The sequence below is a fragment of the Rahnella sp. AA genome, assembly GCF_002834385.1.
In the GTDB taxonomy this organism is placed as follows: domain Bacteria; phylum Pseudomonadota; class Gammaproteobacteria; order Enterobacterales; family Enterobacteriaceae; genus Rahnella.
The window spans coordinates 1-57,671 of record NZ_PITQ01000012.1 but is presented as its reverse complement, the minus strand read 5'-3'; the positions used below and the strand labels follow the sequence as shown (position 1 = coordinate 57,671).

Below are 57,671 nucleotides of genomic sequence, written 5' to 3'. Positions count from 1 at the left end.
GAAAATACGGGTTTGCAGCCAGCCGCCAATGGTGTCCTTTTCTTTGCCCTGCGTGGCTTTGAGCAGCATCACCTGCAAGCCGTGCATAAAGAACATGAACACAATCGCCACGTCTAAAAAGTATTTGATCGGTTTCGGGAAAGGGTGAATCAGGTTAAACGCCAGAAACGCCCAAATACACAACATCAACAACCGACCAATATTGATCAACATCTTACTGCTCCTGTTCTGGTGAGCCGGTTTCAGGCGTCACATCGCGATGATAAAGGCGATAAGCAACTTGTCCGGCGACTTTCTCACGATGTAAACGCCAGCTGGCAGGCACATCCAGAGTGTCGTGTTCGGCTTCTGTTTCGACATAAATCCAGGCTTCGTCTGCCAGCCAGTTATTTTGCTCCAGCAGATTCAGCGTGTCTTGCAGAATACCTTTACGGAAAGGCGGATCGAGGAAAACCACATCAAAGGCATTTCCGGCTTTTGCCAGCCAATTCAATGTATTGACGTTAAAGACTTGTGCATCTTTGGCGTTTAGCAGCGCCAGGTTTTTCTCTAACTGTTGCGCAACCGGGCGCTCAAACTCCAGCAGGGTGGCGCTGGCGGCGTAGCGCGATAACGCTTCCAGACCGAGTGCGCCGCTGCCTGCAAAACAGTCCAGACAATGTGCGCCCTGCAAAACCGGCGCGAGCCAGTTAAACAGCGTTTCGCGCACGCGATCGGTGGTCGGGCGCAGTCCCGGACTGTGGGGAACCGGAAGTTTGCGTCCGCGCCAGAGACCGCCAATAATTCGGATCTGGCCTGCGGCTGGAGTGTTGGGTTTCTTTGCCATAGTTCGCTTGTGTAATCCAAAGCCGTCGGGCTTCGTTGCATATCGTTTGGAGGGCTATTCTACCGGTGTGCGGGCAATGGGCAAATGTTTAACATGGGCGATTGAAAAACCACCGGAATTCAATACGCGGGCGTGTTGCCGGAAGGGGAAAGTGATAGACTGCCCGACCATAACCCTATTAATAATCCGTTCGCCAATCATTAGCGGCGAGGAGTGAAGTTGTAAAATGGCAAAAGATAAAAAACGCGGTTTCTTCTCCTGGTTTGGCCGTGGCCGTCAGGAAGAAGAGCAGCAGAAAGAAGAAACACGCGTAGAGCCGCCGGTTGCCGAAGCGCCACTGAGCGATACGCCTGCACAGGAAGCGCCTCCGGCCGCTGAAGAACCTCGCGAACAGGCAGCGGCGGAACTGGCCGAAGAAATTGTTCACATCACCGAACAGGTCGCGGCGCAGCCCGTTGCTGAAACGCCTGTGGTTGCAGAAGTCGTCACCGAAGAACCGGTCATTGAAGAAACCGTCGCCGAAGAACCGGTGCTGGTTGAAGAGCAGGTTGTTGAAGACGAATTCGTTGAGTCAGCCGCTGAGATTGCAGAAGACGCCCGCGAAGATTCTCTCGACGCTATCGACGACAGCCTGGTGGTGGAAGATCACGTTGCTGAAGAAGAGATTGTCGAAGAAGAACCTGTTGAAGACTCGCCGCTGCCCGTTGCGCTCGATCCTATCGTTGTGCTGCCTGCCGGTGAAACTGAGCAGGAACGTCCGACGAAAGAAGGTTTCTTTGCCCGACTGAAACGCAGTCTGGTTAAAACTAAGCAGAATCTCGGCTCCGGTTTTGTCGGGTTGTTCCGCGGTAAAAAAATTGATGACGATCTGTTTGAAGAGCTGGAAGAACAGCTGCTGATCGCCGACGTGGGTGTTGAAACCACGCGTAAAATTATCACTTCGCTGACTGAACACGCTTCCCGTAAGCAGCTGAAAGACGCCGATGCGCTCTACGGCAAGCTGAAGGAAGAAATGTCCGAAATTCTGTCGAAAGTGGACGAGCCGCTGGATGTCAGCGGAAAAACCCCGTATGTCATTCTGATGGTTGGCGTGAACGGCGTCGGTAAAACGACCACCATCGGTAAGATGGCGCGTCAGTTTGAAGCGCAGGGCAAATCAGTGATGCTGGCGGCGGGTGATACCTTCCGTGCGGCGGCCGTTGAACAGTTGCAGGTCTGGGGCCAGCGCAACAAGATCCCGGTCATCGCTCAGCATACCGGTGCCGATTCCGCTTCCGTAATTTTCGATGCCATTCAGGCGGCGAAGGCCCGTAATATCGATGTGCTGATCGCCGACACCGCCGGGCGTTTGCAGAACAAAGCGCACCTGATGGAAGAGCTGAAGAAAATCGTCCGCGTGATGAAGAAACTCGACGAAGACGCACCGCATGAGGTTATGCTAACGCTCGATGCCAGTACCGGCCAGAATGCCGTCAGCCAGGCGAAATTGTTTAACGAAGCGGTCGGGCTAACCGGCATTACGTTGACTAAACTGGACGGCACCGCCAAAGGCGGCGTGATATTTGCCATCGCCGATCAGTTCAGTATCCCGATCCGTTATATCGGCGTCGGCGAAGGTATCGAAGATTTGAGGCCGTTTAAGGCAGACGATTTTATTGAGGCACTTTTTGCCCGAGAGGATTAATACGGATGATTCGCTTTGAACAGGTCAGTAAAGCTTATCTGGGCGGACGACAGGCGCTTCAGGGCGTCAATTTTCACATCCAGCAAGCGGAAATGGCATTTCTGACCGGACACTCTGGCGCGGGTAAAAGTACCCTGCTGAAGTTGATTTGCGGCATTGAGCGCCCGAGCGCCGGGCATATTTTGTTTGGCGGCCACGACATCAGCCGCCTGAAATCCAGCGAAGTGCCGTTTTTGCGCCGTCAGATTGGCATGATTTTTCAGGATCACCATCTGCTGATGGATCGCACGGTGTATGACAATGTGGCAATGCCGCTGATTATCTCCGGCGCCAGCAGTGAAGATATCCGCCGTCGCGTTTCGGCGGCGCTGGATAAAGTCGGGTTGCTGGATAAAGCCAAAAACCTGCCGATCCAGTTATCCGGTGGTGAACAACAGCGCGTGGGCATTGCCCGCGCCGTCGTGAACAAGCCTGCGGTGCTGCTGGCGGATGAACCGACCGGTAACCTCGACGGCGAATTGTCGGAAGGCATTTTGCGTTTATTCGAAGAATTTAACCGGGTTGGCGTCACCGTTCTGATGGCAACGCATGATGTGGGCCTGATTGCCCGCCGTAATTACCGCACGCTGACGCTGAGTCAGGGGCGTATGTCGGGAGGGGTTTACTGATGGCAAACAGCCCAAACCCGGCGAAAACCGCAAAAAGCGCCCGCGCTGCCAAAAGCAAAGCGTTGCAGGGTGGCTGGCGTGAACAGTGGCGTTACGCGTGGATGAACGCGCTGGCGGATATGCTTCGCCAGCCTCTGGCAACCTTGCTGACGGTCATGGTGATCGCCATTTCCCTGACGCTGCCAAGCGTGTGTTATCTGGTGTGGAAGAACGTCAGTACGGCGGCAGAGCAGTGGTATCCGACGCCGCAGCTGACGGTATATCTCGACAAAGCGCTGGATGACGACGCGGCTGAAAATGTGGTGAAAACCCTCAAAACTGAAGCGGGCGTGGATAAAGTCAATTATCTCTCCCGTCAGGAAGCGATGGGCGAATTCCGCAACTGGTCAGGCTTTGGCGGCGCAATGGATATGCTCGAACAGAATCCGCTGCCTGCCGTAGCTATCATCACGCCAAAAATGAATTTCCAGGATTCCGCCACGCTGAACACCCTGCGCGATCGCGTGGCGGCAGTTCACGGTGTGGATGAAGTGCGTATGGATGACAGCTGGTTCGCCCGTCTTGCGGCGCTGACCGGTCTGGTGGGGCAAATTGCCGCGATGATTGGCGTGCTGATGGTGATCGCTGTCTTCCTGGTAATTGGTAACAGTGTGCGACTGAGTATCTTCAGCCGTCGCGATACCATCAACGTTATGAAGCTGATTGGTGCGACCGATGGCTTCATTTTGCGGCCATTCCTAAACGGTGGCGCGATGCTCGGTTTTACCGGCGCACTGATGTCGCTGATCCTGTCTGAAGTACTGGTACTGCGCCTTGAGAGCGTGGTGACGCAAGTCGCTCAAGTGTTCGGCACGACCTTTGATCTGCATGGTTTGGGCTGGGACGAAAGTCTGTTGCTGCTGATCGTCTCCGCAATGATTGGCTGGATTGCGGCGTGGCTGGCGACTGTTCAACATTTACGGCGATTTACACCACAGTAGCGAGAGTTTGCTATAATGTCCCCCTGCTGCTCAGTCATTGTGTCTCAGGGGGAAGCTGTTTTCGGCCTTTCCGCAACATCATTTCCCTGCTTTCTCCGCAATGGCACAAATTCACTATCCAATAGTCAGTCTGTCACATACAGTCGTCAGACTCTTGAATCCGGCCGCGAACTTTTTGTAAAATTCGGGGTCGAAGAGCAGCGGATATTAAGGGCTCGGCGTTGCTTCTGTGGTCGCCAGATGGCACACAGCGTAGCGGTATCATCCCGCAGCAACGTGGTATAAAACCTGCACAACGTCATACATGAGAGGCTTTTGAATGACTAACGAAATGCGCACTTTAGCATTAGTACCCCAAGGTAGCCTGGAAGCCTATGTTCGGGCAGCCAATACTTATCCTATGCTTACCGCAGAGGAAGAACGGGCACTGGCTGAGCGGCTGCATTACGACGGTGACCTGGACGCAGCGAAAGAGCTGATCCTGTCTCACCTGCGCTTTGTTGCTCATATTGCCCGCAACTATTCAGGCTACGGTTTGCCACAGGCAGACCTTATTCAGGAAGGTAACATCGGCCTGATGAAAGCGGTTCGCCGTTTTAATCCGGAAGTCGGTGTACGTCTGGTGTCCTTTGCGGTGCATTGGATTAAAGCAGAAATTCACGAATACGTGCTGCGTAACTGGCGCATCGTGAAAGTCGCGACGACGAAAGCACAGCGTAAGCTGTTCTTTAACCTGCGTAAAAACAAACAGCGTCTGGGCTGGTTCAGCCACGACGAAGTGGAGCACGTTGCCCGCGAACTGGGTGTGACCAGCAAAGATGTGCTGGAAATGGAATCACGCATGGCCGCACAGGACATGACGTTTGACCCGACACCGGACGACGAGCCACGCGATGGCGCGGCGATGGCACCGATGCTGTATCTGCAAGATAAAAGCTCTGACTTTGCAGAAACCATCGAAGAAGATAACTGGGATCAGGATGCAACCGACAAACTTTCCTATGCAATGGAAGGTCTGGACGAACGCAGCCAGGATATCATCCGTGCCCGCTGGTTAGATGACGATAACAAATCGACTCTGCAGGAACTGGCCGATAAATACGGTGTTTCAGCAGAACGTGTTCGTCAGCTTGAAAAGAACGCGATGAAGAAACTGCGTCTGGCGATCGAAGCCTGATACGACAGCTTTCTGAGACAAAAAAGCGACCTTCGGGTCGCTTTTTTTATGCCTGAAATTCAGCGCGGATTAGGGCTTCTTCCAGATATTCCCTGTCAGGGAAAAACCGCAGGCCTGCATAAAGGCGTCGGTCACGGCTTCGCCATCGGACGGCATTTCCCAGCTTCTGACCTGCGGCAGTTGCGCCTGCAAATCTTCCATCAGATACAGCCCGACGCCGCGGCGCCGCGTCACTTCCCGGACCCGCAGATCCCTGAACTCGCCGTGGTCGCCGTTCAGCCGGACTTTCACCGCGCCAAGAATGCGCTCGTTAAACACGGCGGCGAACAGCGCGTGGTGTTCACTCAGGCTGCCTTGCCAGTCACTTTCCGTTTGCTCAGGCCAGACTTTTGCCAGATCGATAAGATCCTGCGTGCTGAGCGAAGTGAGTTTTTGGATGGTTAATTTCATGATGTGGACGGTCAGAAAAAAGAGGCGTTTAGTGTAGCGGATCCGTCTGAAAATCGGGCGTAACTTTTTTTGTACAGTAACAGGTTGAAAACTTTTTCAGCGATCCCTGTATAAGCGATAAATGTTGGCTTTAATCAATAATGCCAGCGTTAACGGCTGATTGTTTAAAAGAGAACCGATTTTCCATCCAAATAAAATTCTGTTTACACCTCATATTTCTGACTGTGCCATTTGATTTGCAGAAGAAAATTCCTGTTTAATGATATGAATTATAAAGTCTTATTTGAAAATAAGGCGAAATAAGCCGGTAACTCATTATTACTTATACTAAATTTCTTAAGTGATGATGTTTTGAACAGGCGGGCAAAGAGCAAACCACAACACACATCAAACGGGGTAATCGGATGAAAGTAACTAAGGGTAAGATCTGGCTGGCAGGGTGTATTGCATTAGCAATGAGTCAGGCGGCATTCGCAAAAGATATCAAAGTCGCCATTGTTGGTGCTATGTCAGGTCCGGTCGCCCAGTATGGTGATATGGAGTTTACGGGTGCAAAACAAGCGATCGCAGACATCAACGCCAAAGGCGGCGTGAAGGGCGACAAACTGGTTGGCGTCGAATATGACGACGCGTGTGATCCGAAACAAGCAGTTGCTGTTGCCAACAAAGTGATCAACGACGGTATCCGTTACGTGATTGGTCACCTGTGTTCATCCTCAACACAGCCGGCTTCAGACATCTACGAAGACGAAGGCGTTCTGATGATTACGCCAGCCGCAACCAACGCAGACCTGACCACACGCGGTTACAAAATGGTGATGCGTACCACCGGTCTGGATTCCGATCAGGGCCCGACCGCCGCAAATTACATCCTCAACACCATCAAACCAAAACGTATTGCGGTTGTGCATGACAAACAACAATACGGCGAAGGCCTGGCCCGTTCCGTACAGGACGCGCTGAAAAAAGGCGGCGGCAACGTCGTACTGTTTGAAGGTATCACCGCAGGCGACAAAGATTTCTCAACGCTGGTTGCACGTCTGAAGAAAGACAACGTGGACTTCGTCTATTTCGGCGGTTACTACCCGGAAATGGGCCAGATCCTGCGTCAGTCCAAACAGGCTGGTCTGAATGCGAAATTCATGGGTCCGGAAGGCGTGGGCAACTCCTCACTGTCTAACATTGCAGGTGATGCGTCCGAAGGTATGTTCGTGACCCTGCCAAAACGTTATGACCAGGTTCCGGCTAACCAGCCAATCGTTGATTCCCTGAAAGCGAAGAAACTGGATCCAACCGGTCCGTTCGTCTGGACCACCTACGCCGCATTGCAGGCGCTGACCACCGGTATGGAACGTAGCGGCAGCATGGAACCGGCAGACATTGCTAAAAACCTGAAATCAGCTTCCGTGGATACCGTAATGGGCCCGCTGAGCTGGGATGAGAAGGGCGACCTGAAAGGATTCGAATTCGGTATTTTCGAGTGGCATAAGGACGGCACGTCTACCCCTATCAAATAAATGCCCTTCATCCTTCAGGTTGCAGGGGTGTTGGCTGCACTCGCTCACCCGAATCACTGACTTATGTCAGCTCATCGGGATTCGTTCGATTGCCGCCTGCCTGCAACCAGAATGATTTTGGGCATTGTTATGCATTGCGTAGCAGGACAAGAACAGCGCATTACTCTGCCCGGCGTCTACTGTTATAGAAGGCGCCGGGTTGTAGTCTCAGCACAAGTCATCAAACCCTTGATTAATAAGGATAGGGTATGTCAGAGCAGTTCCTCTATTTCATTCAGCAGATGTTCAACGGTGTGACGTTGGGCAGCACTTATGCGCTGATCGCCATTGGTTACACCATGGTTTACGGCATTATCGGCATGATCAACTTCGCCCACGGCGAGGTGTATATGATCGGCAGTTATGTCTCCTTTATCGTGATTGCCGCCCTGATGATGATGGGTATCGATGCCAGCTGGCTGCTGATCGGTGCCGGATTTATCGCGGCGATTGTGATTTCCAGTGCGTACGGCTGGAGTATTGAACGCGTGGCATATAAGCCGGTGCGTAACTCCAAACGTCTTATTGCACTGATTTCTGCCATCGGGATGTCAATTTTTCTTCAAAACTACGTCAGCCTCACGCAAGGCTCACGCGATCTGGCGTTACCAAGCCTGGTCACCGGCCAGTGGAAACTCGGCGAAGCGAACGGCTTTGCGGCGACCATCAGCACCATGCAACTGATCATCTGGATCGTAACCTTCATCGCGATGCTGGCGCTCACGCTGTTCATCCGTTATTCCCGTATGGGGCGCGCGTGCCGTGCCTGCGCCGAAGATCTCAAAATGGCCAGCCTGCTGGGGATCAGCACTGACCGCGTGATCTCCCTGACTTTCGTGATCGGCGCATTAATGGCGGCGGTGGCGGGCGTTCTGCTGGGGCAATTCTATGGCGTGATTAACCCGTACATCGGCTTTATGGCCGGGATGAAAGCCTTTACCGCCGCGGTTCTGGGCGGCATCGGCAGCATTCCGGGCGCGATGATCGGCGGCCTGATCCTGGGCGTGGCCGAAGCGCTGACGTCGGCGTACCTGAGCACGGAATACAAAGATGTGGTGTCCTTCGCACTGCTGATTGTGGTCTTGCTGGTTCTGCCAACCGGTATTCTGGGCCGTCCGGAGGTGGAAAAAGTATGAAGCGCCTGAATCTGTTAAATGCGCTGGTTTCCGCTTTCGTTCTGCTGGTTCTGGCTGCGTTCATTATGGGGCTGCAACTGAGCCTGGATGGCACCAAACTGGTGGTGAACGGCGCGGGTGAAGTTCGCTGGATGTGGATTGCGATTGGCTGTGCGATTGTTTTCGTGTTTCAGCTGTTCCGCCCGCTGGTGAGCAGCGGCCTGAAAAAAGTCTCCGGGCCGGGCTGGGTCTTGCCAAGTTTTGACGGCTCAACGCCGAAACAAAAACTGCTGGCGCTGGTGCTGATTATTGCCGCCATCGCGTGGCCGTTTATCGTCTCGCGCGGCACGGTGGATATCGCCACGCTGACACTTATCTACATCATGCTGGGTCTTGGCCTGAACGTGGTGGTCGGATTGTCGGGTTTGTTAGTGCTGGGTTACGGCGGTTTTTACGCCATCGGCGCTTACACCTATGCGCTGCTCAACCACTATTACGGTATCGGTTTTTGGGAAGCGTTACCGCTGGCGGGGCTGGTTTCTGCGGCGTTTGGTTTCCTGCTCGGGTTCCCGGTTCTGCGGTTACGGGGCGACTATCTGGCGATTGTGACCCTCGGATTTGGCGAAATCGTCCGTATTCTGTTGCTCAACAATACCGAACTGACCGGCGGACCAAACGGCATCAGCCAGATCCCCAAACCGACGCTGTTCGGGCTGGAATTCAGCCGGACACCGCGCGATGGCGGCTGGGATACCTTCAGCAACTTCTTCCATGTGACCTACGATCCGAGCGACAGGATTATTTTCCTGTACATGGTGGCGCTGTTGCTGGTGCTGGTGACGCTCTTCATCATCAACCGCCTGCTGCGTATGCCGCTGGGCCGCGCGTGGGAAGCGCTGCGTGAAGACGAAATTGCCTGTCGTTCGCTGGGGCTGAACCCGACCCGCATCAAACTGACCGCGTTCACCATCAGCGCCGCGTTTGCCGGTTTTGCCGGTACGCTGTTCGCCGCGCGTCAGGGCTTTGTCAGCCCGGAATCCTTCACCTTTGCGGAATCCGCTTTCGTGCTGGCCATCGTGGTGCTCGGGGGAATGGGCTCGCAGTTTGCGGTTATTCTGGCGGCCATTTTACTGGTGGTTTCCCGCGAGCTGATGCGTGACCTCAACGAATACAGCATGTTGCTGCTCGGTGCCTTGATGGTGCTGATGATGATCTGGCGTCCGCAGGGCTTGCTGCCGATGAAACGTCCGCAGCTGAAACTCAAATTGTCTAAAAAACAAATCGCCGATCAGGGGGAACAGGCATGAGCACGCAACCTCTGTTAGCCGTTGAAGGTTTGATGATGCGTTTTGGCGGCCTGCTGGCGGTCAACAACGTGGCGCTGAACCTCAATCAGGGCGAAATTGTTTCCCTTATCGGCCCGAACGGGGCCGGTAAAACTACGGTATTCAACTGCCTGACCGGTTTCTACAAGCCGAGCGGCGGCACCATCAAGCTGCGCGATCAGCATCTTGAAGGCCTGCCGGGGCAGAAAATTGCCCGCATGGGCGTGGTGCGTACCTTCCAGCACGTCCGCCTGTTCCGCGAAATGACGGTGATTGAAAACCTGCTGGTCGCGCAACATCAGCATCTGAAAAGTGGCGTTCTGGCCGGTCTGCTTAAAACGCCGGGATTCCGTCGTGCAGAAGCTGAAGCGCTGGATCGCGCCGCCGACTGGCTCGAACGCGTGGGCTTACTCGAACTGGCGAACCGTCAGGCCGGCAATCTGGCGTACGGCCAGCAGCGCCGTCTGGAAATCGTCCGCTGCATGGTGACGCGGCCGGAAATCCTGATGCTCGACGAACCCGCGGCAGGTCTGAATCCGCGTGAAACCGAAGAGCTGAACCAGCTGATTGCCGAACTGCGTAGCCAGCACAACGTCTCGGTCCTGCTGATTGAGCACGACATGAAACTGGTGATGGGTATCTCCGACCGTATCTACGTGGTGAATCAGGGCACGCCGCTGGCGCAGGGCACACCGGCTGAAATTCGTAATAATCCTGACGTGATCCGTGCGTATCTGGGTGAAGGCTAAGAGGCAGAACAAGATGTTGTCATTTAATCAGGTATCCGCCCATTACGGCAAAATCCAGGCGCTGCATGAAGTCAGCCTGAGCATTAATAAAGGGGAAATCGTTACGCTGATCGGCGCGAACGGCGCGGGGAAAACCACGCTGCTCGGCAGTTTGTGTGGCGAACCGCGGGCGTCGCACGGCTCGATTATTTTCGAAGGTCAGGACATCACCCAGTGGCAGACAGCCAAAATCATGCGTGGCGATATCGCGATTGTGCCGGAAGGGCGTCGCGTATTTTCGCGGATGACGGTGGAAGAGAATCTGGCGATGGGCGGCTTCTTTGCGACGCGCGATCAGTTTCAGGAACGTCTGGAGCGTGTGTATACGCTGTTCCCGCGCCTGAAAGAACGCCGTCTGCAACGCTCCGGTACCATGTCCGGCGGCGAGCAACAGATGCTGGCGATTGGCCGTGCGCTGATGAGCCAGCCGCGATTGCTGCTGCTTGACGAGCCGTCTCTCGGTCTGGCGCCGATCATCATCCAGCAGATTTTTGACACCATCCAGCAACTGCGCGAAGAAGGGATGACCATCTTCCTGGTCGAGCAAAACGCCAATCAGGCGCTGAAACTCGCCGATCGCGGCTATGTGCTGGAGAACGGTCATGTGGTGCTGGAAGACACTGGCGCAGCATTACTGGCGAACGAAGCGGTGCGTGCGGCCTATCTCGGCGCATAAATCCGCTTTGGATTTCGAAAATCTGTGATAAATCTAGTAAACCGCACGGCAAGCGCTTTGCGGTTTTTATTTTGCCTATAAATTAACATCTCTCACATTCTAATAACTTTGCACATCTTCAGGAAGATTTCATGAACACAGAAGGTTTACTCGCCGCCCGTATGGTCAGGCTTAAAAGTTCAGCCATCCGGGAGCTGCTGAAACACAGCAAAATGGAAGGCGTTATTTCACTGGCGGGTGGTATTCCTTCTTCGGCGCTGTTTGATTTTGACGGTCTGCGTCAGGCGACGCAGCTGGCGATCACGGAACAGCCGGAGCACGCATTCCAGTATGGCCTGACCGAAGGCAGTTATACGCTGCGTGAGCGTATTGCTGAGCTTTGTCAGAAGCGCGGCGTGGTGGCAAAACCCGATGATATCGTGGTGACCGCCGGTTCCCAGCAGGCGCTGGATCTGGTGATGCGCGCGGTAGTGAATCCGGACGATATTTTTGTGGTAGAGCGCCCGACCTATCTGGCCGCACTGCAAACGCTGGAACTGGCCGAGGCGAATATCCTTTCCGTCGGCACCGACGGCGACGGCATGATTGTCGATGAGCTGGCCGAACTGCTGAAAACCCGCAAAATTAAAGGCGTGTATCTGGTGCCGACGTTCGGCAACCCGAGCGGCGTGACCCTGAGCCGCGCGCGTCGTGAACAGCTGGTTCAGCTGGCGGCGAAACATGAATTCCTGATTGTGGAAGATGATCCGTACGGCGAACTGCGTTTCACCGACGAACGCCAGCCAACGCTGTTTGAGCTGTCGAAAGCGTTGTTTGGCCATGCCGACAACATCATCTATACCTCAACGTTCTCCAAGATTCTGGCACCGGGTCTGCGTCTGGGCTGGGTTATCATGCCTGACTGGCTGCTGCACAAAGTCGCCATCATCAAGCAGGCGGCAGATTTGCACGCCAGCGCACTGTCACAGTCGATTGCCGAATGCTATCTGGGTCTGGGGCGTCTGCCTGCGCAAATCGAAACGATCCGTGCCGCGTACAAAAAGAAATGCCAGGTTATGGCCGAATTGCTGGAGCGCGAGCTGGGTGACGTGCTGACATTTGAATATCCAAAAGGCGGCATGTTCCTGTGGGCGCGTTTCCGCGAGCCGCGTAACTGCGCTGACTGGATGAAAAAGACGCTGGAGCAGGGCGTGGTGTTTGTGCCGGGCGAGTTCTTCTATGCTGATAATCCGGATCATTCAACCTTCCGCCTGTCGTTCGCCACGGCGACCGAAGAGCAAATGCACGAGGCTGTTGCCCGCCTGAAACGCGCGCTGTAAAACCCCGACTTTTCCTTCTTTATAAGGCGTATCGCTCACCCGATGCGCCTTTTTTTTGCCATCAGTTCGTCACTTGCACTTAACGCTGTTGTAACTTCATTGTCATTTAAAGGTTATTTTTCTGTCATTTATCCGTGTCATGTTACCTCCGCATAAAAACTTTTCTTAACTTCCATCATTTTTCTGCACTTGCATCACACCAGCAGAATTCAGGAGACAGGCATGTTCATCAACCTTAAAAAAACGGTTATCGGCACCGCATTGACGCTGGCTTTCAGCGCCAACGCATTCGCTGTGACAGAAATTCCCTTCTGGCATTCCATGGACGGCGAATTAGGCAAAGAAGTTAACTCTCTGGCCGACCGTTTTAATCAGACGCACCCTGATGTCAAAATCGTGCCTGTCTACAAAGGCAAATACGACGAAAGCCTGGCTGCCGGTATTGCGGCATACCGCACCGGTAATGCGCCTGCTATTTTGCAGGTTTACGAAGTGGGCACCGCGACCATGATGGCGAGCAAAGCTATCAAACCGGTCTATGAAGTGTTCAGCGATGCCGGCATTAAAGAAGACGTTTCCCAGTTCGTGCCGACTGTCTCCGGCTACTACTCAGATTCCAAAGGCCGCCTGTTATCGCAGCCTTTCAACAGCTCCACGCCGGTGCTGTATTACAACAAAGATGCCTTTAAGAAAGCCGGCCTGAACCCGGATCAGCCGCCAAAAACCTGGCAGGACATGGCGGTTTATACCCAGAAACTGCGCGAAGCGGGCATGAAATGTGGCTACGCCAGCGGCTGGCAGGGTTGGATCCAGATTGAAAACTTCAGCGCCTGGCACAGCCTGCCGATCGCGACCAAAAATAACGGTTTCGATGGCACTGATGCGGTTCTGGAATTCAACAAACCAGAGCAAATTAAACACATCCAGATGCTTGAAGACATGAACAAAAAAGGTGATTTCACCTATTTTGGCCGCAAAGACGAATCCACCGCCAAGTTCTATAACGGCGATTGCGCGATGACCACCGCCTCTTCCGGCTCGCTGGCCGATATCCGCCAGTATTCTAAATTCAACTACGGCGTAGGCATGATGCCTTACGACGCAGACATCAAAGGCGCGCCACAAAATGCCATCATCGGCGGTGCAAGCCTGTGGGTGATGAACGGTAAAGACAAAGACACCTACAAAGGCGTTGCCGAATTCCTGCAATTCCTGACTACGCCGGAAATCGCTGCTGAATGGCACCAGAAAACCGGTTATCTGCCGGTGACAACTGCCGCGTATGAGCTGACCAAAAAAGAAGGCTACTACGATAAGAACCCGGGTTCTGACGTCGCCACCCGTCAGATGCTGAACAAACCGCCATTACCGTTCACCAAAGGTCTGCGTCTGGGCAACATGCCACAGATTCGTACCATCGTAGACGAAGAACTGGAAAGCGTCTGGAGCGGCAAGAAAACAGCTAAAGAAGCGTTAGATACAGCGGTACAACGCGGGAATCTATTGCTGCGTCGCTTCGAAGCCTCTACCAAGTAAGTCGGCTACTGCGCTTTGCCTGACCGTGATTGGGCAGTGCTCGCTCTCCTCATGGACTTTATGTCCACTCCGGGAGCTGTGCGCTGTCCGCACCCGGTCAGGCTTCGCTCGCTACGCCTGTGCCGGAGTAGCCTGCCTTTTGTCACCGTATCAACGAGTAAACCATTATGAGTTCACACCGTCCCGGTTTTGGTTGCAGCTGGCTGCCTTACGCACTGGTATTGCCGCAGCTGTTGATCACCGCGATATTCTTCCTGTGGCCTGCGGGGCAGGCGCTGTGGTATTCGGTGCAGACACTGGATCCGTTCGGGCTTTCCAGCACCTTTGCTGGCCTGACGAACTTCACGCAGCTGTTTCAGGATCCGTACTATCTTGACTCTTTCTACACCACGTTGAAATTCAGCTTCATGGTGGCATTTATCGGGCTGGCCGTTTCGCTGTTTTTCGCCGCGCTGGTCGATCACGTTGTGCGTGGCAGCCGGATTTATCAGACGCTGATGATCCTGCCGTACGCTGTTGCGCCCGCCGTGGCCGCCGTATTGTGGATGTTTTTGTTCAGCCCCGGTCTGGGTCTGATTACCCATTTCTTAGGTTCGATAGGCTATAACTGGAACCACGCACAAAACAGCGGCCAGGCGATGTTCCTGGTGGTGCTGGCGTCGGTCTGGAAGCAAATCAGTTACAACTTCCTGTTTTTCCTTGCCGCGCTACAGTCGATCCCGAAATCGCTGGTGGAAGCGGCGGCTATCGACGGCGCAGGCCCGGTACGCCGCTTTTTCAATCTGGTATTACCGCTGATTTCGCCGGTCAGCTTCTTCCTGCTGGTCGTCAATCTGGTGTACGCCTTCTTTGATACGTTCCCGGTGATTGACGCCGCGACGGCGGGTGGCCCGGTGCAGGCGACGACGACCCTGATTTACAAAGTCTACCGCGAAGGCTTCTCCGGTCTGGACTTATCCAGCTCCGCCGCACAGTCCGTCATTCTGATGATGCTCGTGGTCGGCCTGACGTTCATTCAGTTCCGCTTTGTCGAGCGTAAGGTGCGTTACCAATGATTGAAAACCGCAGAGGGCTGGATATTTTCAGCCATCTCATGTTGCTGCTCGGCGTGCTGGTGATTTTGTTCCCGCTGTACGTCGCGTTTGTGGCGGCATCGCTCGATAACAAACAGATTTTCGACGTGCCGATGACGCTGATCCCCGGGAGTCATTTATGGGAAAACATCAGCACTATCTGGACACAAGGTGCAGGCAACGACAGCCCGGCGTTCGGTCGCCTGCTGATCAACAGCTTTATTATGGCGATGGTGATTACCGTCGGGAAAATATCCGTCTCGATGCTCTCGGCTTACGCGATTGTCTATTTTCGTTTCCCGCTGCGTAACCTGTTCTTCTGGCTGATTTTCATGACGCTGATGTTGCCGGTGGAAGTGCGTATTTTCCCGACCGTTCAGGTGATCGCCAATCTGCATATGCTCGACAGCTACACCGGCCTGACGTTGCCACTGATGGCGTCGGCAACGGCGACGTTTCTGTTCCGTCAGTTTTTCATGACCCTGCCGGATGAGCTGCTCGAAGCGGCGCGTATCGACGGCGCGGGCGCGATGCGCTTCTTTTGGGACATCGTGTTGCCGCTGTCCAAAACTAACCTGGCCGCGCTGTTCGTCATCACCTTTATCTATGGCTGGAACCAATATCTGTGGCCGATCCTGATCACCAGCGATGCCTCGATGGGCACGGCGGTGGCGGGGATTAAAAGCATGATCTCCTCAGGCGACGGTTCGACCCAATGGAATCAGGTGATGGCAGCCATGATCCTGACCTTATTGCCACCGCTGGCGGTGGTGCTCCTGATGCAGCGCTGGTTTGTGCGCGGTCTGGTAGACAGTGAGAAGTAAACCGAAATGGCAAATTTGAAATTACAGGCAGTGACCAAGTCTTACGACGGCAAAAACCAGATTATCCAGAGCATTGATCTGGACGTCGCCGACGGCGAATTCATCGTGATGGTCGGGCCTTCCGGCTGCGGGAAATCCACGCTGCTGCGCATGGTGGCGGGGCTTGAGCGCACGACGTCCGGCGATATCTACATTAACGACCAGCGCGTGACTGAGCTTGAGCCAAAAGATCGCGGTATCGCGATGGTATTCCAGAACTACGCACTGTATCCGCATATGACTGTGTTCGAAAACATGGCGTATGGCCTGAAAATCCGCGGCTTCGGCAAAGCGCAGATTAGCGACCGTGTCGAAGAAGCAGCACGCATTCTCGAACTCGGCCCGCTGCTCAAGCGTAAGCCGCGTGAGCTTTCCGGCGGCCAGCGTCAGCGCGTCGCGATGGGGCGCGCCATTGTGCGCGAACCGGCAGTTTTCCTGTTCGACGAGCCGCTCTCTAATCTCGATGCCAAACTACGCGTGCAAATGCGCCTCGAATTACAGGAGTTACACCGTCGCCTGCGCACCACCAGTTTGTACGTCACGCACGATCAGGTTGAGGCGATGACGCTGGCAGAACGCGTCATCGTGATGAACAAAGGTATCGCCGAGCAGATTGGCACGCCGTCGGAAGTTTACCGCCGTCCGGCCAGCCTGTTTGTCGCCAGCTTTATCGGCTCTCCGGCCATGAATTTACTGCCCGGCCAGCTGACCACCGACGGCACTTCGCTGGTGATGGAAGGCGGTTTTGAGCTTCCGCTGCCGGTCCCGCGCCCGGAATGGGGTGGCCGCGAACTGACCGTCGGCATTCGTCCTGAACATATCCATCTGACGGACGACACGCAAAACGGCATTCCGATGGTGCTCAATACGCTGGAATTGCTGGGCGCAGATAATCTGGCGCACGGCAAACTGGCGGGCAGCGGCGTTGTGGTACGTTTATCGCATGAAGTATTTCCTACCGCCGGTTCGCTGTTACGCTTGGTTTTCCCGGCGAAAGCGTTACACTTTTTCGATACCAACAGCGGATTACGGATGGAATGAACATGAAAGCCTGGCCTTATCCTCGTATTGTAGCGCACCGCGGCGGTGGTGCTCTGGCACCGGAAAATACGCTGGCGGCTATCGACGTGGGCGCGAAATACGGTCACACGATGATCGAATTTGACGCCAAACTGGCGCAGGGTGGGGAAATTTTCTTACTGCACGACGACACGCTGAACCGCACCAGTAATGGCTGGGGCGTGGCGGGTGAATTGCCATGGGAAAAACTCGAACGTCTCGATGCCGGTGACTGGTATGGCGCAGAGTTCAAAGGAGAAAAACTCCCGTTGCTGTCGCAGGTCGCCGAGCGTTGTGCGCGGCACAACATGATGGCGAATATCGAAATCAAACCGACGACCGGGCTGGATGAAAAAACCGGAACCGACGTCGCGCTGGCTGCCCGTGAATTGTGGAGAAACCAGGCCGTTCCGCCGCTGCTTTCCTCTTTCGAATTTGCTGCGCTGGTGGCTGCCAAAAAAGCGGCACCCGAGCTTCCGCGTGGTTTGTTAATCGATGAATGGCATGAAGACTGGGAAGCGCTGACCGGCGAGCTGGAATGTGCGTCACTGCATCTCAATCATAAACTGCTCAATGAAGAACGCGTGAAAGCGATTAAAGCCGCCGGGCTGCATATTCTGGTGTATACCGTGAATAACCCGGACCGTGCCCGCGAGTTACTGGGCTGGGGCGTGGATTGCATCTGCACGGATAAGATTGATGTGATCGGGCCGGATTTCATCTGAAACGTGGTGATAAAATACGACATCAGGCGTGGAAGATGCCACGCCCGATGAAATCACTAAGGTGTCTGATTTAACTTCTGATTCAGTGTCTGATTGTTCTGCTGGATCTGCAACCGCTGCTGGTTGCTCTGAATCTGGGATTTCAGTTTGAGTTGCTGTTGCTGCTGGCTGCTGCGCAAATCCTGCTCCTGCTGACGCTTTTGCATCTGCTGGTTAATCTGCTGCTGTTGCTGCATCCGTTGTTGTGACGGATTGGTCAGCAGCGGATCGTTAGGATTAGGCACCTTCTCGGCTGCGCTGGCGGCCTGTACGGCGAACAACAGCGGCAGGGCGGCGATGACTCCATGCATGAATTTCATTTAGTTATTCTCCATTTCCGGTCATCCTCTAAGTGTATGCCATCACACCAACGGGTGTGAGATTTCAGGGCACGAATCCCTCAAAGCGTGGGGATGCTCTCGTTTGCTCTATAATTGACCATATGTAAACCACCTTCACGCGCCGCGGTTATCCACATTCCGCTACAATCGTGCATCTCTTACATTTTAGGGCTCAACTGCCGTGCCTTTACTTATTATCACCACTATTTTGTGGGCCTTTTCGTTCAGCCTGATCGGAGTTTATCTGGCCGGACAGGTCGACAGCGTCTTCGCCGTGCTGGTCCGTTTGGGGCTGGCGGCGCTGGTATTCCTGCCGTTCCTGCGCTGGAAAGGCCATCAGCTCACCACCATTTTGCTGTATATGGCGGTCGGCGCGATGCAGCTTGGCATCATGTATCTCATCAGCTTTGAAGCGTATCTGTACCTGTCGGTGCCGGAATTCCTGCTGTTTACGGTGATGACGCCGCTGTACGTGACGCTGATTTATGACCTGATCAGCGGGCGCAAAATCCGCATTGGCTACGCGCTGAGCGCACTGCTGGCGGTGGCCGGTGCGGCGATTATCCGTTACGACCACATCAGCGAACATTTCATCATCGGCCTGCTGCTGGTGCAGGCGGCGAACATCTGTTTTGCCATCGGTCAGGTGGGATATAAACGCCTGATGGAAACCCGTCCGATGCCGCAACATACGGCGTTCTCGTGGTTCTATATCGGTGCGCTGATGTGTGCCGTCGTGGCCTGGTTCCTCTGGGGGAACCCGCAAAAACTGCCGACCACGGATCTGCAATGGGGCATTCTGGTGTGGCTGGGGATTGGCGCGTCTGGGATCGGGTATTTCATGTGGAACTACGGGGCCACGCAGGTGGACGCCGGAACGCTGGGGATTATGAACAACTTTCACGTCCCGGCCGGGCTGCTGGTCAATCTGGCGATCTGGCAACAGCAGCCTCACTGGCCGAGTTTTATTATCGGCGCTGCGGTGATTATGTCCTCACTGTGGGTACACCGGCGTTGGGTCGTGCCGCGTCGCGAACAAACGGCAGATGATCGCACGCGTGCTGCCGCGCCGAACGAATAAACGCTTCGGTGACGGGCTGACGCTGCTCGCCGTCGCGCACGGCGGCGAACAGACGGCTCCATAAACCTTCGCCCAGGGTCTTAGTGACGACGAGGCCCTGGCGCTCAAAACTCTCCACGACCCAGTGCGGTAACGCCGCAATCCCCATTCTCGCAGACACCATCTGAATCAATAACAACGTGTTATCGACGCTTTTCAGCGACGGGCTGACGCCTGCCGGTTGCAGGAAATGCCGCCAGATATCCAGACGCTGACGCTGAACCGGATAAATCATCAGGGTTTCCGTACTCAGATCTTCCGGCGTAATCACGGTTTTAGCCGCCAGCGGATGATCCGGTGCCAGCACCAGACGGACTTCGTAATCGAACATCGGGGAATAGTGCAAACCGCTGCGCGGCAGAATATCGGAGGTCAGCACAATATCCAGCTCGCCCTGTTGCAGCGCTGGTTGCGGGTCAAACGTCACACCGGATTTGAAATCCATCACCACATGCGGCCAGTTCTGGTGGAAGTTATCCAGCGCGGGCGTCAGCCACTGAATACAGCTGTGGCATTCAATCGCGATACGCAGTGAAGTCTGGTGCGGCTCATTGCACGCCTGCAATGCCTGCTGGATTTGAGGCAGCACCTGTTCTGCCAGATTCAGCATGATTTCGCCCTGTGGCGTAAACCGCAGCGGCTGGCTTTTCCGCACGAACAACCTGAAACCCAGCCGTTGCTCAAGGTCGCTGAACTGGTGCGACAGGGCCGATTGTGTCTGATGAAGCTGCGAGGCGGCGGCGGCCAGTGACCCGGTGTTGCGCAGTGCTTGCAACGTTCGCAGGTGTTTCAGTTCGATCATGAGAGTCCTTCACTGTGACATGAATAATTTGCGCTTGTGGAATATACAGTACCTGCGGATTATGGATGTGTAAACATCTGGACGGCTAAACAGGAATTAAAAAGATGACGATACTGAATCACACTCTGGGTTTTCCACGCGTTGGTCTGCGTCGTGAACTTAAAAAAGCACAAGAAAGCTACTGGGCAGGTCACTCCACTCAGGAAGAACTGCTGGCAACCGGACGTGAACTGCGCGCCCGTCACTGGAAACAACAAACTGAAGCAGGCGTGGATCAGGTGCCGGTGGGCGATTTCGCCTGGTACGATCACGTACTGACCACCAGCCTACTGCTGGGCAACGTGCCTGCACGTCACCAGAATGCTGACGGTTCTGTCGATCTCGATACCTTATTCCGTCTTGGCCGTGGCCGCGCACCGACCGGTAAGCCGGCTGCCGCTGCGGAAATGACCAAATGGTTTAACACCAACTATCACTACATGGTGCCGGAGTTTGTGAAGGGCCAGAAATTCAAGCTGACCTGGACACAGCTGCTGGAAGAAGTGGATGAAGCACTGGCGCTCGGCCACAAAGTGAAACCGGTCCTGCTCGGGCCGCTGACTTACCTGTGGCTCGGCAAAGTGAAAGGCGAGCAATTTGACCGTCTTTCACTGCTCAACGATATTCTGCCTGTTTACCAGCAGGTGCTGGCTGAACTGGCCAAACGGGATATCGAATGGGTGCAGATTGATGAACCTGCGCTGGTTCTGGAATTGCCGCAGGAATGGCTGGATGCGTACAAACCGGCTTACACCGCGCTGCAACAAAGCAAAATCAAACTGCTGCTGACGACTTATTTCGACAGCGTCGGTCACAACCTCGACACTATCCGCCAGCTGCCGGTTCAGGGACTGCACATTGATGCTGTTGCAGGTCGCGACGACCTGCAAACCGTCATTAACGCGCTGCCAAAAGACTGGCTGATTTCTCTGGGCGTGATTAATGGCCGTAACGTCTGGCGTGCGGATCTGAGCACCTGGTTTGACCGTCTGAAGCCGCTGGTTGAAGGCCGCAATATCTGGATCGGCAGCTCATGTTCGCTTCTGCACAGCCCGATCGACTTAAGCGTTGAAAGCCGGCTGGATGAAGAAGTGAAAAGCTGGTTCGCCTTTGCCCTGCAAAAATGTGCCGAGCTGTCACTGCTGACTTCTGCACTGAACAACCCGACCGCAGAAGCACAGCAAAAACTGGCGGAATATAGCGCGCCAATCCGCGCCCGCCGCGAATCTGCACGTGTTCATAACCCGGCCGTCGGCAAACGTGTTGCTGCGATTACGGCGGCGGACATTGAACGTCCAAACGTTTATACGAAGCGTGCCGTTGCGCAGCGTGCCCGCTTTAATCTGCCTGCATGGCCGACGACCACAATCGGTTCATTCCCGCAAACCACCGAAATTCGTGGCCTGCGTCTGGACTTTAAACAGGGCCGTCTGGACAACAACAAATATCGTACCGGCATCAGCGAGCACATCCGCCAGGCCATTAAAGAACAGGAGCGTCTGGATATCGACGTACTGGTTCACGGCGAAGCAGAACGTAACGACATGGTGGAATATTTCGGCGAGCATCTGGACGGTTTTGTGTTCACGCAAAACGGCTGGGTACAGAGCTACGGTTCCCGCTGCGTCAAACCGCCGGTTATCATCGGCGACGTCAGCCGTCCGGAAGCCATCACCGTTGAGTGGGCGAAATACGCACAGTCGCTGACCGAAAAACCGGTGAAAGGCATGCTGACCGGCCCGCTGACCATTCTCTGCTGGTCATTCCCGCGTGAAGATGTCAGCCGTGAGACCATCGCTAAGCAAATCGGTCTGGCGCTGCGCGACGAAGTGGAAGACCTGGAAAAAGCCGGTATTGGCATCATCCAGATTGACGAGCCGGCACTGCGCGAAGGCCTGCCGCTGCGCCGCTCAGAATGGAAGGCGTACCTGCGCTGGGCAGTCGATGCCTTCAAACTGAACGCCGCGATTGCCAGCGATGACACGCAGATCCACACCCACATGTGTTACTGCGAATTCAACGACATCATGGATTCCATTGCCGCGCTGGATGCCGACGTGATCACCATCGAAACCTCACGTTCTGATATGGATCTGCTGGAGTCATTCAAAGACTTCGAGTATCCGAACGAAATCGGGCCGGGTGTTTACGACATTCACTCACCGAACGTGCCAAGCGTGGAATGGATTGAAGACCTGCTGCGCAAAGCGGCGGATCGTATCCCGGCAGAACGCCTGTGGGTAAACCCGGACTGTGGCCTGAAAACCCGTGGCTGGCCGGAAACCCGCGAATCGCTGGAAAACATGGTGAAAGCCGCCAAGCGTCTGCGCGCAGAGAATCTCTGATTACGTTGTGTTGTTGCTGAAACGTTTGGGGCACTCCGGTGCCCCTTTTTTATTTCAATTTTGTATTCCAATTTTTATTACCCGTTAAATCTCCCAGAAATACCGGACTCATTCGCACTTTGTTACGTCTCTTTCAGCCCCCGTCATACGGCGGCTGTAGCGCTATCCGGGTGAAGTAATGCAGCTGATTTCCACGAAGGGCGCGGTTCTCCGCTAGGCTTAAAGCCTGTTTCACGGATTTATTCCTTCATCTGAACAGGGAGAGAACATGAACCGATTTACAGATAAAGTGGTTGTCGTTACTGGCGCAGGTTCTGGCATGGGCGCGGCATCGGCGCGACGTTTTTCTTCGGAAGGCGCGATTGTCGTGCTGGTGGGGAGAACAAAAGAGAAACTGGAGAAAGTCGCCAAAACGCTGAGCAGCACGCAGTATTACATTCATCTGGCGGACGTTTCTTCCGCGCAGGATGTCGAGCGGATGGCGGCGGTGATCGAAGACAAATTCGGGCGTGTTGATGTGCTGGTTAACGGCGCGGGCGTTGTTGTACAAGGTAAAGCGACCGAAGCCAGCCTGGATGACTGGCAGAAAATTATCGCCATTGATCTGAGCGGCGTCTTTTACTGCACGCGATTCTTCATGCCTGCATTGATCAAAAGTAAGGGAAATATCGTCAACATTTCTTCGGTTTCTGGTACCGGTGGCGACTGGGGAATGAGTTTCTATAATGCGGCAAAAGGCGGCGTGACGAACTTTACCCGCTCGATTGCGATGGACCACGGTAAAGACGGCGTGCGTGTTAACGCGGTGTGTCCGTCACTGACCTTTACGGAGATGGCGGCTGGAATTAAAGACAACAAGCCGTTGCTGGCTAAATTTGCCGAACGAATTCCGCTGGGACGGGGTGCGGAACCGGAAGAAATCGCGGATGTGATTGCCTTTCTTGCCAGCCACGACGCCCGTTTTGTGACCGGCGTAAACCTGCCGGTTGATGGCGGTTTGTCGGCGTCCAACGGCCAGCCTCCGCAGGCATAAGCTGATATTTCCGGCCCGCATTTTCACCCGCAGGCCGGATTTCCCGGTACTCCTCCCAAATTTGTGACTTCCTTTTCTGTCTGCACCGCAGGTTAGTTATGATGAAGCGATTCTGCTGACAGGTAACCTGAACATGACGCACCCTCTTTTTCCCGTTTTATCTCCGGTACTTGAGCAACCCGAAGGCGTCCGGCAGGTGTTTTTTGCCGGAACACAGCACCCTGTACCCGAACTTGCATATCAGGTTGATTTCCCGCGTCTGGAATTCATCCTTGAAGGGGAGCAGATGATGGAATGGGAAAATGAGCAGGGCGTGAGTCAGGTTGTCCGGATGCAGGCGGGAGATGCGTTATTCGTGCCTGCAAGAGGCTGGAACAGCCCGCAGTGGCAAACGCCGGTTCGCACGCTGAGCCTGTTATTTGGCAAACAACAGCTGGGTTTCAGCTTGCTCGGCTGGGACGGCAAGCAGTTTGATTCGCGTGAAAAAGGCAATACCGGCAGGCGCGGGCCGCGCGTGGGCGCTTTTATGTTGCAGGCGCTTAATGAACTGGCGTGGCACCGGGCGGATCAACTGACGGCGAGGTTCCTGGTGAAAGGTTTACTGAGCCACGCACTGGATTTATTCAGTTCCTCGGCACATACCGCCTCACGCAGTCAGGCGCTTTTCGGCGCGATACGCCAGCATATCGAAGAGCATTACCGCGAGCCGCTTACGCGGGATTCGGTCGCCAAAGCGTTTTATATTTCACCGAATTATCTGTCGCATCTGTTTCAGAAAAGCGGCGGGATTGGGCTTAACGAATACCTGAACTACGTGCGGCTGGAGCAGGCGAAAAGTCTGCTGAAGGGTTACGACATGAAAGTGAAAGAAGTCGCCCATGCCTGCGGGTACATCGACAGCAACTATTTTTGCCGCCAGTTTAAGAAAAGCACCGAACGTTCCCCTTCCGAATACCGCCGCCAGTATCGCAGCCAGTTTGAGAGTCTGGAGCCGTAAACGCGCTGAAAGCCGCTATCATGCAAGAACGATGTGCGTGCCTTGCGGAGATGCGGCGATCTTTTTTACGGCGGCCATGACTTTTTCCGGCGTACGCAAAAATGTGTGAATGCCGGTCTGTACGCAGCGGCTGTGGGTAAAACGGTCACTGTTTTCTAACTGGATCTCCGTGATGAGCAAAACGATATCCGCCTGAGCAATATCGGCTTCCGAGAGTGCGTTTTCGACGCCCAGCGCGCCCTGCGTCTCCACTTTCACCTGCCATTTTTCCTGCAAACACAGTTTTTCCAGGCGTTCAGCCGCCATATACGTGTGTGCGACACCGCTGATGCAGGCGGTGACTCCGACCAGTTTTAATGACATTTACCGCTCCCTTTAGCTGGAATTTTACCCGCCCATCGTCACGGTATACCCATCGCTTTCAGCCATTGCGCGCAATGGTGCAAGAGTGACGGCATCCGGCACAGGTGTTTTATGCATCGAATAGGACTTTCCTAATAACGGATATTTTGCTTCTCCGTATTTGTGGAAGGGTAACAGATGGATTTCATTTAAGTTGAAGGGTTTAAGGAAATCCAGGATCTGGCGCAGGTTTTCCTGTGTCAGCGTGTAGCCGGGGATAAGGGGGACGCGCGGAAGCACTTTCACATCGCGTTTTATCAGCGCCTGAAAATTCTCCAGCACTCTGGGCTGATTCATGTTCAGCACGGTACGGGCCAGCGTGGCATCCATGATTTTGAAATCAAATAACACCTGATCGCAGCGATCAGCCACCGAAAGCAGATGATCCAGCGGCACATCGCCTGCGGTTTCAATGGCCGTGTGGATCCCGAGGCCTTGTAATTCCTTCAACAACTCGCGGGCAAAAACCGGTTGCATCAGCACTTCGCCACCGGAAAGTGTAATGCCGCCGCCGGATGAGCGGAAAAAAACTTCATCCTTGAGCAGCCGGGACATCAGCACTGACAGCGTAATGTCTTCGCCCACATATTCCAGCGCGCCGCTCGGGCATTCCTGCGGATCCTGCAAACAGGTCCGGCAGTTCAGACATTTTGCCTGACGTTTGATGGTCTGGATCCGGGGCGACATGGATTCAGGGTTAGCACACCACGGGCAGCGGTGCGGGCAACCTTTGAAGAAAACCATCGTGCGGATGCCCTGACCGTCGTTGAGAGAAAAACGCTGAATATTAAAGATGCGTCCCGTCAGGGATTTTTCAGCGGTTTCATAAGCTCCGTTGACCGTGGGGATCCGCAGGTCAGAGCTGGTGCGCGGTGCGGCCGATAATGTCATCCTGAATCTCCTTTGACAGTTCGACAAAGAACGCGCTGTATCCGGCGACCCTGACCACTAATCCGGCGAAATCCTGCGGACGCCTTTGCGCTTCCCGAAGCTGTTCTGCATTCACCACGTTGAACTGAACATGCTGTAATTTCAGACGGGTGAAAGCACCGAGAAAATCAGCCAGTTTATTCAAGCCCTGCAAACCTTCCAGCGTTGATGGCGTGAATTTCACGTTCAGCAGCGTACCGTTTGAGAGCAGCGTGTTGTCGAGCTTGCTGACGGATTTCAGTACCGCGGTTGGCCCCTGATGATCCTGCCCGAGCATCGGCGACAGGCCTCCGTCGGCCAGTTGTTCACCGGCAAAGCGCCCGTCCGGCGTTGCGCCTACGACCGCGCCGAGCGGGACGTGGGCGGAAACGGTGTATGACCCCGGCGTAAACTGGCCGCCGCGCGGGTTGCGGTACTGCTCGACCTCTTTGCAATAAAAACGCAGCAAGTCAGCGCTGATCAGGTCAACTTCATCGACGTCGTTGCCGTACTTCTCGAAGCGGTTGATCAGGCGGGCGCGGACCGCGCGGCCCTCTTCGCTGGCGAAGTTCTCTTTCAGCGAGGCAAGCAGTTCATCAAAGCTCAGGCGTTGCTGATCAAACACCAGCCCTTTCAGCGCATGCAGTGAATCACTGAGGTTTGCGATACCGATGCCCTGAACGCCGGAAAAATTATAGCGCGCGCCACCGGCAGTAATGTCTTTCCCGCTTTTCAGACAGCCTTCAATGAAAGACGACAGCAACGGAACCGGTGCCCAGTCGCGGTGGCCGATATCGCAGATATTGCTGCCCTGCGCCATCAGTTTCACGTAGTGGCTGATTTTCTGGCGGATCTGTTCCACCAGCCCAAAGTAGGTAATCGCAGAATTTCCTTCGTTCTCATGCAGCGTTAACTCCATGACTTTTAGCAGGTTGAACATCGCAATGTCATGAAGCCCGTACGTTTTCCCTGGGATAGATAATTCGACGCAGCCGACAACGGCATAATCCCGGGCATCTTCCAGGCTCACGCCGCGATTGAGAAAAGCCGGGACCACCACTTCATCGTTGAAGATTTGCGGAATACCGGTACCGAGACGGATAGTTTCGGCTGTTTTCAGCAGGAAAGGTCGGTCGATCAGCTCGTTCACCCGCACGCCGAGATTGGGCTGCGGCAGGCAGATGCTCTGATAGGCGTCCAGACACAGGAATGACAATACGTTGACTGCGCTGCGCCCCGTCTCGGTTAAACCGCCGAGTAAAATCGTATAACCCGTTGGGAAACCGGCGAAATATCGGGCGCTTGACGTTGAACGTAACAGCACAATGTCATTGCATTTCACCCACAGGCTTTCCAGCAGCTCTTTCAAAAACTCCGGCTGTTCGCCGTGTGAAAGGGAATGCTGATAGAACGGCAACATGTACTGATCGAAGCGCCCGAGCGACAGCGAACTGGCGTTGGATTCGTACTGCAAAATAATATTCATGTACCAGAACAGCTGGCAGGTCTGATAGAAATCCTGCGGTTTCTTACCGGAAATATGCGTGGAGATGGCGGCAATACGTTCCAGTTCCTGCTTTCTCCGGACGTCTTCGCAATCACTGGCCATCTCCGTCGCCAGCGCGGCATAACGCAAAATGTGGCGCTGGGCGGCCTGCAAGAGGATCAGTGCCGCCTGATAAAACGTATTTTCCGCTTCCTGCTCAATGTGCTGCTGCAACTCAGACACCAGATTATCCAGCCCGGTATTCAGCAGGCGCGGGTAATCAATAATGATGTGCCCTTGGCCTTTGTCGGTCTGGTTGATGCTAAATATCTGGGTTTTGGTCGCCGCCTTAACGTCCTCCGGCATTTGCTGATTAATGAAATCTTTCATCGAGCGGGATTCCCAGTAAGGGAAAAGCTGCTCGCGGTAAATCTGTTTATCCTGCTCTGAAATGTTGAAGCGGTCCTGCGGACGGGTGGCGAAAGCATCCAGCTCTTTCAGCAACCAGTAAGGATCCATTTCAGGTGAGACGATTCCCGCTCGTGGTTTTACCGTGCGATTGCCGGCGATCAGCTCGTCTTCACGCAGGGTAATTCCAACGTTGTCCAAAATGTAAGCCGTCGCTTTAGCGCGGCGCAGAAGTGTGCATTCACCTTCTGTACTGCGATGGCTTTCGGTATACAGCAGGGCACGTTCCAGCGAAATTTCACGCGGGCTGGCGAAGAGTGCTGCTTTCAGACGTTCGATACGGGAAGTCATCTTATTCTCCTTGTAATTAATCCGCAGCCGTCGCGCTGGCGAGGTGTGCCGAGATTTTTTCCATGATGGCGTCGGCCCGTTTTACAGCGTCGCTGATTGCCACGCGAACCACGACTTTGCCCTTAAAGCGTTCTTCAAATTTGATGCCGATGTCTTTGGTGAGGATCACCATGTCGGCGGCGGCGACATCATCCACGGTCAGTTCATTTTCCAGGCCAATCGAGCCCTGAGTTTCGACTTTGCAATCCCAGCCTTTGGCTTTGGCCGCACGTTCAATCGCTTCGGCGGCCATATAGGTGTGGGCAACGCCGGACGGGCAGGCAGTGACAGCAATAATTTTAGTCATGATTTTCACCTTCGGTTTAATGTCTGAGGTCAGTTAATTTCGAAATCCAGATCCAGATCGGCTTCCTGATGCTTTTTAGCCGACTGTTTTTTAGCAGCCAGATACTTCAGCACGTTGACGCACACGGCGGTCACGACCATGCCGACCAGCAGGGCCGCGATATACCCCAGTTTCCCCTGAACGACCGGCAGCACAATCAATCCGCCCCAGCCTGCGTAGCATTGTGCGCCAACCAGTGCTGCAGTCACCGCGGCACAGGCGGAACCCACCATGATGGAGGGAATAACGCGCAGCGGGTCAGCGGCGGCGAAAGGGATCGCGCCTTCTGTTACGCCCACGCAGCCCATCAGCAGGGCGGCTTTTCCGGCTTCGCGTTCTTCAGTGGAATAGTATTTGCGGCCAATCAGTGTGGCGAAACCCAGCCCCAGCGGTGGTGTGGCGATAGCGACAGCGGCAATTGCCACGACGGTATAAACGCCCTGTGCCACACAAATCAGCATAAAGGCGTAGGCGACTTTATTGACCGGCCCGCCCATATCGAAGGCCAGCATCAGCCCCATAATGATGGCGAGCACGACAATGCTGCCCTGCTGCATACCTTGCAGCCAGTGGGTCAGCGAGGAAGTCAGCAGCCCGACGGGTTCGCCCAGCCCCCACATCATGATGCCCGCCGTCAGCAAGGTACCGATAATCGGGATCACAAAGATCGGCATTACGGAACGCAGGATCTTCGGTACCGGGATCTTTTTCAGATAGAAAACGATGATCCCCCCAAGAAGACCGGCGATGATCGCCCCGAAGAAGCCTGCGCCAAAAGAAGCACCGACCCAGGCGCCGATGGCTGACGGCGCGAGCGCAGAGCGGTCGGAGATGGAATATCCGATGTAAGCCGCCAGGAAAGGCACCATCAGCGTCAGACCGGCCACGCCAATATCAAACAGCTTTTTCAGGTTCGGGTCTGTCGCCGCATCCGGTACGGCACCTTTGCCATAAAGCATCACGGAAACAGCCAGGAGAATGCCGCCCGCGACCACAAACGGAATCATATGAGACACGCCAGTCATCAGGTGCTGACGGGTATTTTTTAGAATATTGAGCAAGTCTTTCATGATTGACTCCACGGGGTACCGATGTCGGGCTAAAAATCGCAAGTATCAGAGGCTTCATTTCAAAAACCGCAGATACAGAAAGGCTATCGACCTCAACAATAGGCTGCTGATGGTGGCGCTAATAGTGGACAAATTTGTGTTTTACTGGACTTTTGTAATGTCGGATCAAAAATGCGAGCCGGTTCAAATAACAAGGAATAGCGTGAGGTTTTCAGGCGGACTGGTGGTGTGAGCTGCCTCGCAAAAAAGAGTAAACATTACATTTATCCAGTGTTTGTCATTTTTGTCTGGTAGTCAGAGGATCTGTCTGGCTCTTATCCTGCAATAAGCCGGTGCTTTTCACCGAAATCTGGGATGAGGATTCAGAAATGGCCAAGAAGTTGAGCTTCACCTGCATACTGGTAAATGGTGTTCACGCCCGCCCGGCCAGCCATATTGAAACGCTATGTAATGGATTTGATTCTGCTTTTCACTGGCACAATGCCCGCTCTGACCGCAAGGCCGATGGCAAAAGTGTTCTGTCGCTGATTGGTGCGGATATTTTGCTGGGTGATGAATGCCACGTCACCGTGGAAGGGGAGGATGAAGAAGCGGCGTATGCCGCGCTGGCGCATTTTATTGAACATCAGTTTCCGCTGTGTGATGAAGCCCTGCCTGAGCACGATGATCAGGCAGAACAGGAACCTCTTCCTGAATCTCTGGCACATCTTTCCCCGCTGGTTTTTCGCGCCCGTTCTGTCAGTGAAGGCTGTGCGCTGGGGAAACTGGTCAGCCTTGCCCGCGTAAATCTGGCGACCCTGACGGATTTACCTGAGCCGCAAGGCACGGATAAAGAACAAAGTTTGCTTTCCCACGGGCTGGCGGCGCTGGAGAAATCTATCGAGCTTCAGTTGATGGCTGGGAGCGGCACGGTGACCGCCGTTCTGGAGGCGCACCGCTCTTTGCTGCGTGATAACAGCCTGCGCGATGTGCTGCATCAGCATGTCATGGAAGGGAAAAGTTGCGCGCAAAGCGTTGTGGAAACGGCCCTGCATTTCAGCCAACAGCTGGCACAATCCTCCAGTGTCTATTTGCGTGAACGCGAACTGGACATTCGTGATGTCAGCTTCCAGCTGTTGCAGCAAATCTATGGCGAGGATTGTTTTGCCTCTCAGCAAAAACTGAGCGAGGCGAGCATTTGTCTGGCGGATGAACTGACGCCAAGCCAGTTTCTTGAGCTCGATAAACAACACCTTAAAGGATTACTGCTCGGCAGCGGTGGCAGCACATCGCACACGGTAATCCTCGCCCGGTCTTTCAATATTCCCACGCTGGTTGGGGTCGATCCTCAGCCATTACAGACCTATCTGCGGCAGGATGTGCAGATTGATGGTGATCTCGGGCTGGTGGCTTGTGCGCTCAGCGAACCGGTGCGCCGTTATTATCGTCAGGAAGAACGTGTCCGCCAGGCATTGCGGCAACAACAGAGTGCATACCTTGATAAGCCAGGATACACCGCCGACGGCGTGCGTCTGGAAGTGGCGGCGAATATCGCGCATTCCGTCGAAGCCTCAGCAGCATTTAGCAATGGTGCTGAGGCGGTGGGGCTGTTCCGTACGGAAATGCTCTATATGGATCGCGCGAGCGCGCCTTCTGAGGATGAGCTGTACAATATTTATTGTCAGGCAACGGAAGCAGCAAAAGGCAAAACCATTATTATCCGTACAATGGATATTGGTGGCGATAAGCCAGTTAATTACCTGAATATTCCTGCTGAAAACAACCCTTTCCTGGGCTATCGCGCCGTCCGTATTTATCAGGAGTTCCTGCCTTTATTCCACACGCAGCTGCGTTCGATTTTGCGTGCCTCTGCACACGGCTCGTTGAAAATCATGATTCCGATGATTTCCTCGATGGAAGAAATTTTATGGGTAAAAGACCGGCTGGCGGAAGCCAAACAGTCGCTGCGCAATGAACAGATTCCGTTTGATGAAAAAATCCCGTTTGGGATCATGCTGGAAGTCCCGTCTGTGATGTTCATCATCGATCAGTGCTGCGAAGAGATTGATTTCTTTAGCATCGGCAGCAACGATCTGACGCAATACCTGCTCGCCGTCGACCGCGATAACGCCAAAGTTACCCGCCATTACAACAGCCTGAATCCGGCATTCCTGCGTGGCCTTGACCACGTCGTACGCGAAGTGCATCGCCACGGGAAATGGATTGGTCTGTGCGGCGAACTGGGCGCAAAAGGTTCTGTACTGCCGCTGCTGGTCGGTCTCGGGCTGGATGAAATCAGCATGAGCGCGCCGTCGGTGCCGGTGACTAAAGCGCGTCTGGCAAAACTCGACAGCCGGGAGTGCCGTCAGTTGCTCAACCGTGCGATGCAGTGCCGCACGTCGCTTGAGGTTGAACATTTGCTGGCTCAGTTCCGTATGGCCGTGAACGATGCACCTCTGATCACCACAGAATGCGTGGCGCTCAATGCGGACTGGTGCAGCAAAGAGGAAGTGATTAAAGGCATGGTCGATAACCTGATGTTGGCCGGGCGTTGCCGCTACCCGCGAAAACTTGCTGCCGATGTATGGGCGCGTGAAGCCGTATTTTCAACTGGCCTCGGGTTTGGATTTGCCATTCCTCACACCAAATCGGAACACATTGAGCAATCGACAATCAGTGTAGCCAAACTGCAGGAGCCGGTGCAGTGGGGCGACGAAGAGGCGCAGTTTGTCATTATGCTGACCCTCAATAAACATGCTGCCGGCGATCAGCATATGCGGATTTTCTCAAAGCTGGCGCGCCGGATTATGCACGAGAGTTTCCGCGATGCGTTGATGAATTCGACCACGGCAGCGCAGATTGAAACGTTGCTCAAACAAGAACTTGAACTCTGACAGGAGAGGGTATGGAACTGTATCTGGATACCGCTGACATCAGCGCAGTAAAACGTTTATCTCGCATTTTGCCGTTACAGGGCGTGACCACCAACCCGAGCATTGTGGCAAAAGCCCGGACGTCATTATGGGAAGTCTTGCCCGCACTGCGTGATGCTTTAGGCGGTGAAGGAAAACTGTTTGCGCAGGTGCTGGCAAATCAGGCAGAACAAATGGTTGAAGAAGCCGAATTGCTTCATTCACGCGTTCCGGGGCTGGTGGTGAAAGTTCCGGTCACGGCAGAAGGGCTGGCAGCCATTAAAATCCTGCGTACCCGAAAAATTCCGACGCTGGGAACCGCCGTGTATGGCGCAGGTCAGGGGCTGCTTTCGGCGCTGGCAGGGGCGGAATATGTTGCGCCGTACGTGAACCGCCTCGATGCGCAGGGCGGGGACGGGATTGAGATGGTGACGCAATTGCAGAAATTGCTGACGTTGCATGCGCCGCATGCCAAAGTGCTGGCCGCGAGCTTCAAAACGCCGCGTCAGGCGCTTGATTGTCTGCTGGCCGGATGCCAGTCCATAACAATTCCGGTGGACGTCGCCGAGCAGTTTGTCAGCGCACCGGCGGTTCAGGCGGCGGTAATTAAATTCGAAGAAGACTGGCAGGGGGCATTCGGCCAGCTGTCGCTGCGTTAAATATGGCTGCGACCCTGAATCTGCAAATAATCTAAATCTGCAAGTAAAAAGCCCGGCAGGAAAACCTGCCGGGCTTCTGATATTTGATGCCTTAATTACGCAGTTATTGCGATGACTTCACGCCATACTGTGCAAAGAAATCCAGCATACGCTGCCAGCCATCGTGAGCGGCTTCGGCGTTATAGCTCGGCCGATAATCGGCATAAAAAGCATGTCCGGCTTCAGGATAAACCACGATTTCCGCATTAGCATTGGCCGCGCGAATGGCCTGCCGCATGGTTTCGACGGTATCCAGCGGAATGCCGGTGTCCTGACCGCCGTACAAACCTAACACCGGCGCATCAAGCGCAGCGGCACGGTCAACCGGGTTGGTCGGGCTGGTCAGCGTTTTGTTGCCGACCAGTTTTCCGTACCACGCCACGCCCGCTTTCAGTTGCGGGTTATGCGCCGCATACAGCCAGGCGATCCGGCCACCCCAGCAGAAACCGGTAATCCCCAGTTTGGAAATATCCCCGCCGTGCTGCGATGCCCAATGCGCGGTGTGGTCGAGATCGGAAAGTACCTGCTGATCCGGCACTTTGCTGACCAGTTTTTCGAACAGCTCGCTGATTTCGGTGTAATTGCGCGGGTCGCCCTGACGGAAATACAGCTCAGGCGCGATAGCCAGATACCCTTGTTTTGCCAGCCGGCGGCAGACATCCTGAATATGTTCGTGAACGCCAAAAATCTCCTGAACCACCAGAATGATCGGTAATTTTCCGGAGAAGTTTTCCGGCCGGGCGAGATAGGCGGGAAGATCTTCACCCTGCGAAGGAATGGTTGTCTGACCGGCGTGAAGCCCGTCGGTGTCGGTATGAATAGTCGTGCTGGCAACCGGTGTTACGGCAGGGGCAAAGCTGGTCGGAGCCTGTTTCAGTGTCAGTAATTCTTCTTCTTTTTTCATCGTGGTCTCCATGCAAGTGTCCATACGGAAATCTGGCTCTATGGATTAAAACTATAGCCGGAAAGCGGGAACAGCAAGGCAGAACAGATGTTCTATAGTTAAAAGTTATGCAGGAAATATGTCAGGGAAGAACCATAGAACGTCCGAATCTTTCATGAGGAGTCATGTTCAATGTCGAAATCACCGTCTAAAACGACCAAGAAAAGTGAGCCAAAATCGGTAAGCCGCGCCCCCGCCACGGGCAGTCAATCTTCTCAAGCCGGCCTGGGTAATCTCGCCCCATCCGACAGTGCTTATCAGGCTTCACCGCAACCCACGCCGCCCGGCAAAGAACCGACCGCCTCCGGCAGTGCCAAAAGCCCGGAGAACACCAACGCCAAACTCGATGCGCTGGAGCGACATCGGAAAAATGGCGAGAAGCAGCCACTGACAACCAATCAGGGCACCAAAATTGCTGATGACCAGAACTCGCTGAAAGCCGGCAGCCGTGGGCCGACGCTGCTGGAAGATTTCATCCTCCGCGAGAAAATCACCCATTTTGACCATGAGCGGATACCTGAACGTATCGTTCATGCGCGCGGTGCCGCCGCGCACGGTTATTTCCAGCCTTACCGCAGCCTGAAAGCGGTCACAAAAGCCAGTTTTCTCTCCGACCCGAAAAAGATAACGCCGGTCTTTGTGCGTTTCTCGACGGTGCAGGGCTCGAAAGGGTCAGCAGATACGGTTCGTGATATTCGCGGCTGGGCCACCAAGTTTTATACCGATGAAGGGATATATGATCTGGTCGGCAATAACACGCCGGTCTTCTTCATTCAGGATGCCCATAAATTTCCTGATTTTGTCCACGCCGTAAAACCCGAGCCGCACAACGAAATTCCACAAGGTGCCAGCGCGCATGACTCCTTCTGGGACTATGTTTCCCTCCAGCCCGAAACACTGCATAACGTTTTTTGGGCGATGTCTGACCGGGGCATTCCGCGCAGCTACCGCACGATGGAAGGTTTCGGGATCCACACTTTCCGCTTTGTGAATGCCAAAGGGAAAGCGACGTTTGTCCGTTTTCACTGGAAACCGCTGGCGGGCAAGGCTTCTCTGTTGTGGGACGAGGCGCAGAAACTGGCAGGGAAAGATGCTGATTTCCACCGGCGCGATTTATGGGAAGCCATCGAAGCCGGCGATTATCCCGAATATGAACTGGGCGTTCAGCTGATCCCGGAAGAGGACGAATTCAAGTTTGATTTCGATTTGCTCGACCCGACCAAGCTGATCCCTGAAAAACTGGTACCGGTAGAGCTTGTCGGGAAAATGGTGCTCAACCGTAATCCGGACAACTATTTCGCGGAAACCGAGCAGGTCGCTTTCCACCCGGGACACGTTGTGCCCGGCATTGATTTTACAAATGATCCGCTGTTGCAGGGGCGTCTGTTCTCCTATACCGATACGCAAATCAGCCGTCTGGGCGGGCCGAATTTCCATGAAATCCCGATTAACCGGCCAACCTGCCCGTACCATAATTTTCAGCGTGACGGGATGCACCGGCAGGATGTAGATACCAATCCGGCCAACTATGAGCCGAATTCCATCAACAATAACTGGCCGCGAGAAACGCCACCAGCTGCGTCCGGAGGCGGATTTGAAAGTTACCCTGAGCGTATTGATGCTGAAAAAATCCGGCAGCGAAGTGAATCATTTGCAGAATACTATGCGCATCCGCGGCTGTTCTGGCTGAGTCAGACGCCAGTGGAGCAGGACCATATTGCCGGGGCATTCTCCTTTGAGTTATCCAAAGTGGTACGGCCATATATTCGCGAACGTGTGGTGGATTTGCTGGCGCATGTTGACCAGACTCTGGCGGCTATCGTCGCGAAAAATCTGGGCATTACACTTTCGGCGCAAACGAGAAAGGTTAAGCCTCCGAAACCGGTTAATGGTCTGGAAGCAGATCCGTCACTGAGTTTGTACGCCAGCGGGAAAGGGACAATTAAAGGACGTCAGGTAGCGGTGCTGCTGGGCGAAGGTGTTAACGCCGCGGATGTGCTGGAAACCTTACAGGCGCTTCAGGCTGCGGGCGTTCATCCCAAACTTCTGGCCAGCCATCTGGGAAATGTAATTGCCGATGATGGTTCGACATTGCCGGTAGATGCCACGTTTGCCGGTTCGCCGTCCATTACCGTGGACGCCGTTATTGTGCCTCACGGCCACATTGATGCTTTGCTGATGAACGGTGATTCCCGCCATTACGTGCTTGAAGCCTATAAACATCTGAAAGTTATCGGGCTGAGCGGAGACGCCCGTCGCTTTAAACCGCTGCTGGGACTGACGGATGACGTACCGGAGGACGGGATTATCGAAGGCGAAAAGGCGGAAGGAAAATTGCTGAAAGCGTTCCTGAAAGAAATGGCAAAACATCGCGTCTTGTCGCGCAGTGCGGCAGCCGGAGCAGTTCCGGCCTGAGTTGAATTTTAATCAGCCTCACCGGCAGGCGGCGTCATTCAACAATGATATGGCAACGCCTGCTTTTATTTCTCCGCTCGGGAAAATACTTCATCCTGCAAAGCATCGGTCTGCTTAAAATTTCGGCGCAATACATTTAATTTGTGATTTGCGTCACAAATTAAATGTATGCGTGATTCTTGTTGTTACATCATAGTGACTGCCGTCACGAAATAACGTCACAATGTTCAGTACAGTTGCCGGGTGTTCCTCCTGCCAATAAATGACCTTACATACAGAGGAGTTTGTCATGTCTCAGCCTGAAGTTTTCCACCTTGGCCTGGCCAAAAAAGATTTAAACGGTGCCACGCTGGCGATTGTTCCCGGCGACCCGGAGCGCGTGGAGAAAATTGCCAAACTGATGGAGAACCCGGTGCGTCTGGCTTCTCATCGTGAATTTACCTCATGGCGTGCTGAGCTTGACGGCAAATCTGTGATCGTTTGTTCAACCGGTATCGGCGGCCCGTCTACGTCCATCGCGGTGGAAGAGCTGGCACAGCTGGGCATCCGGACTTTCCTGCGCGTGGGTACGACCGGTGCTATTCAGCCGCACATCAATGTGGGCGATGTTCTGGTCACAACGGCTGCTGTTCGCCTTGATGGCGCGAGCCTGCACTTTGCACCGATGGAATTCCCGGCTGTTGCAGATTTCGCCTGTACCACGGCGCTGGTCGCGGCGGCAGAATCTGTTGGCGCAGCAACGCACATCGGCGTAACCGCGTCTTCTGACACCTTCTATCCGGGTCAGGAACGTTACGACACCTTCTCCGGCCGCGTTGTTCGTCGCTTTAAAGAATCGATGAAAGAGTGGCAGGAAATGGGCGTGATGAACTATGAAATGGAATCCGCCACACTGCTGACCATGTGTGCAAGCCAGGGCCTGCGCGCAGGTATGGTTGCCGGTGTTATCGTAAACCGCACGCAGCAGGAAATTCCTGATGCGGAAACGATGAAAAAGACCGAAAGCCACGCGGTGAAAATCGTTGTAGAAGCCGCCCGTCGCCTGATCTAAAAAATACTAAAACAAACACATCACATCTGTGGGCTGCCTCTGGCGGCCCATTTTTTTGCCCCGATAATCAGATCTGTTAAGGTCATGTTAGTAAAGTGTCTGGAATAATTTATCAATCCGGCTATTTAACTGCTGATAAAAAACTGCGGATAAAAAAACTGCTGACACAAAACCGCTGACAAAAGGAACTGCTTTTTGACTGTTCACGACCTTCTGGATTACACAACGACCTTTATTCGCGCGCATCAGGTATGGGCTGCGCCGATCGTGTTCTTACTCGCTTTTGGCGAATCTCTGGCGTTTTTATCGCTGCTGCTTCCGGCCACTTTTATTCTGTTAGGGTTGGGTGCGCTGATTGGTGAAACCGGCATCCCGTTCTGGCCGATATGGGCGGCAGCGGCGGCCGGTGCATTCTTCGGCGACTGGCTTTCTTACTGGGTCGGCGCGCATTTTCAGGATCGCGTCGGGAATTTCTGGCCGTTCTCGCGCCATCCGCAAATGCTGGTTCGCGGGCATGCATTCTTCGAAAAATGGGGTATGCCGGGCGCATTTATCGGGCGTTTCTTTGGCCCGCTTCGCGCCGTAGTGCCGCTGGTGGCGGGGATCTGTGGCATGCCGCAGAAATATTTCCAGATTGCCAACGTGACCTCCGCACTGATCTGGGCATTCGGCATTCTCGCGCCGGGCGCTTTTGGCATCCAATGGCTGAGCCGCTGGTTCTGAATCCTGCGCTGCATCGCTGAAGTCTTCAAGAGGGGCGGGCGGGAGAAATTCCTTTTTGGAAGACGTCTCGCAAAGGCGTCATGCCCCTGAAAATAGACTGGACATCCATACAGCCTGCTATTACCGTGACCGCAAGTGATTTTAAGAAGGAATACGCGTGGATATCAGCATTTTGTACGCCCTGGGCGCAGGGATAATCGGCCTGTTAGTCGGCTGGCTGGTCGCCAGTTTGCGGCAACAGCAGCAGCAGGCAGAGTACGAAACACAGCGCCGGTTGCTGGAGCATTCGCTGGAGCAAGTGAAGGCGGAAAACGATGCGCACAAAAATGAGCGACAAGCCGTTCAGCAGCAAATGCGTGAAGCGGAACTTGAGCTGCGCAAATTGCACAGCGCGGCGGCAGCCAGCCAGGAAAAGTTGCAGTTGCTGGCCCACTGGCAAAATGAATGTGAGCAACTGAACCAGGAGTTACGCGCCCAGCGTGAAATTAACAGCGCTCAGGAAGCCGAGCTGCGCGAGGTTTCTACGCGGCTGGACGAAACGCGCATGGCGGCAGAAGACAAACAGCGCCTGCTGATCAACAGCGAACAGCGCCTGAGCAGCCAGTTTGAAAATCTGGCCAACCGTATTTTTGAACAAAATGGTCGCCGGGCCGACGAACAGAACAAGCAAAGCCTCGACAAACTTCTGCTGCCGTTGCGCGAGCAGCTTGATGGTTTCCGCCGTCAGGTGCAGGACAGTTTTGGTCAGGAAGCCCGTGAACGTCATACGCTGGCGCACGAAATCCGTAACCTGCAACAGCTGAACGTTGAGATGGCGCGCGAAGCAGTGAACCTCACCAAAGCGCTGAAAGGCGATAATAAAACGCAGGGGAACTGGGGTGAAGTGGTGCTCAGCCGCGTGCTGGAGGCTTCCGGCCTGCGTGAAGGTTACGAATATCAGACGCAGGTCAGCGTGCAGGTCGATACGAACAGCCGAATGCAGCCCGATGTGGTGGTGCGTCTGCCGCAGAATAAAGACGTGGTGATCGACGCGAAGATGACGCTGGTGGCCTACGAGCGTTACTTCAACAGTGAAGATGACAGCGAGCGTGAAGCGGCGCTGAATGAGCATATCGCGTCTGTTCGCGGCCATATCCGCCTGCTGGGCCGTAAAGATTATCAGCAGCTTCCCGGTTTGCGCAGCCTTGATTACGTCCTGATGTTTATCCCCGTTGAGCCTGCTTTTTTACTGGCTATCGACCGGGAGCCAGAATTGATCAGCGAAGCACTGCGTCACAATATTATGCTTGTCAGCCCGACCACGCTGCTGGTGGCTTTGCGCACAATCAGTAATTTATGGCGCTATGAGCATCAGAGCCAGAACGCTAAACGCATTGCCGATCGCGCTGCCCGTTTGTATGACAAGCTGAGGTTGTTCGTGGATGACATGGAGTCGATGGGACAAAGTCTCGACAAGGCGCAGGGAAGTTATCGTTCAGCGATGAATAAACTCACGCAAGGCCGTGGTAACCTTATAGGGCAGGTTGAAAGTTTCCGTGCTCTGGGGGTCGAAGTTAAACGGCCTATCAGCCCGTCTCTGGCTGAGATAGCAAAAGCGGAAAATGAACCGGAAGATACCGCATCTCTGCCCGATACCTCTGATGCGGAAGAAGAACAGGCGCTGAACCCGCGTGAATAATCAAAGCTGGCAAAGGTTTCCACAGGGCCTTACTGATTAAATCAGTGAATCTTTGCAATATGTTGAATCACCATCGGTGATGGGGCTTTCTAACGGGTTCTGGTACACTTCTCCCCAAGAGTTTGACTGAAAAAGCAGGCATAAATAATGGAAAAGCAGACGCAGGAAACCACCCATTTCGGTTTTCGTACAGTAGCCAAAGATGAGAAGCAGGAAATGGTGGCGGAAGTCTTCCATTCCGTTGCGGCAAAATATGATCTGATGAATGACCTGATGTCTTTCGGTATTCATCGCATCTGGAAACGTTTCACCATTGATTGCAGCGGTGTGCGCCAGGGTCAGCGTGTGTTGGATCTGGCCGGTGGTACCGGCGACCTGACCGCAAAATTCTCCCGCCTGGTGGGTGAAAAGGGTGAAGTTGTGCTGGCGGATATTAACGATTCCATGCTGAAGATGGGGCGCGAAAAGCTGCGTAATCTCGGCATCGTGGGTAACGTTAATTACGTTCAGGCAAACGCTGAAGCTTTGCCTTTCCCTGATAATTATTTCGACTGCATCACCATTTCTTTCGGTTTGCGTAACGTGACTGAAAAAGAAAAAGCGCTGCGTTCGATGTTCCGCGTGCTCAAGCCGGGTGGACGTCTGCTGGTTTTGGAATTCTCCAAACCGGTTCTGAAACCACTTAGCAAAGCTTATGACACCTATTCTTTCCATATTTTGCCACGCATTGGTGAACTGGTTGCGCAAGATGCTGAAAGCTATCGCTATCTGGCCGAATCTATCCGTATGCACCCTGACCAGGAAACGCTGAAGGGCATGATGGCGGATGCAGGTTTTGAAAATGTGACGTATCACAATCTGACCGGTGGCATTGTTGCGCTGCATCGGGGTTTCAAATTCTGATATGAGCATGCCGATGTTGTTGACTCCGTTACTGACTGCCGCCATTGAGACGCCGCTTAATTACCTGCTTTTCCGCGATCGCAGCATGAAGGCGGCGCGGACGCGTCTGGCAGGTAAAGTTTTACGTGTCGAATTGCAGGAACTGAGTGCTCCGCTGACGTTTGTGTTCAGCGAGCAAAAAATCGATGTTCTTGGACAGTGGGACGGTGCGGCGGATTGCACCGTTATCACACGGCTTTCTGTGCTCCATAAGCTGCGCGATCGTCAGCAATTATCGCCGCTTATGCGCAGCGGTGAGCTGGTGGTCGAGGGCGATATTTCGGTTGTCCAGCAATTGACCGCACTGCTCGATATGGCCGAATGGGATCCCGCAGAATTCCTGGCACCTTACGTCGGTGATATCGCGGCTCAGGGCCTGACTCAGGCCGTTCAGGGAAGTTTGCGTTTTCTGCAAAAAGGTCTGAAGCATCAGCAAAGCTATGTTGCTCAGACGCTGACCGAAGAGTGGAAAATGGCGCCGGGCCCGCTGGAAGTAGTCTGGTTTAGCGATGAAGTCTCTGCGCTGGAGCGCGAGCTGGATGCGCTGGACAAACGTATCGAAAAACTGGAGGGTAAACCGTGACGCCTAGGGAAATGCGACGTTTATATCTGATTATCCGCATGTTTCTGATCTATGGCCTTGACGAACTCATCCCTAAAATCCGCTTAACGCTGCCGCTGCGCATTGGTCGTTATCTTTTTTTCTGGTTGCCTAATCGTCATAAAGAAAAGCCGTTGGGCGAGCGCATGCGTATGGCGCTGGAAGAACTGGGGCCGGTATGGATCAAGTTCGGCCAGATGATGTCAACACGCCGCGACCTTTTCCCTCCTCAGATTGCCGATCAGCTTGCCTTGCTTCAGGACCACGTTCCGCCTTTTGATGGCGCGAAAGCGCGTCAGCAAATTGAAGTGGCGCTCGGTGGCCCGGTGGAAACCTGGTTTGATGAGTTTGACCAGACGCCGCTGGCTTCTGCATCAATTGCTCAGGTTCACACGGCTGTTCTGAAAGAAAACGGAAAGCCGGTGGTTCTGAAAGTGATCCGTCCGGATATCTTGCCGACTATCGTGGCAGATATTCGCCTTATGTCGCGCCTGGCAGGCTGGTTGCCGATCCTGCTGCCCGATGGCCGCCGTTTGCGCCCCCGTGAGGTGGTACGTGAATATGAGAAAACTCTGCTCGATGAACTGAATTTACTGCGTGAAGCTGCCAATGCTATCCAGCTGCGACGTAATTTCGAAGGCAGCCCGATGCTGTATGTGCCGGAGGTTTATCCGGATTACTGTAGCGAACGCCTGATGGTGATGGAGCGTATTTACGGTATTCCGGTTTCTGATATTGAAGCGCTGAAGAAACAGGGCACCAATATGAAACTGCTGGCCGAACGCGGCGTGCAGGTTTTCTTCACTCAGGTTTTCCGCGACAGTTTCTTCCATGCCGATATGCACCCGGGGAATATTTTCGTCAGCTACGAAACCCCTGAAGATCCTTGCTACATAGGCATTGATTGCGGCATAGTTGGTTCGCTCAACAAGGAAGATAAACGGTATCTCGCGGAGAATTTCATCGCTTTCTTTAACCGCGATTATCGTAAAGTGGCTGAATTACATGTCGATTCCGGCTGGGTTCCCCGCGATACCAACGTCGAAGAGTTCGAATTCGCTATCCGTACGGTTTGCGAACCGATTTTTGAGAAACCGCTGGCAGAAATTTCTTTCGGCAACGTGCTGCTGAATCTGTTTAATACGGCGCGCCGTTTTAATATGGAAGTTCAGCCTCAGCTCGTGCTGCTGCAAAAAACGTTGCTGTACGTAGAAGGTCTCGGACGCCAGCTTTATCCTCAACTGGACTTGTGGACCACTGCGAAACCTTTCCTCGAAAGTTGGGTGCGCGATCAGGTCGGATTGCCGGCAATGATCCGTGCGCTGAAAGAGCGTGCGCCATTCTGGCTGGAGAAAATGCCTGAGTTGCCGGATCTGGTTTACCAGAGCCTGCATCAGCATAAGTTGTTGCAATACAACATTGAGAAGCTTTCCTCCCAGATACATAACCAGAGTTCCCGTCAGGGCCAGTCTCGTTATCTTCTGGGGATTGGTGCGACGCTGCTGTTGAGCGGAACTCTTTTACTGTTGGGCGATGTTAAGGTTTATCCGGCATGCCTGATGGCTGCGGGTGCAATTTCCTGGTTGATTGGATGGAAACGCGCCAGCTGAATACTTTGCGTTAAATTGAATGCCGTTTGCGAACGGCAATGAACGTCGTTCCTTCCTATTGAGGTGAAAATAATGGGTGGTATTAGTATTACAAAAATCCTGATTCTCGTTGTACTCGTGGTACTGCTGTTCGGTACTAAGAAATTGCGCGGTCTGGGTTCTGATCTGGGTGCTTCCATCAAAGGCTTTAAAAAAGCCATGAGCGATGATGAAGGCCAGAAAACTAACAAAGATGCTGACACTTCTGCTTCTGATGCTGATTTCATCGCTAAGTCTGTTGAAAGCAAGCCAGCAGCCAAGGCAGATGAAACCAAGAGCCAAAACAAAGAGCAGGTATAAGCCGTGTTCGATATTGGATTTAGTGAACTGCTGCTGGTATTGGTGATTGGCCTGGTAGTCCTTGGGCCGGAGCGTTTACCTGTAGCAGTAAGAACAGTAGCAGGCTGGATCCGCACACTGCGTGCCATGGCGGCCTCTGTTCAGAGCGAGCTTTCGCAGGAACTGAAACTTCAGGAATTGCAGGACAGCCTGAAAAAAGCTGAAGAAGCTGGCCTGAAGAATTTAACGCCAGAAATCAAAGCATCTATGGATGAGCTGAAAGAAGCGGCAGAGTCTATGAAGCAGTCGATCAACTCAGGGCTGAACCCTGCGGAGAAAGCTGTCGAAAACGCCAAAGCTGAAGGCAACACCATCCACAACCCGGTTCTGGATGAAGCCGAAGCGTATCATGATGCAGGTATTTCTCCGGCCACGGTTGAGAAAGTAGCCTCCGCGCCTGTTTCCGCACCGCAAAGTGCCGTTGATGCTGCGCTGGCCTCCAATAAGACGGCGCATGCAGCAGCAGAACATGCTGAAACGCTGGCCGCTTCTGCGGAGCCTTCGGTAACAGAATCAACGGTTGCCGAGCCTTCTGTTGTCTCTGCGCCGGTGATGAAACCTGTCGCGGCTGAAGCCCCTGTTGCTGAACCCGCAGTACCGGTAAAGCCGGTTTCATCAACACAAACAACAGGTGAGCGTTAAACATGGCTGTTGAAGATACTCAACCACTTATCAGCCATCTGATTGAGCTGCGTAAGCGTCTGCTGAATGCCATTATCTGCATTATCGTGGTGTTCCTGGCACTGGTTTATTTTGCCAATGATATCTATCAGCTGGTCGCTTCTCCGCTGATCAAACAGATGCCGATGGGCGCGAGCATGATTGCGACTGACGTCGCATCGCCGTTCTTCACGCCAATCAAGCTGACGATGATTGTCTCGGTATTTCTTTCTGCGCCGTTCATTTTGTATCAGGTCTGGGCGTTTGTAGCGCCTGCGCTGTACAAACATGAACGTCGCCTGATGATGCCGCTGCTGTTCTCAAGCTCTGCGTTATTCTATCTCGGCGTGGCTTTTGCGTACTTTGTCGTCTTCCCGCTGGCGTTTGCGTTCTTCGCAAAAACCGCGCCCGCTGGTGTTCAGATAGCCACCGACATCAACAACTATCTCGATTTCGTGATGGCGCTGTTTATGGCGTTTGGCGTGTCCTTCGAAGTGCCGATTGCGATCGTTTTACTGTGCTGGAGTGGCGTAACCACACCGGAAGATCTGAAGAAAAAGCGCCCTTATGTGTTAGTCGGCGCTTTCGTCGTTGGTATGTTGTTAACGCCGCCGGACGTTTTCTCTCAGACGCTGCTGGCCATTCCGATGTACCTGCTGTTTGAAATCGGCGTGTTCTTTGCCCGTTTCTATGTGGGTGGCCGTCGTCGTGCTGATGTTGATAACGAAGCCGATCCTGATCAGCCTGCGTAATACATTCTTTGATGAAAAAAACCGCCCTGTTGGGCGGTTTCTGTTTTAGGACTCTTCATGTTTGAAATCGGTATTAACCTCACCAGTAGTCAGTTTGATAAAGATCGTCCGCAGGTCGTCGAAAGAGCCAGAGCGGCCGGTCTGAGCGGTATGTTGATCACCGGCACGTCCGCGCAGGAAAGCGCTGAAGCGCAGAAGATGGCGATGGAACATCCGGATTTCTGCTGGTCGACGGCGGGCGTGCATCCTCATCAGGCGAGTGACTGGAGCGAAGACGTTGAGCGCAGTATCCGCGAGCTGGCAGCATTGCCACAGGTTGTTGCGATCGGCGAATGCGGGCTGGATTTTAACCGTAACTTTTCCCCGGCAGACAGTCAGGAGGCGGCGTTTACCGCGCAGCTGTCGCTGGCGAAAGAGTTGCAGTTGCCGGTATTTTTGCACTGCCGTGATGCCGGAGAGCGGTTTGCCGCGTTGATCAAACCCTGGCTGCCGGATCTGCCGGGCGGCGTAGTCCACTGTTTTACCGGCACGCGTGAAGAGCTGGAACTGTATCTGGCTCTCGGATTGTCGATTGGTATTACCGGCTGGGTGTGCGATGAACGTCGCGGGCTGGAACTGCGCGAAATGCTGCCGCTGATCCCCGCTGAGCGGTTGATGCTGGAAACTGATGCGCCTTATCTCTTGCCGCGTGATATGGAAAATAAGCCGAAGAATCGCCGTAATGAACCGGCTTTCCTGCCGCATATCGTGAATCAGGTAGCGATGTGGCGGGGGGAGGATCCGCAATGGCTGGCGGATATCACGGATGAGAATGCGCGTAAGCTTTTTTCGTTGCCCGTACTTTGAAATAAATGCGTTTCAATAACTTTCTGAATTAAAAAAGCACCGGTAAACGGTGCTTTTTCATCGGGACGCCAGTGAACGCAAATCAGATTTTCTGGAAATACTTGTTTTCGATGCTCTGACGGACCGGCTGGTTAATCAGGTTCAGCATCAGCAATGAACGCGCTTCGCCATCGGGTTCGGTATAAATCGCTTCGATACCGGTAAATATTCCATCTGTGATGATGACGTGATCGCCTTCATAAGGTGTATCGGGATCGCGAATTTCTACTGATGGGGGCTCCATCAGTTGTTTGATAACCTCTGGCTGCACTGTCGCCAGTTTGGCACCAAAGCGGATAAAATGGCTGACGCCACGCGTCGCGTTGATCGTCGTGGTATGGATCCGCTCAGGGTCGAACTCGATGAACATGTAATTCGGGAACATAGGTTCGTTGACGGCCGTACGTCGTCCACGCACCATTTTTTCCAGAGTGATCATCGGTGTAAGGCAGTTAACTTCCTGGCGCTCCAGATGTTCTTTCGCGCGAAGCAGCTGACCACGTTTGCAATAGAGTAAGTACCAGGATTCCATAGTTTCCCACATGAAAGCGTTGAGCGGGGCAGCATATCAAAAGCCGCTCATGAGATACAGACAGTGTCTGTCTGTGCAGACGCTTGCTGATTGTCAGCCCGTTATCTTTTATTATCGAAGAAAAGCGCAGTCTTATCCCCTCTCTTAGTCCTAATTTTATCAGGAGATGTCTCATGGAGTTGTTCTTGCTGAGTAACGGTAAACTCTCAGGTGAATCCGAGTTACTGGGTTATGCGAAAGAGCGTATCCAGGCAATGTTGCATGCGAAAAATATCCGCTCTGCCGTTTTGATTCCTTACGCGCTGATCCGCAGTGATTATGACGCCCGTGCGAAAGAGCTTTCGGACTCACTGGGTATTAAAGTCGACAGTATTCATCACGCCGCCAGCCCTGCCCAGGCCATTGCCAGCGCAGAATGTATTTTGATCAGCGGCGGCAATACCTGGATGCTCAACCAGCTGCTGCATGAAAATGGCCTGATTGTGCCGATCCAGCGTGCTGTGCGTGAACGCAATGTGCCTTACATTGGCTGGAGCGCGGGTTGTAACGTAGCCACGCCAAGTATTCGCACCACCAATGATATGCCGGTTCGCAACTCCGTGGTTCTGCCTTCTCTGGGTCTCTTCCCGGTACAGATTAACCCGCACTATATCGACGCGCATTTAAGCGGTCATATGGGTGAAACGCGCGATGAGCGTATTGCCGAATTCTGTGCGGTTAACCCGTCGGAGTCCGTGCTGGCATTGCGTGAAGGCAGCCTGTTGCAGGTCTCCGGCAATAATCTGAGCTATTTCAGCGCAAAAGGGCAGGGTTTCAAAGTATTCCGCCACGGGCAGGAAACGCAGGAATATCAGGATACTCAGGCCATACAGCCGCTGGTGCCTTTTAACTGTCAGTAACGCTGTTGCTCAGCCACATTCGCATCGCCAGACCTGCAGCGGTTAAATCTGGCGGTTATACTGCTTTTTCGTTATCAGTGTTTACCTGCTGATAACAAAAAGGCAGCAACAACACCGGAGAGGCTTTATAATGCCCTCCTTCAACCCGGCGACTCAGAATCAGCATGAAATACCGTGATTTACGTGACTTCCTCTCGTTACTTGAAAAGAGAGGCCAACTGAAACGCATCAGCCAGTCTGTTGACCCTTATCTGGAAATGACCGAAATTGCCGATCGCACTTTGCGGGCAGGCGGCCCGGCGTTGCTGTTTGAAAATCCGAAAGGTTATGACATGCCCGTGTTGTGCAATTTGTTCGGTACGCCGCAGCGTGTCGCAATGGGCATGGGGAAAGAAGACGTCAGCGCCCTGCGTGAAGTAGGTGAATTGCTGGCGTTTCTGAAAGAACCTGAGCCTCCGAGGGGTTTTCGCGATTTATACGATAAGGCACCTAAGTTTAAGCAGGTGCTGAATATGCCGACCAAAGTGCTGCATTCCGCACCTTGTCAGGAGCAGATTTGGGAAGGTGACGCGGTTGATATCACGAAGATCCCGGTGATGCAGTGCTGGCCGGAAGATGCAGCACCGCTCATCACCTGGGGCCTGACCGTAACGCGTGGCCCGAACAAGCCGCGTCAGAATCTCGGCATTTATCGCCAGCAGGTTCTGGGCAAAAATAAAGTGATTATGCGCTGGTTATCCCATCGCGGTGGCGCGCTGGATTACCAGGAGTGGTGTCAGCAGAATCCGGGAAAACGCTTCCCGGTGAGTGTCGCGCTCGGGGCGGATCCTGCCACTATTCTTGGTGCGGTGACGCCGGTGCCGGACACGCTGTCTGAATATGCTTTCGCAGGTTTGCTGCGCGGCAATAAAACCGAAGTTGTGAAGTGTATTTCCAACGATCTGGAAGTCCCCGCCAGCGCCGAAATCGTGCTGGAAGGGTATATCGAACCGGGTGAAATGGCGCCCGAAGGCCCTTATGGCGACCATACCGGCTACTATAATGAAGTAGACAGTTTCCCTGTTTTCACGATTACGCACATGACGCAGCGTAAAGACGCCATTTATCACTCGACTTACACAGGCCGTCCGCCGGATGAACCTGCGGTGCTGGGCGTGGCGCTCAATGAAGTGTTTGTGCCGATTTTGAAGAAACAATTCCCGGAAATTGTTGATTTTTATCTGCCGCCTGAGGGTTGCTCCTACCGTCTGGCAGTCGTTACCATGAAGAAGCAGTACGCCGGTCATGCCAAACGCGTCATGATGGGCGTCTGGTCTTTCCTGCGTCAGTTCATGTACACCAAGTTTGTGATTGTGTGTGATGACGATGTGAATGCCCGCGACTGGAATGACGTGATTTGGGCGATCACCACCCGGATGGATCCCGCGCGCGATACCGTGCTGGTGGAAAACACGCCGATAGATTATCTGGATTTTGCCTCCCCGGTTTCGGGCCTTGGCTCAAAAATGGGGATGGATGCGACCAACAAATGGCCGGGAGAAACGCAGCGTGAGTGGGGACGCCCGATTGTGAAAGATCCGGACGTGACCGCGCGAATCGACGCCATCTGGGATGAACTCGCTATTCTTAATGATAAAGACGATGCGAAAAAATAATCGAATCTTTGTCCTACGCTTTGCTTTGATGACCCACAGAGGGAACGCATGACAATATTGAGCTGTAAAGTGACCTCGGTTGAGGCGATAACGGATACGGTTTACCGTGTCCGGCTGGTTCCGGAAGCGCCTTTTTCGTTCCGTGCGGGTCAGTATCTGATGGTCGTGATGGATGAGCGCGACAAGCGTCCGTTCTCGCTGGCCTCGACGCCTGCTGAAAACAACGTTATTGAGCTGCATATCGGCGCATCTGAGCTGAACTTGTACGCGATGGCGGTGATGGATCGCATTCTGAAAGAACAGGCGATTACCGTGGATATTCCGCACGGCGACGCCTGGCTGCGTGAAGAAGGCGAACGTCCGCTGGTGCTGATTGCGGGTGGAACCGGGTTTTCGTATGTCCGTTCCATTCTGATTACTGCGCTCGAACAACAGCCTCACCGGGATATCTCAATTTACTGGGGTGGCCGCGAGCTGAAGCACTTGTATGATTTGGGCGAGCTTGAAGCAATGAGCATCAACCACCCGAATCTGAAAGTGATCCCGGTTGTCGAACAGCCGGAAGAGGGCTGGCAGGGCAGAAGCGGGACAGTGCTGAGTGCTGTTCTGCAAGATTTCTCTTCACTGGCGGAACACGATATTTATATCGCCGGTCGTTTTGAAATGGCCAAAATTGCCCGTGAGCGTTTTGTTGCGGAACGCGGTGCGCTGGAAGACCGTTTGTTTGGTGATGCCTTCTCTTTCATCTGATCTGAAGATGGATCGTTGAGAAAAAGCCCGCCCCTGACAGGCGGGAAAACGGCAACTAAAACGGGAAGAACAAGATTTTAAAAAGCGGGCATTTAGCCCGCTTTTTCTTTTTTACAGACTGACGTCAGAGGCGTTCGAAGACGGTGGCGATACCCTGACCTAAACCGATACACATGGTGGCGACGCCAAACTGCACATCGCGACGTTCCATCAGGTTCAGCAAAGTCGTGGAAATACGCGAACCGGAGCAACCGAGCGGGTGTCCGAGCGCGATTGCGCCGCCGTTCAGGTTGACGCGTTCTTCCATCGTTTCGAGCAACCCCAGGTCTTTTACGCACGGCAGCGCCTGCGCGGCAAAGGCTTCGTTGAGTTCGAACAGGCCGATGTCCTGCACGCTAAGACCGGCGCGTTTCAACGCCAGACGCGTCGCCGGAACCGGGCCGTAACCCATAATAGAAGGGTCACAACCGGTCACAGCCATCGCACGGATCCGCGCGCGGGCTTTCAGACCTAAGGATTTCGCGTGGGATTCACTCATCAGCAACATCGCGGATGCGCCGTCGGATAACGCCGAAGACGTCCCCGCTGTTACGGTGCCGTTGACCGGATCAAAGGCCGGACGCAATGCCGCGAGTGTGGCGACGGTGGTTTCCGGGCGGATAACTTCGTCAAAATCATAACGGGTCAGTACGCCTTCCGCGTTGTGGCCTTCGGTCGGTACGATTTCATTGGCAAAATGCCCGGCAAGTGTTGCAGCGTGTGCCCGCTGATGGGATCGCGCAGCAAACTCATCCTGCATCTCGCGGCTGATCTGGTGCATTTTCGCCAGCATTTCGGCGGTCAGCCCCATCATGCCTGCGGCTTTCGCCACGGTTTTGCTCAGGCCCGGATGGAAGTCCACGCCGTGACTCATCGGGACGTGGCCCATATGTTCCACGCCACCGATCAGGCTGACCTGCGCATCGCCGACCATAATGGCGCGCGCCGCGTCATGCAAAGCCTGCATGGAGGAACCACACAGGCGGTTCACCGTGGTGGCCGGCACGCTGTGTGGGATTTCAGCCAGCAGGGCGGCGTTGCGGGCAATATTGAAGCCCTGTTCCAGAGTCTGCTGCACGCAGCCCCAGTAAATATCATCAATCGATTTTGCATCGACGGACGGATTGCGTACCAGCAGGGCACGCATCAGATGTGCCGATAAATCTTCAGCCCTGACCTGGCGGAATGCGCCGCCTTTCGAACGGCCCATTGGCGTACGGACTGCGTCAACAATGACTACGTTTTCCATGATTTCGGTCCTTATGCCTGATTGCCGGTGCTGAAATTTTCCAGCGGAGCCGCAACCGGATAATAACTTTCATTTGCCTGTGCTTTGGCGCGTAACCCTTCCGGTGCCTGATACATCGGGCCGAGGTGTGCGTATTGTTCGGTCAGTTTCAGGTACGCGGCGGTGCCGAGCGTATCCAGATAACGGAACGGGCCACCGTGGAACGGAGGGAATCCGAGGCCGTAAACCAGTGCCATATCAGCTTCTGCCGGGCTGGCGATAATGCCTTCTTCCAGGCAGCGAACCACTTCGTTAATCATCGGGATCATCATGCGGGCAATGATGTCCTGCGGTGAGAAATCGGAATGCGCAGGCTTCAGGTTTTCAGCCAACAGGTTGATCGCCTGATCGTCGACGTCTTTACGCGGTTTGCCTTTGCTGTCCTGGCTGTAGCGGTAGAAGCCCAGCTGGTTTTTCTGACCAAAGCGGCGGTTGTCGAATAAGACGTCCACGGCGTCACGGTAATTGCGGGCCATGCGCTGCGGAAAACCGGCGGCCATAACGGCCTGCGCGTGGTGGGCGGTATCGATGCCCACAACATCCAGCAAATAAGCCGGACCCATCGGCCAGCCAAACTGCTTTTCCATCACTTTGTCGATCTGGCGGAAATCCGCGCCGTCACGCAGCAGCAGGCTGAAGCCCGATAAATACGGGAACAGCACGCGGTTTACAAAGAACCCAGGGCAGTCGTTGACCACGATCGGCGTTTTGCCCATCGCCAGCGCGTAAGAGACGATGCGCGAAATTGTTTTGTCCGAGGTTTTCTCGCCACGAACGATTTCCACCAGCGGCATCCGGTGAACCGGGTTGAAGAAGTGCATACCGCAGAAGTTTTCCGGGCGTTTCAGCGTAGAGGCCAGCTGGTCGATCGGAATGGTTGAGGTGTTGGACGCCAGAACCGTGTCGGCGCCCAGCAGGGATTCCGCTTCAGCCAGCACAGCGGCTTTCACTTTTGGATTTTCCACGACCGCTTCGACCACCACTTTGGCGCGTTCGATGCCGCTGTAATCCAGCGTCGGATGGATTGTCGACAGCACTTTTGCCATCTTCATGCCGTCCAGCTTGCCGCGTTCCAGCTGTTTATTCAGCAGTTTAGCCGCTTCATTCATGCCAAGCGTCAGGGACTGTTCGCTGATGTCTTTCATCACGACCGGCACACCTTTTAGTGCAGACTGATAAGCGATACCGCCGCCCATAATCCCCGCGCCGAGAACGGCAGCCTGCGCCGGTTTTTCACTGTCTTGCGCCAGTTTTTTGGCTTTGCCTTTCACGAACTGATCGTTAAGGAAAATGCTGACCAGCGCACGTGCTTCTTTTGATTGCGCGAGAGGAACAAAACTGGCGGTTTCCAGCTTAAGTGCTTCGTCACGGCCAAGGCGCGCCGCGGCTTCGATCGTTTTCACCGCGGTCATCGGTGCCGGGTAATGTTTCCCGGCATTTTGCATAACCATGCTTTTCGCCACGCTGAAGCTCATCGCCGCTTCAATCTGGCTGAGTTTCAGAGGCTGACGTTTCGGTTCGCGGCGGCTGTGCCATTCCAGTTTCCCGTCGATGGCCTGTTGCAGCATGCTGATGCCGGCATCGCGCAGTTTCTCTGCATCAACGACCGCATCAACCAGCCCGATTTTCAGGGCATCTTTGCCGCTGATATTTTTGCCTGCGGCGATAATTTCCAGCGCGCTGTCTGTACCAATCAGGCGCGGAAGGCGCACCGAGCCGCCAAAGCCCGGCATAATGCCTAAGCTGGTTTCCGGTAAACCGATGCGCGCGTCAGCCGTGCTGATACGGAAATCGGTGGCCAGTACACATTCGCAGCCTCCGCCCAGCGCATACCCGCTGATGGCAGAAAGCGTCGGAACCGGTAAATCTTCCAGGCGGTTGAAAATGCTGTTGGCGAAATTCAGCCACTCGTGCAGTTTTTCCGCCGGTGCGTTAAACAGAGATAAAAACTCGGTGATATCCGCACCCACAATAAAAGCGGATTTCGCTGAACTGAGCAGCAAACCTTTCAGGTCAGACTGTTTTTCCAGTACCGCAATGGCTTCGCCGAGGCTGGCGACCGTTTGGGTATCGAGCTTGTTCACCGAGCCCGGAGCGTCAAACACCAGCTCAGCAATACCGCCATCGAGCCAGTGCAGATGTAATGTTTCGCCTTGGTAGAGCATGTGTCTCTCCTGAATCATCTGGGATGATCTGGTATGACCAGATGTTTTCGAGTGTGGTTTTTATGTTAATAATTTGCAAATGAGATGTGTTTTATTTGCAGGCAAGATCACAAACCTTCCGGGACTATGGTCGCGGTGAGGCTGTGGTAAGATGCTGCATCGTCTTTCCGGTGAAAAAAGGACAGTTGGATGGAATCGCTTACTACGCTTTATAAAGAACATATCGCCACGCTGCAGGCGCGTGCCCGTGAAATTCTGCAACGTTCTCAGCTTGATGCGTTACTCATTCACTCCGGTGAACTGATAACGACCTTCCTTGATGATCACAGTTATCCCTTCAAAGTTAACCCGCAATTCAAAGCCTGGGTGCCGGTCACTAAAGTGCCGAACTGTTGGCTGTGGGTGGATGGCGTTAATGCGCCGAAGCTGTGGTTCTATTCGCCGGTGGATTACTGGCACAGCCATGAGCCATTGCCTGAGAGTTTCTGGACCAAAGAAATTTCGCTGACGCCGCTGGCAAATGCGGACGATATTAAAGGCCAGTTGCCGGTGGATCTGAAGCGCGTGGGCTATATCGGCTCCAGCCAGGATCGTGCCATCAGCATGGGCGTTCCGGCGTCGAACGTGAACCCGAAAGCGGTGCTGGATTATCTGCATTATCATCGCGCCTACAAAACTGACTATGAGCTGGCCTGTATGCGTGAAGCGCAGAAAGTCGCCGTAAGCGGCCACCGTGCTGCGAAAGAAGCGTTTCTGTCGGGGATGAGTGAGTTTGATATCAATCTCGCGTATCTCACCGCGACCGGTCACCGCGACACCGATGTGCCTTACGACAACATCGTGGCGCTCAATGAACACGCTTCCGTGCTGCATTACACCACGCTTGATAACCAGCCTCCGGCAGAAATGCGCAGTTTCCTGCTTGATGCGGGCGCAGAATATAACGGTTATGCCGCTGACCTGACGCGTACCTATGCCGGAAAACCTGACAGCGATTTTGGCGCACTGGTTAAAGATCTGAACACCGAACAACTGGCGTTAATTGATTTGATTAAATCCGGGGTGCGCTATACCGACTATCATGTTCAGATGCACCATCGCATCGCCAAACTGCTGAAAGCGCACAAGCTGGTGGTCGATATCAGTGAAGATGCGATGGTTGAACAGAACCTGACCGGGCCTTTCCTGCCGCATGGTCTGGGGCATCCGCTGGGGTTGCAGGTTCATGATGTTGCCGGTTTTATGCAAGATGATCAGGGCACGCATCTGGCCGCACCTTCGCAATATCCTTATCTGCGTTGTACGCGTGTGATTGAGCCACGAATGGTTCTGACCATCGAACCGGGCCTGTATTTCATTGATTCGCTGCTGACGCCGTGGCGCGAAGGGCAATTCAGTAAACACTTTGCCTGGGATCGTATTAATGCAATGAAGCCATTTGGCGGGATCCGTATCGAAGACAATATTGTCATCCATGACAATCGTATCGAGAACATGACCCGTGATCTGAAGCTGGCCTGATGCAGCCGTATTCCGTCCCCGCTGAACCGGTCAGTTACAGCGAAGAAATAAAGAAGAGCCGTTTCATCACCTTGCTGGCAAGAACGGAAGGCGTTGAGGCGGCGAAAGCTTTTGTTCAGGACGCCAGAAATCAACATCCGGCAGCGCGTCATCACTGCTGGGCATTTGTGGCTGGCGCGCCGAACGATTCTCAGCAACTGGGCTTTTCCGATGATGGTGAACCTGCTGGCACAGCGGGAAAACCTATCCTCAGCCAGCTGATGGGAAGCGGGGTCGGAGAAATAACTGCCGTCGTTGTGCGTTATTACGGCGGCATTATGTTGGGCACCGGCGGATTGGTGAAAGCCTACGGCGGCGGTGTCCAGCAGGCATTAAAGCTGCTAGTTGTGCAGCAAAAAGTCCCGCTGGCGGAGTACGCGGTGCAGTGTGATTACAGCCAGTTACAGCTGGTGGAAACGCTGCTCTCGCAGGTTGGCGGGCATATTTTACGCAGTGAATACGGGGCTTCGGTCGATCTCGTTCTGGCTTTGCCTGCCGCACAGGCGCAGGCCGCAATCAGTCAGCTTTTCGATATCAGCCGTGGCGCGCTCATCTTGCGTCCGGTTTCATAAATTTTTCTATGGTTAATTCGCTGAGGAACGCACCAGCATGCATTTTCGTGCCATAACACGCATCGTCGGGGTGCTCGTCATCCTTTTCTCCGGAACGATGATTATTCCCGGCCTGGTCGCTTTAATTTACCGCGATGGCGCGGGCCGTGCGTTCAGCCAGACCTTCTTTGTCGCTCTGGCCATTGGGTTATTCCTCTGGCTGCCTAACCGTAAGCAAAAAAGCGAGCTGAAGCCGCGCGAAGGCTTCCTGATTGTCGTGCTCTTCTGGACGGTGCTGGGCAGCGTCGGGGCATTGCCTTTTCTGTTTTCAGAGCGTCCGAATCTGTCGCTCACCGACGCTTTCTTTGAATCTTTCTCCGGGCTGACCACCACGGGCGCGACCACGCTGGTCGGGCTGGATTCATTACCTAAGGCCATTTTGTTCTACCGGCAGATGCTGCAATGGTTTGGTGGTATGGGGATCATTGTGCTTGCCGTGGCGATTCTGCCGATATTGGGCGTCGGCGGAATGCAGCTGTATCGGGCCGAAATGCCCGGACCGCTGAAAGACAACAAGATGCGCCCGCGTATTGCCGAAACGGCAAAAACGCTGTGGCTTATTTATGTGCTGCTGACTATCGCCTGTGCGCTTTCACTGTGGGGCGCAGGGATGTCGGTTTTCGATGCCATCGGGCATAGCTTTTCAACTATCGCTATCGGTGGTTTTTCGACGCACGACGCCAGTATCGGCTATTTCCACAGTGGCACCATTAATACGATTGTCGCCGTTTTCCTGCTGATCTCCGGTTGTAACTATGGTCTGCACTTTGCGGTGCTGAGCGGACGCAACCTGAAAGTCTACTGGCGTGACCCGGAATTCCGGATGTTTATCGGCGTGCAATTTACGCTGGTGGTGATCTGTACGTTTATCCTGTGGATACATAATACCTACGGCTCAGGGCTGGAAACACTGAATCAGGCGTTCTTCCAGGTGGTGTCGATGGCAACGACGGCAGGTTATACCACCGACAGTATTTCGAAGTGGCCGCTGTTCCTGCCTCTTCTATTATTGTGTTCTGCGTTTATTGGAGGCTGTGCGGGTTCGACCGGCGGCGGCCTGAAGGTTATCCGTATCCTGCTGCTTTATTTACAAGGCACGCGGGAACTGAAAAGACTGGTTCACCCGAATGCGGTTTACACCATCAAGCTGGGTAACCGCGCATTGCCGGAACGTATTATTGAAGCCGTATGGGGTTTCTTCTCGGCTTACGCGCTGGTGTTTATTGTCAGCATGCTGGCGATAGTGGCGACGGGCGTGGATAACTTCTCCGCTTTTGCTGCGGTCACGGCCACGCTCAATAACCTGGGGCCGGGGCTGGGCGTCGTGGCAGATAACTTTGCATCCATGAATTCCGTGGCGAAATGGATCCTGATTGTCACGATGCTCTTTGGCCGCCTTGAGGTCTTCACATTATTAGTGCTGTTCACGCCGACATTCTGGCGCGAATGAGTTTTTGAAAGGGAATAAGAATGAAAGCGTTGATCCTCTACTCAAGCCGTGACGGCCAGACTCATGCCATCGCTTCCTTTATAGCAAATGAGCTGAAAGAGAAGTGCAGCTGCGATGTTGTCGATCTGGCTCATGCAGACCCCATTGATTTAAAGCATTACGACCAGGTCATGATCGGCGCATCCATCCGATATGGTCATTTCAACGCCGTGCTGGATAAGTTCGTTAAGAAGCATTCGGAAACACTGAACCAAATGCCTTCTGCATTTTTCGGCGTGAATCTCACCGCCCGTAAGCCGGAGAAGAGAACGCCGCAGACCAATGCCTATGTACGTAAGTTTTTGCTGACGTCACCGTGGGAGCCTGCAATCTGCGGTGTCTTCGCCGGAGCATTACGTTATCCGCGTTATCGCTGGTTCGATAAGGTGATGATCAAACTGATTATGCGAATGACAGGCGGTGAAACGGACACCAGTAAAGAAGTGGAATACACCGACTGGCAGCAGGTGGCTAAATTCGCGAAAGATTTTGGGCAGATATCGTATAAAAAATCGCACTAATGCGGGCTTAATAAACGTTTAGACCAAAAAGAAAGCATTCGGAAGTTTTTTTGAAATTAAGGGTTGCGGCCTTCTGAGAACTCCCTATAATGCGCCTCCACTGACCGGGAACAACGACTCCTCTAACGAGAACCAAGTCGCCCAGTCAGGAAGAATCAACCCGGTGAAAACACCGCATCTTGTAAAAGAAAATGGTTGACTCTTCAGTGGGAGGGAGTAATATGTGCCTCCCACGTTGCTGAGTTAAGTCTCGCAACGAACGCTCTTTAACAATTTATCAGACAATCTGTGTGGGCACTCACAAGACGATATCAGCCACTTCGGTGGCAAAAAATATCAAGTCTTAAAGAGTGACCAAGCAGTAATTCATTTAGGTGACTTGTTCACT

The 57,671-nt window shown here is 53.9% G+C and carries 53 protein-coding genes (1 of these 53 running past the window's edge); 39 read left to right on the top strand and 14 right to left on the bottom strand.

What is annotated here, in order from left to right:
• Together CWS43_RS22770 and rsmD are read right to left on the bottom strand one after the other, a co-directional pair.
• Positions 1-213 carry the 5' portion of a DUF1145 family protein gene (locus tag CWS43_RS22770; protein WP_101079421.1) on the bottom strand. 66 nt of this gene lie to the left of the window's left edge, so the window shows 213 of its 279 coding nt (coding positions 1-213); the start codon lies at positions 211-213; its stop codon lies beyond the left edge, outside the window.
• Position 214: 1 nt separating this feature from the next.
• Complete coding sequence (gene rsmD / locus CWS43_RS22765; RefSeq protein ID WP_101079420.1) at positions 215-826, bottom strand: 16S rRNA (guanine(966)-N(2))-methyltransferase; 612 nt, start codon at positions 824-826, stop codon at positions 215-217.
• A gap of 226 nt (positions 827-1,052) precedes the next feature.
• Here rsmD and ftsY point away from each other — a divergent pair, with 226 nt between their 5' ends.
• The 4 genes from ftsY to rpoH all read left to right on the top strand — a co-directional run bounded on the left by ftsY (position 1,053) and on the right by rpoH (position 5,335).
• Entirely contained in the window at positions 1,053-2,510 is a 1,458-nt protein-coding gene (gene ftsY / locus CWS43_RS22760; protein ID WP_101079419.1) for a signal recognition particle-docking protein FtsY, read from the top strand.
• A 5-nt stretch (positions 2,511-2,515) separates the two neighbouring features.
• Positions 2,516-3,178, top strand: a complete 663-nt coding sequence (ftsE, locus tag CWS43_RS22755; RefSeq protein ID WP_013577472.1) for a cell division ATP-binding protein FtsE — start codon at positions 2,516-2,518, stop codon at positions 3,176-3,178.
• Positions 3,178-4,158: a permease-like cell division protein FtsX gene (gene ftsX, locus CWS43_RS22750; RefSeq protein ID WP_101079418.1), complete on the top strand. Its 981-nt coding sequence runs from the start codon at positions 3,178-3,180 to the stop codon at positions 4,156-4,158. The genes ftsE and ftsX overlap by 1 nt, the downstream gene beginning before the upstream one ends.
• A 319-nt stretch (positions 4,159-4,477) precedes the next feature.
• Complete coding sequence (gene rpoH / locus CWS43_RS22745; protein WP_101079417.1) at positions 4,478-5,335, top strand: RNA polymerase sigma factor RpoH; 858 nt, start codon at positions 4,478-4,480, stop codon at positions 5,333-5,335.
• A 69-nt stretch (positions 5,336-5,404) separates the two neighbouring features.
• On the opposite strand, the gene panM is transcribed toward rpoH, so the two are convergent.
• On the bottom strand, positions 5,405-5,785 hold the full coding sequence (panM, locus tag CWS43_RS22740; protein WP_101079416.1) for an aspartate 1-decarboxylase autocleavage activator PanM: 381 nt from the start codon (positions 5,783-5,785) through the stop codon (positions 5,405-5,407).
• 404 nt (positions 5,786-6,189) lie between these two features.
• On the opposite strand from panM, the gene CWS43_RS22735 reads away from it, so the two are divergent.
• From CWS43_RS22735 to ugpQ, 11 genes are all read left to right on the top strand, one after another.
• Entirely contained in the window at positions 6,190-7,302 is a 1,113-nt protein-coding gene (locus CWS43_RS22735) for a branched-chain amino acid ABC transporter substrate-binding protein (protein WP_101079415.1), read from the top strand.
• 248 nt (positions 7,303-7,550) lie between these two features.
• Positions 7,551-8,477 (top strand): high-affinity branched-chain amino acid ABC transporter permease LivH, encoded by a 927-nt coding sequence (livH, locus tag CWS43_RS22730; protein WP_101079414.1) that lies wholly within the window; start codon positions 7,551-7,553, stop codon positions 8,475-8,477.
• Positions 8,474-9,763, top strand: coding sequence for a high-affinity branched-chain amino acid ABC transporter permease LivM (locus tag CWS43_RS22725; protein ID WP_101079413.1), 1,290 nt, complete (start codon positions 8,474-8,476; stop codon positions 9,761-9,763). The genes livH and CWS43_RS22725 overlap by 4 nt, the downstream gene beginning before the upstream one ends.
• Entirely contained in the window at positions 9,760-10,530 is a 771-nt protein-coding gene (livG, locus tag CWS43_RS22720; RefSeq protein ID WP_101079412.1) for a high-affinity branched-chain amino acid ABC transporter ATP-binding protein LivG, read from the top strand. The genes CWS43_RS22725 and livG overlap by 4 nt, the downstream gene beginning before the upstream one ends.
• A 13-nt stretch (positions 10,531-10,543) precedes the next feature.
• A complete protein-coding gene (gene livF / locus CWS43_RS22715; RefSeq protein WP_101079411.1) occupies positions 10,544-11,245 on the top strand; it encodes a high-affinity branched-chain amino acid ABC transporter ATP-binding protein LivF in 702 nt (233 codons plus the stop codon).
• 131 nt (positions 11,246-11,376) lie between these two features.
• Positions 11,377-12,564 (top strand): PLP-dependent aminotransferase family protein, encoded by a 1,188-nt coding sequence (locus CWS43_RS22710; protein ID WP_101079410.1) that lies wholly within the window; start codon positions 11,377-11,379, stop codon positions 12,562-12,564.
• 222 nt (positions 12,565-12,786) lie between these two features.
• Positions 12,787-14,100, top strand: coding sequence for a sn-glycerol-3-phosphate ABC transporter substrate-binding protein UgpB (gene ugpB, locus CWS43_RS22705; protein ID WP_101079409.1), 1,314 nt, complete (start codon positions 12,787-12,789; stop codon positions 14,098-14,100).
• A 167-nt stretch (positions 14,101-14,267) separates the two neighbouring features.
• Positions 14,268-15,155 carry a sn-glycerol-3-phosphate ABC transporter permease UgpA gene (gene ugpA / locus CWS43_RS22700; protein ID WP_101079408.1) on the top strand — a complete coding sequence of 296 codons (888 nt, stop codon included), beginning with the start codon at positions 14,268-14,270 and terminating at the stop codon, positions 15,153-15,155.
• Entirely contained in the window at positions 15,152-15,997 is an 846-nt protein-coding gene (ugpE, locus tag CWS43_RS22695; protein ID WP_101079407.1) for a sn-glycerol-3-phosphate ABC transporter permease UgpE, read from the top strand. The genes ugpA and ugpE overlap by 4 nt, the downstream gene beginning before the upstream one ends.
• Positions 15,998-16,003: 6 nt before the next feature.
• Positions 16,004-17,077, top strand: coding sequence for a sn-glycerol-3-phosphate import ATP-binding protein UgpC (locus CWS43_RS22690; RefSeq protein WP_101079406.1), 1,074 nt, complete (start codon positions 16,004-16,006; stop codon positions 17,075-17,077).
• Positions 17,078-17,079: 2 nt separating this feature from the next.
• The gene (ugpQ, locus tag CWS43_RS22685; RefSeq protein WP_101079405.1) at positions 17,080-17,820 is read left to right on the top strand and encodes a glycerophosphodiester phosphodiesterase; all 741 of its coding nucleotides are present in this window, start codon (positions 17,080-17,082) and stop codon (positions 17,818-17,820) included.
• A gap of 56 nt (positions 17,821-17,876) precedes the next feature.
• On the opposite strand, the gene CWS43_RS22680 is transcribed toward ugpQ, so the two are convergent.
• Positions 17,877-18,179: a DUF2756 domain-containing protein gene (locus CWS43_RS22680; RefSeq protein WP_101079404.1), complete on the bottom strand. Its 303-nt coding sequence runs from the start codon at positions 18,177-18,179 to the stop codon at positions 17,877-17,879.
• A 202-nt stretch (positions 18,180-18,381) separates the two neighbouring features.
• Here CWS43_RS22680 and CWS43_RS22675 point away from each other — a divergent pair, with 202 nt between their 5' ends.
• Entirely contained in the window at positions 18,382-19,281 is a 900-nt protein-coding gene (locus tag CWS43_RS22675; RefSeq protein WP_101079403.1) for a carboxylate/amino acid/amine transporter, read from the top strand.
• Here CWS43_RS22675 and metR read toward each other — a convergent pair.
• Entirely contained in the window at positions 19,187-20,122 is a 936-nt protein-coding gene (metR, locus tag CWS43_RS22670) for an HTH-type transcriptional regulator MetR (RefSeq protein ID WP_101079402.1), read from the bottom strand. The two genes, CWS43_RS22675 and metR, sit on opposite strands and share 95 nt — an antisense overlap.
• A 104-nt stretch (positions 20,123-20,226) precedes the next feature.
• Here metR and metE point away from each other — a divergent pair, with 104 nt between their 5' ends.
• From metE to CWS43_RS22655, 3 genes are all read left to right on the top strand, one after another.
• Positions 20,227-22,506 (top strand): 5-methyltetrahydropteroyltriglutamate--homocysteine S-methyltransferase, encoded by a 2,280-nt coding sequence (gene metE, locus CWS43_RS22665; protein WP_101079401.1) that lies wholly within the window; start codon positions 20,227-20,229, stop codon positions 22,504-22,506.
• A gap of 268 nt (positions 22,507-22,774) precedes the next feature.
• Positions 22,775-23,539 carry an SDR family NAD(P)-dependent oxidoreductase gene (locus CWS43_RS22660; RefSeq protein WP_101079400.1) on the top strand — a complete coding sequence of 255 codons (765 nt, stop codon included), beginning with the start codon at positions 22,775-22,777 and terminating at the stop codon, positions 23,537-23,539.
• Between the two features lie 133 nt (positions 23,540-23,672).
• Complete coding sequence (locus tag CWS43_RS22655) at positions 23,673-24,536, top strand: AraC family transcriptional regulator (RefSeq protein ID WP_101079399.1); 864 nt, start codon at positions 23,673-23,675, stop codon at positions 24,534-24,536.
• An 18-nt stretch (positions 24,537-24,554) separates the two neighbouring features.
• Here CWS43_RS22655 and CWS43_RS22650 read toward each other — a convergent pair whose 3' ends face one another.
• Genes CWS43_RS22650 through CWS43_RS22630 form a run of 5 tightly spaced genes read right to left on the bottom strand, consistent with a single transcriptional unit; the run spans position 24,555 to position 29,547 of the window.
• The gene (locus CWS43_RS22650; protein WP_101079398.1) at positions 24,555-24,899 is read right to left on the bottom strand and encodes a PTS fructose-like transporter subunit IIB; all 345 of its coding nucleotides are present in this window, start codon (positions 24,897-24,899) and stop codon (positions 24,555-24,557) included.
• A 24-nt stretch (positions 24,900-24,923) separates the two neighbouring features.
• A complete protein-coding gene (locus CWS43_RS22645; RefSeq protein ID WP_101079397.1) occupies positions 24,924-25,829 on the bottom strand; it encodes a [formate-C-acetyltransferase]-activating enzyme in 906 nt (301 codons plus the stop codon).
• Complete coding sequence (locus CWS43_RS22640) at positions 25,795-28,092, bottom strand: formate C-acetyltransferase (protein WP_101079396.1); 2,298 nt, start codon at positions 28,090-28,092, stop codon at positions 25,795-25,797. Before CWS43_RS22640 ends, CWS43_RS22645 begins: the two co-directional genes overlap by 35 nt.
• A gap of 16 nt (positions 28,093-28,108) precedes the next feature.
• The gene (locus CWS43_RS22635; protein WP_101079390.1) at positions 28,109-28,438 is read right to left on the bottom strand and encodes a PTS fructose-like transporter subunit IIB; all 330 of its coding nucleotides are present in this window, start codon (positions 28,436-28,438) and stop codon (positions 28,109-28,111) included.
• Between the two features lie 29 nt (positions 28,439-28,467).
• Positions 28,468-29,547, bottom strand: a complete 1,080-nt coding sequence (locus tag CWS43_RS22630) for a PTS fructose transporter subunit EIIC (RefSeq protein ID WP_101079388.1) — start codon at positions 29,545-29,547, stop codon at positions 28,468-28,470.
• A gap of 368 nt (positions 29,548-29,915) precedes the next feature.
• On the opposite strand from CWS43_RS22630, the gene ptsP reads away from it, so the two are divergent.
• Entirely contained in the window at positions 29,916-32,420 is a 2,505-nt protein-coding gene (gene ptsP / locus CWS43_RS22620) for a phosphoenolpyruvate--protein phosphotransferase (protein WP_101079485.1), read from the top strand.
• Between the two features lie 11 nt (positions 32,421-32,431).
• The gene (gene fsa / locus CWS43_RS22615) at positions 32,432-33,097 is read left to right on the top strand and encodes a fructose-6-phosphate aldolase (RefSeq protein WP_101079385.1); all 666 of its coding nucleotides are present in this window, start codon (positions 32,432-32,434) and stop codon (positions 33,095-33,097) included.
• A 103-nt stretch (positions 33,098-33,200) separates the two neighbouring features.
• Here the strand turns inward: fsa and CWS43_RS22610 are convergent, their stop codons facing one another.
• Positions 33,201-34,040 (bottom strand): dienelactone hydrolase family protein, encoded by an 840-nt coding sequence (locus CWS43_RS22610; protein ID WP_101079384.1) that lies wholly within the window; start codon positions 34,038-34,040, stop codon positions 33,201-33,203.
• A gap of 171 nt (positions 34,041-34,211) precedes the next feature.
• On the opposite strand from CWS43_RS22610, the gene katE reads away from it, so the two are divergent.
• From katE to tatD, 11 genes are all read left to right on the top strand, one after another.
• The gene (katE, locus tag CWS43_RS22605) at positions 34,212-36,494 is read left to right on the top strand and encodes a catalase HPII (RefSeq protein ID WP_101079382.1); all 2,283 of its coding nucleotides are present in this window, start codon (positions 34,212-34,214) and stop codon (positions 36,492-36,494) included.
• Positions 36,495-36,783: 289 nt separating this feature from the next.
• Positions 36,784-37,545 (top strand): uridine phosphorylase, encoded by a 762-nt coding sequence (gene udp, locus CWS43_RS22600; RefSeq protein WP_101079380.1) that lies wholly within the window; start codon positions 36,784-36,786, stop codon positions 37,543-37,545.
• Positions 37,546-37,740: 195 nt separating this feature from the next.
• A complete protein-coding gene (locus CWS43_RS22595; protein WP_101079378.1) occupies positions 37,741-38,268 on the top strand; it encodes a DedA family protein in 528 nt (175 codons plus the stop codon).
• Between the two features lie 157 nt (positions 38,269-38,425).
• The gene (gene rmuC, locus CWS43_RS22590) at positions 38,426-39,946 is read left to right on the top strand and encodes a DNA recombination protein RmuC (RefSeq protein ID WP_101079376.1); all 1,521 of its coding nucleotides are present in this window, start codon (positions 38,426-38,428) and stop codon (positions 39,944-39,946) included.
• Positions 39,947-40,093: 147 nt separating this feature from the next.
• Complete coding sequence (ubiE, locus tag CWS43_RS22585; RefSeq protein ID WP_101079375.1) at positions 40,094-40,849, top strand: bifunctional demethylmenaquinone methyltransferase/2-methoxy-6-polyprenyl-1,4-benzoquinol methylase UbiE; 756 nt, start codon at positions 40,094-40,096, stop codon at positions 40,847-40,849.
• 13 nt (positions 40,850-40,862) lie between these two features.
• On the top strand, positions 40,863-41,471 hold the full coding sequence (locus CWS43_RS22580; protein WP_101079484.1) for an SCP2 domain-containing protein: 609 nt from the start codon (positions 40,863-40,865) through the stop codon (positions 41,469-41,471).
• The gene (ubiB, locus tag CWS43_RS22575; RefSeq protein ID WP_101079373.1) at positions 41,468-43,099 is read left to right on the top strand and encodes a ubiquinone biosynthesis regulatory protein kinase UbiB; all 1,632 of its coding nucleotides are present in this window, start codon (positions 41,468-41,470) and stop codon (positions 43,097-43,099) included. Before CWS43_RS22580 ends, ubiB begins: the two co-directional genes overlap by 4 nt.
• A 72-nt stretch (positions 43,100-43,171) precedes the next feature.
• Positions 43,172-43,438 (top strand): Sec-independent protein translocase subunit TatA, encoded by a 267-nt coding sequence (gene tatA / locus CWS43_RS22570; protein ID WP_101079372.1) that lies wholly within the window; start codon positions 43,172-43,174, stop codon positions 43,436-43,438.
• Between the two features lie 3 nt (positions 43,439-43,441).
• The gene (gene tatB, locus CWS43_RS22565; RefSeq protein ID WP_101079371.1) at positions 43,442-44,119 is read left to right on the top strand and encodes a Sec-independent protein translocase protein TatB; all 678 of its coding nucleotides are present in this window, start codon (positions 43,442-43,444) and stop codon (positions 44,117-44,119) included.
• A gap of 2 nt (positions 44,120-44,121) precedes the next feature.
• On the top strand, positions 44,122-44,889 hold the full coding sequence (gene tatC, locus CWS43_RS22560; RefSeq protein ID WP_101079370.1) for a Sec-independent protein translocase subunit TatC: 768 nt from the start codon (positions 44,122-44,124) through the stop codon (positions 44,887-44,889).
• A 57-nt stretch (positions 44,890-44,946) separates the two neighbouring features.
• Positions 44,947-45,735, top strand: coding sequence for a 3'-5' ssDNA/RNA exonuclease TatD (tatD, locus tag CWS43_RS22555; RefSeq protein ID WP_101079369.1), 789 nt, complete (start codon positions 44,947-44,949; stop codon positions 45,733-45,735).
• An 82-nt stretch (positions 45,736-45,817) separates the two neighbouring features.
• On the opposite strand, the gene rfaH is transcribed toward tatD, so the two are convergent.
• Positions 45,818-46,306, bottom strand: a complete 489-nt coding sequence (rfaH, locus tag CWS43_RS22550; protein ID WP_101079368.1) for a transcription/translation regulatory transformer protein RfaH — start codon at positions 46,304-46,306, stop codon at positions 45,818-45,820.
• Positions 46,307-46,479: 173 nt separating this feature from the next.
• Here rfaH and pepE point away from each other — a divergent pair, with 173 nt between their 5' ends.
• From pepE to fre, 3 genes are all read left to right on the top strand, one after another.
• Positions 46,480-47,205 carry a dipeptidase PepE gene (gene pepE, locus CWS43_RS22545; RefSeq protein WP_101079367.1) on the top strand — a complete coding sequence of 242 codons (726 nt, stop codon included), beginning with the start codon at positions 46,480-46,482 and terminating at the stop codon, positions 47,203-47,205.
• 164 nt (positions 47,206-47,369) lie between these two features.
• Positions 47,370-48,860: a 4-hydroxy-3-polyprenylbenzoate decarboxylase gene (ubiD, locus tag CWS43_RS22540; protein WP_101079366.1), complete on the top strand. Its 1,491-nt coding sequence runs from the start codon at positions 47,370-47,372 to the stop codon at positions 48,858-48,860.
• 48 nt (positions 48,861-48,908) lie between these two features.
• Complete coding sequence (gene fre / locus CWS43_RS22535) at positions 48,909-49,610, top strand: NAD(P)H-flavin reductase (protein WP_101079365.1); 702 nt, start codon at positions 48,909-48,911, stop codon at positions 49,608-49,610.
• A gap of 124 nt (positions 49,611-49,734) precedes the next feature.
• On the opposite strand, the gene fadA is transcribed toward fre, so the two are convergent.
• Positions 49,735-50,898: an acetyl-CoA C-acyltransferase FadA gene (gene fadA, locus CWS43_RS22530; RefSeq protein WP_101079364.1), complete on the bottom strand. Its 1,164-nt coding sequence runs from the start codon at positions 50,896-50,898 to the stop codon at positions 49,735-49,737.
• Between the two features lie 11 nt (positions 50,899-50,909).
• Positions 50,910-53,102, bottom strand: a complete 2,193-nt coding sequence (gene fadB / locus CWS43_RS22525) for a fatty acid oxidation complex subunit alpha FadB (protein ID WP_101079363.1) — start codon at positions 53,100-53,102, stop codon at positions 50,910-50,912.
• A gap of 189 nt (positions 53,103-53,291) precedes the next feature.
• Here fadB and pepQ point away from each other — a divergent pair, with 189 nt between their 5' ends.
• The 4 genes from pepQ to hemG are packed head-to-tail and all read left to right on the top strand — an operon-like array spanning position 53,292 to position 57,283.
• Positions 53,292-54,623 (top strand): Xaa-Pro dipeptidase, encoded by a 1,332-nt coding sequence (gene pepQ / locus CWS43_RS22520; RefSeq protein WP_101079362.1) that lies wholly within the window; start codon positions 53,292-53,294, stop codon positions 54,621-54,623.
• Positions 54,623-55,234 (top strand): IMPACT family protein, encoded by a 612-nt coding sequence (locus tag CWS43_RS22515; protein ID WP_101079361.1) that lies wholly within the window; start codon positions 54,623-54,625, stop codon positions 55,232-55,234. Before pepQ ends, CWS43_RS22515 begins: the two co-directional genes overlap by 1 nt.
• A gap of 37 nt (positions 55,235-55,271) precedes the next feature.
• Positions 55,272-56,723, top strand: coding sequence for a Trk system potassium transporter TrkH (gene trkH / locus CWS43_RS22510; protein WP_101079360.1), 1,452 nt, complete (start codon positions 55,272-55,274; stop codon positions 56,721-56,723).
• Between the two features lie 20 nt (positions 56,724-56,743).
• On the top strand, positions 56,744-57,283 hold the full coding sequence (gene hemG, locus CWS43_RS22505; RefSeq protein WP_101079359.1) for a menaquinone-dependent protoporphyrinogen IX dehydrogenase: 540 nt from the start codon (positions 56,744-56,746) through the stop codon (positions 57,281-57,283).
• Positions 57,284-57,671: the final 388 nt, after the last annotated feature.

Coding starts and splice junctions, on each gene's coding strand:
- rsmD (WP_101079420.1), bottom strand. CDS start 826: ATGGCAAAGAAACCCAACACTCCAGCCGCAGGCCAGATCCGAATTATT.
- ftsY (WP_101079419.1), top strand. CDS start 1,053: ATGGCAAAAGATAAAAAACGCGGTTTCTTCTCCTGGTTTGGCCGTGGC.
- ftsE (WP_013577472.1), top strand. CDS start 2,516: ATGATTCGCTTTGAACAGGTCAGTAAAGCTTATCTGGGCGGACGACAG.
- ftsX (WP_101079418.1), top strand. CDS start 3,178: ATGGCAAACAGCCCAAACCCGGCGAAAACCGCAAAAAGCGCCCGCGCT.
- rpoH (WP_101079417.1), top strand. CDS start 4,478: ATGACTAACGAAATGCGCACTTTAGCATTAGTACCCCAAGGTAGCCTG.
- panM (WP_101079416.1), bottom strand. CDS start 5,785: ATGAAATTAACCATCCAAAAACTCACTTCGCTCAGCACGCAGGATCTT.
- CWS43_RS22735 (WP_101079415.1), top strand. CDS start 6,190: ATGAAAGTAACTAAGGGTAAGATCTGGCTGGCAGGGTGTATTGCATTA.
- livH (WP_101079414.1), top strand. CDS start 7,551: ATGTCAGAGCAGTTCCTCTATTTCATTCAGCAGATGTTCAACGGTGTG.
- CWS43_RS22725 (WP_101079413.1), top strand. CDS start 8,474: ATGAAGCGCCTGAATCTGTTAAATGCGCTGGTTTCCGCTTTCGTTCTG.
- livG (WP_101079412.1), top strand. CDS start 9,760: ATGAGCACGCAACCTCTGTTAGCCGTTGAAGGTTTGATGATGCGTTTT.
- livF (WP_101079411.1), top strand. CDS start 10,544: ATGTTGTCATTTAATCAGGTATCCGCCCATTACGGCAAAATCCAGGCG.
- CWS43_RS22710 (WP_101079410.1), top strand. CDS start 11,377: ATGAACACAGAAGGTTTACTCGCCGCCCGTATGGTCAGGCTTAAAAGT.
- ugpB (WP_101079409.1), top strand. CDS start 12,787: ATGTTCATCAACCTTAAAAAAACGGTTATCGGCACCGCATTGACGCTG.
- ugpA (WP_101079408.1), top strand. CDS start 14,268: ATGAGTTCACACCGTCCCGGTTTTGGTTGCAGCTGGCTGCCTTACGCA.
- ugpE (WP_101079407.1), top strand. CDS start 15,152: ATGATTGAAAACCGCAGAGGGCTGGATATTTTCAGCCATCTCATGTTG.
- CWS43_RS22690 (WP_101079406.1), top strand. CDS start 16,004: ATGGCAAATTTGAAATTACAGGCAGTGACCAAGTCTTACGACGGCAAA.
- ugpQ (WP_101079405.1), top strand. CDS start 17,080: ATGAAAGCCTGGCCTTATCCTCGTATTGTAGCGCACCGCGGCGGTGGT.
- CWS43_RS22680 (WP_101079404.1), bottom strand. CDS start 18,179: ATGAAATTCATGCATGGAGTCATCGCCGCCCTGCCGCTGTTGTTCGCC.
- metR (WP_101079402.1), bottom strand. CDS start 20,122: ATGATCGAACTGAAACACCTGCGAACGTTGCAAGCACTGCGCAACACC.
- metE (WP_101079401.1), top strand. CDS start 20,227: ATGACGATACTGAATCACACTCTGGGTTTTCCACGCGTTGGTCTGCGT.
- CWS43_RS22660 (WP_101079400.1), top strand. CDS start 22,775: ATGAACCGATTTACAGATAAAGTGGTTGTCGTTACTGGCGCAGGTTCT.
- CWS43_RS22655 (WP_101079399.1), top strand. CDS start 23,673: ATGACGCACCCTCTTTTTCCCGTTTTATCTCCGGTACTTGAGCAACCC.
- CWS43_RS22650 (WP_101079398.1), bottom strand. CDS start 24,899: ATGTCATTAAAACTGGTCGGAGTCACCGCCTGCATCAGCGGTGTCGCA.
- CWS43_RS22645 (WP_101079397.1), bottom strand. CDS start 25,829: ATGACATTATCGGCCGCACCGCGCACCAGCTCTGACCTGCGGATCCCC.
- CWS43_RS22640 (WP_101079396.1), bottom strand. CDS start 28,092: ATGACTTCCCGTATCGAACGTCTGAAAGCAGCACTCTTCGCCAGCCCG.
- CWS43_RS22635 (WP_101079390.1), bottom strand. CDS start 28,438: ATGACTAAAATTATTGCTGTCACTGCCTGCCCGTCCGGCGTTGCCCAC.
- CWS43_RS22630 (WP_101079388.1), bottom strand. CDS start 29,547: ATGAAAGACTTGCTCAATATTCTAAAAAATACCCGTCAGCACCTGATG.
- ptsP (WP_101079485.1), top strand. CDS start 29,916: ATGGCCAAGAAGTTGAGCTTCACCTGCATACTGGTAAATGGTGTTCAC.
- fsa (WP_101079385.1), top strand. CDS start 32,432: ATGGAACTGTATCTGGATACCGCTGACATCAGCGCAGTAAAACGTTTA.
- CWS43_RS22610 (WP_101079384.1), bottom strand. CDS start 34,040: ATGAAAAAAGAAGAAGAATTACTGACACTGAAACAGGCTCCGACCAGC.
- katE (WP_101079382.1), top strand. CDS start 34,212: ATGTCGAAATCACCGTCTAAAACGACCAAGAAAAGTGAGCCAAAATCG.
- udp (WP_101079380.1), top strand. CDS start 36,784: ATGTCTCAGCCTGAAGTTTTCCACCTTGGCCTGGCCAAAAAAGATTTA.
- ubiE (WP_101079375.1), top strand. CDS start 40,094: ATGGAAAAGCAGACGCAGGAAACCACCCATTTCGGTTTTCGTACAGTA.
- CWS43_RS22580 (WP_101079484.1), top strand. CDS start 40,863: ATGTTGTTGACTCCGTTACTGACTGCCGCCATTGAGACGCCGCTTAAT.
- tatA (WP_101079372.1), top strand. CDS start 43,172: ATGGGTGGTATTAGTATTACAAAAATCCTGATTCTCGTTGTACTCGTG.
- tatC (WP_101079370.1), top strand. CDS start 44,122: ATGGCTGTTGAAGATACTCAACCACTTATCAGCCATCTGATTGAGCTG.
- tatD (WP_101079369.1), top strand. CDS start 44,947: ATGTTTGAAATCGGTATTAACCTCACCAGTAGTCAGTTTGATAAAGAT.
- rfaH (WP_101079368.1), bottom strand. CDS start 46,306: ATGGAATCCTGGTACTTACTCTATTGCAAACGTGGTCAGCTGCTTCGC.
- pepE (WP_101079367.1), top strand. CDS start 46,480: ATGGAGTTGTTCTTGCTGAGTAACGGTAAACTCTCAGGTGAATCCGAG.
- ubiD (WP_101079366.1), top strand. CDS start 47,370: ATGAAATACCGTGATTTACGTGACTTCCTCTCGTTACTTGAAAAGAGA.
- fre (WP_101079365.1), top strand. CDS start 48,909: ATGACAATATTGAGCTGTAAAGTGACCTCGGTTGAGGCGATAACGGAT.
- fadA (WP_101079364.1), bottom strand. CDS start 50,898: ATGGAAAACGTAGTCATTGTTGACGCAGTCCGTACGCCAATGGGCCGT.
- fadB (WP_101079363.1), bottom strand. CDS start 53,102: ATGCTCTACCAAGGCGAAACATTACATCTGCACTGGCTCGATGGCGGT.
- pepQ (WP_101079362.1), top strand. CDS start 53,292: ATGGAATCGCTTACTACGCTTTATAAAGAACATATCGCCACGCTGCAG.
- CWS43_RS22515 (WP_101079361.1), top strand. CDS start 54,623: ATGCAGCCGTATTCCGTCCCCGCTGAACCGGTCAGTTACAGCGAAGAA.
- trkH (WP_101079360.1), top strand. CDS start 55,272: ATGCATTTTCGTGCCATAACACGCATCGTCGGGGTGCTCGTCATCCTT.
- hemG (WP_101079359.1), top strand. CDS start 56,744: ATGAAAGCGTTGATCCTCTACTCAAGCCGTGACGGCCAGACTCATGCC.